Below are 56,983 nucleotides of genomic sequence, written 5' to 3' on the forward strand. Positions count from 1 at the left end.
CTGCATGACCAAATGGAGGATGACCAAGATCATGTGCGAGCGCTATGCATTCAGTGATATCCTCATTTAAGCCAAGTCTACGCGCAATGGACCTTGCAATTTGTGCAACTTCAAGGCTATGAGTAAGCCGAGTGCGATAGTAGTCGTGCTCATAATTGATAAAAACTTGTGTTTTGTACTCCAACTTTCTAAACGCATTAGAGTGAATGATACGGTCCCTATCACGCTGAAAGCAGCTGCGATTCTCATCTTCTGGCTCTTTGAAGTATCTCCCTTTTGTTTTGCTTGGAAAACATGCATAATTTAATAGAAAATTATTGTTTGACATGTAAAATTTCTACTATAATAAGTTATCAATAATAAACGGTGGTTACTATGTCAACAAATTACAACATCAACTTAACTGGTAATGCACTAAAAAAAATCCACTCTCTTGCAGAGCAGGAAGGGGATAAGAGTTCCATTTTACGGGTTGCAGTTTCAGGTGGTGGATGTTCTGGCTTCAAATACAATTTTCTTATGGATCAAATGAATAAAAATCTATCTTTGGATGATGAAGACGATGATTACGATGATGAGTTTGATGACGAAGATGAAGATGATGAAGAAAGCGAGGACTATAGAAGCCACTCCAGTTTTAGCGAAAAAGGTAAAGATATAGTAATTAATGATGAAAATGGCAATCCTGTATTAATGGTTGATAATTGTTCAGCAAAATTTTTAAATAACTCAGTTATAGATTATACTGAGGATCTCAGTGGTTCTGGTTTTCAAATAAAGAATGCCTTTGCTAAATCCCAGTGTGGTTGTGGCAACAGCTTCTCAGTTTAGTCAAAAATTTGATGTCATCCCAGTGTCAAGCACTGGGATGACACTCTTCTCTGGTGGAGGGTGCTCTCAAGTCACAACGTTCATATAGTTGTATACTTGACACTGAGGTTTATTCTTCTATTTCTTTTTTACTGGTCATGCACTATCATTTGCTATGCAAGCACAACATTTGTATGGTTATAGGTCTTTTAAACATGGGTGGTAATGTAGCACTAGAACTAACTTCTGTAGATAAAAGCTTCAAGGACAATTCTGTTGTTGTAAAGGATATCAACTTAAGTGTTACAAGAGGGCAAGTAGTAGCGCTGATTGGCAATTCAGGTGCAGGGAAAACAACTATATTGCAAATCGCAGGCTTATTGGATAAGCCAACTTCAGGTATAGTTACGATAGATGGAATAAATTGCACACAAGCCAGTAATAAGCATAAAACTCATGTAAGAAGAAATTTTCTTAGTTTTGTTTATCAATTTCACTATTTGTTACAAGAGTTATCGGTGTTGGAAAATATTATGCTTCCTCAACTCATTGCAGGAAAAAGCAAAGCTGAAGCAAAAAAAAATTCGCAAGCAATGTTGGAAAAATTTGGTCTGGAAAACAAAGCAAGTAGCATGGTATCTGAAGTTTCGGGTGGGGAAAGGCAGAGAGTTGCAATTGCAAGAAGCATTGTAAATTCTCCAAAGCTTTTACTTGCAGATGAGCCAACAGGAAACTTAGATCCAACAAATTCTTTTAACGTGTTTTTACTGCTACATTCATACGTAAAGGAAAATAACAGCTCTATGCTTATAGTAACACACAATCATCTCCTTGCAGAAAAGGCAGACTGCATTTTCCAATTGAGAGATCGATCATTAGTGAAGTTGTGAATAGGAAAAATAGCACAATTTCTATGCCTTATACTTATCTAACCAATGATCATTAACAGAGTACAACTCGCATGAAATGCTTTCATTGCTTTTTATACACGGACTTTTTAACTTACGCTGTTTACTTAGGGAACACCCCGATAACATAAACACAGCTAAAACAAAAAATAATAGCTTTTTAAACATAACAAAACCTTTTCATTTATATTACTACACTCATTTCTCTTGTTTGTAAAGATTAGGCATATTCTTTTACCCTTACCTCTTTTTTGACCTTTTGAAAAGAAATAGTTGCACTATTCAAGCGCAGTTTTATATAATTGTCCACGATTTGAGTCACTTCCTCTTCTTTATCCTTTAGAAAGTGATTAGTATCATCTATTATATGGTATTTCATGTGATCACTTCTTACTGAATTTATCAACCTTTTTGCTAATTCTGTTACATCGCTTTCTTCTGAGATTGTATCATTACTGCTTTGTATTATAAGCCCAGAAACTGGACAGGGAGAAAGAAAAGAAAAATCGTACTTAGTTACCGGAAGAGAAAGAGCAATAAAACCCACTATCTCAGGGCGGCGCATTGTTAGCTGCATAGCCACCCATGCTCCAAAAGAAAAACCAGCGATCCAAATTGGAACATTGCTAGGATTATGTTCCTGAAGCCAATCAATGGCTACCGCAGCGTCAGTTAATTCTCCTATACCCTTATCAAAAGTTCCGGTAGATTTTCCCACACCACGAAAGTTAATTTTCAATGCAGAAAAATTGTTATCGATAAAAGACGTATATGTACTATGTACAATTTTACTATCCATATTACCACCATATTGAGGATGATGATGTAAAACCAGCACAACCGGCGCGTTGGCATCTTTGCTTTGGTGGTATTCACCTTCCATCTTTCTTGTTGCATTATTTAAAAAAACTTCAACCATGATAACTCCTAATAAGAACCTGCTTGACAGGTATTGATGACGTGAGTTATTAATTATGTATTAATTTCGCTGTTTTTGCAATAAATTTTTTATCGTGTTAAAGCTAACGTACATAGTTATGGCTATAGTTGATGGTAAACTTATTTAAGTGACAGATGAATCCATTCTCTTTAGAAAATAGTGGTTGCGTATATGCTGATTACAATGCAACTGCTCCAATTAGTGAAAATGTAAAAAAAAGTATATTTGAGGTCTTGTCAAAACAAACGCTCAATCCATCATCACTACATAAGAGAGGACAAGAAGCGAGGAAGATTCTTCAGGATGCAAGAGATAACGTACGTGGTGCTATTGGCGTTTCAAGTGATAAAGAAATAGTTTTTACGTCTGGTGCAACTGAAGCGAATAACCTTGTTATGAGAGGAATAGCAGGCTACCTGCATATAATTTCAGCTATAGAGCATCCTTCAATTCTTAATTCTGCATGTAATCCATATATAATACCTGTTAATCAGGAGGGCATTGTTGACTTTTTAGAGCTAGAAAAAATTCTAAGCGAACTTAAAGGAAACAAAGCAATAGTTTCAGTTATGATGGCAAATAACGAAACCGGAGTTATTCAACCTATTGAGGAAATAGCTAAAATAGTACACAAGTTTGGAGCAATTTGCCACACTGACACTGCTCAAAGTGTTGGGAAAATTAAAGTTAATATGGAAGATTTAGGAGTGGATTTACTCACTTTATCCGCCCATAAATTTGGCGGTGTAGCAGGCAGTGGAGTTTTAATATTCAATAAAGAACTTGCGATAGAACCTATTATAATAGGTGGTGGACAAGAGAAGGGATTTCGTGGTGGTACGGAAAATATTGTTGCGATTGCAGGCCTTTCTGCTGCACTGCAAAATATTCCAGACCTTCTATCAAAAATGGATGAAGTAAAGGAGCTACGTGATCAATTAGAGTGTGAATTATTAAATCTTGCCAGTGACATAAGAATCTTCGGTAAAAACTCTAAGAGGCTGCCAAACACAAGTTTTATTTATATGCCAGGAGTAAAGAGTGATGTGCAGCTTATGCATTTTGACTTGAATCATATTGCAGTTAGTAATGGCTCCGCATGTTCTTCTGGAAAAGTTGAGCCTTCCCATGTTTTGCTTGCAATGGGGGCAACAAAAGAGCAAGCAGAGTGTTCAATTAGAATCAGTATAGGTCCAGAAACTAAACCACAAGACATAAAAAAAATAGTGGATTGTTGGTATAATATCTACAAGCAGAACTCCTTGGTATAGATAATACGTGATATCATGCAGGGAGCTATAAATTAGATGTAAAAAATTCCTTTACAAGTTTCGCCAGCCCCCTTATCATAACAGTGAAGCTATTTATTTATCTTCGCAATCTGTGCAGGTTAATGACAAAAAACTTAGGGCATTTGGCGTCTCATGTTTAATTTTTCGCACTACGTGCATCGCATGTCTTTAAAAATTTTTAGGTTTTTACCTATATAAGCCGAAACGCGCTTACAAAGCGTTTAAGACAACAAAAAACGTCAAATTGACAAGGGAGAATTTGAATGCTAGCTACTACGGGGTTTCTTTGCCTTTTTTCCTGCTTAGTAAATTTCTTAAACACTTGCGGTGTAGGTTAGTTGCAAGTTAAAAGCAGCTAAATCCACTGGGATGGCTTTGTTGCATCGCTACTTATGAAAGGCTAACTATAGTTAGGATTATAAGCAACCTATTGAAAATCTTGTTTTTTTGCAATCAATCTGATCAAATTTAAGAATAGTAATTTGTTATTTATATTAATAAATTTAATTCTATTGAAAATAGCTAAAGCATTGAAATTCTTGAATTTTAGCCAGATTAGTGAGTGGTAGTGAAATTTCTTTTACTCAAATTTAGGTATTCACTGACCGTTCTTGTTATAAATACCAGAATAATAAGCTACTGATATTCCCTATCTTTTTTATCTTTAATCCATCATAGCTAGCGATGCAACAAAGCCATCCCAGTGTCAAGCACTGGGATGACACCCTCCTAGTAGAAACGCTTTTGTAATTGCAACATTCGTGCAATCTTTAGCCATAAACATTAAGAAATTTACCAAATAAAAAAAAAGGCAAAAGAAGCCCCGTGGTGGTTGGATATTTACCATGTACTAAAATATCGGCGTTTTTTTTATTCTAAAACGCTTGATTAAGAGCGATTTAGCTGCTTTTAACTTGCAACTAACCTACACCGCAAGTGTTTAAGAAATTTACCAAGCAGGAAAAAAGGCAAAGAAACCCTAGGATAGCTAGTATTCAAATTCTCCCTTGTCAATTTGACGTTTTTTGCTGTCTTAAACGCTTTGTAAGCGCGTTTCGGCTTATATAGGTAAAAACCTAAAAATTTTTAAAGACATGCGGTGCACGTAGTGCGAAAAATTAAACATGAGACGCCAAATACCCTAAGTTTTTTGTCATTAATCTGCACAGATTGCGAAGATAAATAAATAGCTTCAGTTTCATGATAAGAGGGCTGGCGGAGTTTGTCAAGTAAGTTTTTTCGTTTCTGTGACCAGTTGGACTTAAAGTCTACACAAAAAACGTTTACAACCAACGTTCAACATGGTAAATTAAAAACGGTTTATTCCTCGGTAGCTCAGTGGTAGAGCAGTTGGCTGTTAACCAATTGGTCGCTGGTTCGAATCCGGCCCGGGGAGCGTTTCTCTGTGAAATTCTAGTGTTGATTTTATATGAACATTAAATCAGTGGTTTTATGTATACTAGATGGCTGGGGAAATGGAATAGAGAATAATAAATACAACGCTATCAGCAACGCAAATCCACCCTGTTGGCAATATATTAGCTCTAATTATCCAAAATGCAGTTTATCCGCCTGTGGAGATGATGTGGGGTTACCTGGTGGTCAAATAGGTAATTCAGAAGTTGGCCATATGAATATTGGCAGTGGTAGAGTAGTAATGCAAAGCCTTCAGCGCATTAATCAAGAGATTGGAACAATAGAAAACAATGCAAATCTACAAAGTTTTATTAGTAATCTAAAAAGTAAGAACGGAGTATGCCATATAATGGGATTAGTGTCAGATGGCGGTGTTCATTCGCATCAAAAGCATATTTCAACTTTAGCAAATAAAATATCACAGCATGGAATAAAAGTGGTGATACATGCATTTTTAGATGGCAGAGACACATTGCCAAATTCAGGAAAAAAATGCATTCAAGAATTTACAAAGAGTATAAAGGGAAATGACACAAGAATTGCTACTGTTTCTGGGCGTTACTATGCTATGGACCGTGACAACAGGTGGAAGAGAACAATCGAAGCTTATGAGGCTATCGCATTTGCAAAGGCACCTTGTCATGATAATGCAGTATCGTTGATTGAGAATAACTATCAAAATAACATAACTGATGAGTTTATCAGGCCCGCAGTAATAGGTGATTATCAAGGTATAAAACCAGAAGATGGAGTGCTGTTGGCTAACTTTCGTGCTGATCGAATGATACAATTAGCAAGTATTTTGCTTGGCAAAACAGATTACGCTAAGGTAGCAAAATTCTCTTCAATTTTAAGTATGATGAAGTATAAAGAAGATCTCAAAATTCCTTATATTTTTCCTCCTACTTCTTTCGCTGATACTCTAGGACAAACAATAGAAGACAATAAATTACGACAATTACGTATCGCCGAAACCGAGAAATACGCTCATGTGACTTTCTTTTTCAATTGTGGAAAAGAAGAACCTTTCTCTGGTGAAGAAAGAATACTCATTCCCTCACCAAAAGTTCAAACTTACGATTTGCAGCCCGAAATGTCAGCCTTCGAGCTCACAGAAAAGCTTGTAGAAAAAATTCACTCCCAAGAATTCGCACTGATAGTTGTAAATTACGCTAATCCTGATATGGTAGGGCATACAGGTAATATAAAAGCAGCCGAGAAAGCTGTGCTAGCTGTAGATGATTGTCTTGCGAAAGTGCTGAATGCTGTTAAAAAGTCAAGCAACACCGCATTAATTGTTACTGCAGACCATGGTAACGTGGAATGTATGTTCGATGAAGAAAATAATACACCTCATACAGCACACACTCTAAATAAAGTGCCATTTATTGTGTCTTGCGATAATCTAAAACTAAGAGACGGAAGGTTATCTGACATTGCCCCTACTATTTTACAGCTACTTGGAATTAAAAAACCAAACGAAATGACAGGCAGTTCGTTGATTTCTTGCATTACCCTCTGTCATTCCAGCTAGGCAGCGTTATGCACCGGAATGACATCAAATAGATGTGTTTTAACTTAATCCAACTTTTAAATTTTTCGCTGTTAGTACTAATGATTCATTAAAGAAGCTGTCAATATCACCAATACTATCTATATTTTTTGTACTGATAGATTGGTCAATTCTTTTGACCAAATTAGATAAAACTTTATTAGGGCCAATTTCAACAAATTTGTTAATGCCACGGCTTGACATATACAAAACCATTTCTCTCCATTTCACTCTGCTTACAACTTGCTTGGCGAGTAAAGTTTTTATAACTTTGGGATCACTCTCCTCTTTAGCTGTAACATTTGATATCAAAGGAACTATAGGACGGGTTATTTTAATACCCTTCAAAAACTCCAAAACTTTTTCATCAGCAGGTTTCATAAGAGATGAATGAAAAGGCCCACTAACCTGTAATTTAATTAGTTTCCTCACACTCGAGTTTTTGAATAAATCGGGTAACATTTCAAGAGCTTCTCTAGTGCCACTTATAACCACTTGTCCGCCACCGTTATCGTTTGCAATTTCACAAATTCCGTCAATTTGAACTGATTTCAATATATCTTCCACTTCATTTATCTCTGCTCCAAGCAACGCAACCATTCCGCCTTTACATTTCAGTGAAGCTTCATGCATTGCTTCGCTGCGAACTTTCAGCAGCTTGATTGCAGACTCAAGCGTTAACGCTCCTGCAGCACACAGCGCTGTATATTCGCCAACTGAATGCCCACAAACATATTTAACATTGTGATCAGTGAAAAGAGATTTGCCAAACACATGCTCCATAACACGTAGCATTGCAATTGATACTGCCATTATAGCTGGCTGAGCGTCTTCTGTAATGGTTAATTCTTCAATAGGACCGTTGAAGATTAAATGAGACAGCTTTCTATCCAATATGCTATCTACTTCATTAAATACTTGTCTTGCAACAGAAAACTCACTATATAAGCTCTTTCCCATTCCTACAAACTGAGAGCCCTGACCGGGGAAAGCAAAAATCATGATAGTTATTATTTATTCCTTATTAAATATACTACTTTATTTATTTTTTGTCAATATTTTAGAATAATGATTGACTTAGTGAATTAAGTTCACTAGAATATTAACTGACTAAAAGTTTATAAACAACAATGAATTATCATAAAATTATTATAGTTATGACAGACGGTCAAGAGTTTGAAACTCGTTCCACTTATGGAAAGGAGGGAGATAGGGTAAAACTTGATAGAGATCCTCTTACTCACCCTGCATGGACTGGAAGTTTGACAAGCGGGTTAGCAAGTAAAACTAGCAAATTAGCTAAGTTTAACGATAAATATGGAAGCATTTTCTAATTTTCCTCCTCTTTAAGTTTTAGAGAGTTTACTGAAGCATGCATAAATACAAAAATATAGGCTATGTTGTTTCTCCATCACCAAAATCGCAGGAAGTATCTAAACTATTAAAGAAACTTAATTTTATCAATATAACAGAAGAAAATAAGTCCGAAATTGATCTACTGATAGTTGTTGGCGGTGATGGCTTTATGCTGCGTACCTTGCATAATTACGTTATAGAAAATAAAAACATGCATGTGTATGGGGTAAATACCGGCAATGTTGGGTTTTTGATGAATAAATGCTTTAGCCGCAGTGAAGATTTAATTGATCATATAGAACATGCAACTTCAACTCAGTTAACTTTGCTAAAAATGGAAGCAACAGACACAAGTGGCAAGAGGTATCACTACATAGCGGTAAACGAGGTATATGTTTTTAGAAAAGCAAACCAAATAGTAGAAATGAATATCACTATTAATGATAAGCTAAAAGTAGAAAAATTTAGAGGGGACGGAGTAATATTATCTACTCCCACAGGTAGCACTGCATATAACTTCTCTGCCGGTGGCCCAATCTTGCCGCTAAATTCAAATTTACTTGCATTAACCTCTATCAATAGCTATTACCCAAGGCATTGGAATGGAGCGTTAATATCAAACGATACAATCGTACAAATTGACATTAACGACACAAAAAACCGTCCAGCACTTGTAGTATCAGATTACAAAGAATTTCATGATATATCACAGATAAAAATACAAAAAGACCATGAGAACACAATCACTTTGCTTTTTGACAAAGATTACCCTCTGAATGAAAGAATCTTTGATAGACAATTTCTATACTAATAATTATCCGTAAATTGGTATTTACTATATCTTAATAACTATAGCGTAATCAATGCAGCATAGTAATTAACTTTGGAGTGAATATGCATGGGTCAGTCGAAAAATCAACAGTAAAATTAACTTCTTACGAACAAACAGGTGACAATAGCAAGATAACACTAAAAGATCCACCATCGCCTGAAGAAGCAGGAAATGCTATCTCAAGTGTACTGAATGTAGTACCACGTGTGCAGGGAATGTCACATGAAGAATCAGATGATGAGGAAGTGGATCCTACTTACGCATCTGTAAATCGACAAAAAGATGGTGATGGAGCACCACCGATTTTGCCAAAAGCTCCAGGTTTACAAGACAAAGAAGACAAAAATTTGTTTGGTCTTAGTACTGAAGTACTACCTCCTTCCCTAGAAGAAACAAAAGGTGAGACTCATGATTGGGTATCACAAACAGCAAGTTTAGGTTTAGGAGGATTATCTGGTAATGGATCAGAAGAACATATTTATGCAGCTATAGACCCAAATGCAAAATCTTCGAAAAAGAGTTTAGACAGTGGAATAGGTGGTCAAAACTCAAAAGATGATTTAGGTGCGTCTTCAAATACTTTACCATCGTATAAAAGCAAAGATGACTCTGAAGAGTCTTTGTCACTAAATTCTGATATAGGTAGCACAACAAATAAAAAAACAAACAGATTCTTGCCAAGAGCAAAGTATGCCATGCAGCAGAAGGGTTTTATAATTTTTGGTGCAAGTGCTATTATACTCAGTATATCTGCAGCTTTATTATATTTACAAGATAAAGCAAAATTTATTGCATTTTTTACAAACAGCCCAAAATATATCACTATACCAGTTATCGCACTTGCTGCATTGCTTACAATTGGTCCAATATTTTTTGCAACAAGGCAATTTATAGATACTGAAGAACATTCCATTCAAAAAAAAGATGCGGATAAAATTTTAGCTGAGGTGTTGGAGCACCAGCCAAAAGATAAAGCTATAAAATCTGTAAGACTGGAATATAGCAATGGCACTCATTCAAATTTTGTACTTAATGCTTGGGAAGCTAAACAAGGCTTCACTAACATTGACGAAAAAGTAATTACTAGAACTAATAAAATAAAATCAGTAATTAACGACAGACCAATATTTACTGCATTATTTACTGGTGTAGTTGCTGCAAATATAGCGTTTCCTCTAGGGCTACTTGCAACACATGGTGTTAATGGTGTACAAAAATTTTACCAAAACCCTTTGACTAATAACATAGGATTATCATTACTTATAGGTTCTGGTATACTTGCATTACTCATTGTGGGTTTTGGCATACATTATTATAGAAAAACAAATTGCACTAATCTTATATATTCGCAGGAAAAGATTGACCCTGAAAGCGTTAACAAGAAATTCATTGAAGAAATAAAACACGAAAGAACAAATGTTCTTGGGGAAAACCACGGTAAAGACGCTAAACGCAGCAGCTTAACGCTTGAGCAAGTTGTGGTTCAATCTCATAATTGTAAGGATGTTGTTTATAGTGTCGGTTAATAAAATGCATGATATAGCTAGTGCAGCCCTACGTCATACCGCTGCAGACCGTCATACCGCGATTCATTCGCGGTATCTCTAGATCCCGCTAACACGTAGCGGGATGACGATTGTCAGGGTAGCACCTCCCTCCCCTGTCATCCAAGTAGCTGACTGACCTTACCCAGAAAAAGTGGAGAGAAAGTTTGGAATGTTTTTCACAAAGAGAATGATGAATCAAAATGCTCAGGAATGCAATAGTTAGAGGTTGTCCGGAAACAAGTAAATTCAAGCATATTCCCTCTTTAACATAACCCTACTCATAGCTAGGTATATGAAATTCTCAGTGGATGTTGTGAGTAAATCATACTCCTTCGATAGCCTTCTATTCCTATTAACCCAAGCAAAAGTCCTTTCTACAACCCATCTTCTTGGCTGTACTTTAAACCCTTGTTCTCTTGTTGGTAGTAGCTCAGGTGGCGTATCTTTGTGCACCCAAAATCTACATGGAGGCCTTGTAACAATTTCAATATCTATGTCATATTCTTCCTTTATGTGATTCTTTAAATTTCTTCCTTGGTATCCCATGTCAGCCCACATTTTTTTAACTTTAGTATATTTTGTTCTCATATTGTTTAATGCTATTTTAATACCATCTCTATCATTTTCGTTAGCAGCGCCTACGTAACAACCTAGTATAAAACCCTGAGTGTCTGTAATTATATGCCTTTTTCTACCCTTTACTTTTTTACTTCCATCATAGCCTTTGATCCCCCCTTTTCTGTAGTCTTTACAGATTGACTATCTACTATACAGGCACTCGGCTGCTCATTCCTTCCTATTTTTCTTCTACTATATTTTGTAATTTCATAATTCATTTTCTCAAAAATTCCCTGCTTCTTCCATTGCCTGAACTGCTCATACACAGTCTTCCATAGCGGAAAATCATTTGGTAAATACCGCCATTGACACCCTGTACGCAATACATAGAAAATTGCTTCTAATATTTCTCTTTTGCTATACTTTGGCGGCCTTCCTCCTTTCTTGTATGATACTCTGAAGTGTTTTTCTATTCTTGCCTATTCCCTTTCGCTTAGATCTGTTGGATACTTTTTTCTCATCTTTACCCCGTACTAAAATTTCAGATATTATAGCCTTTTACTTGTTTCCGGACAACCTCTTAATAGTGACGTTGTTTGTTATAAAAAATTTCTATATATTCAAATATAGCAGTTTTGATATGCTGTTTAGAGTGCCGAGAGGTGTCTATTGGTAACTCCCTTTTTAGAGAACTGAAGAAGCTTTCCACAACAGAATTGTCGTAACAACAACCTTTATGACTCATCTATGTTTTTTATGGATAAGAGATATTGATAACCTTGCAAAGTATATTGTGAACCTTGATCACTATGTAATAGTAGATTTTTGGCAGGTTTACGCTTGTTAACGGCCATTAATAAAGAGTCCATAACCTATTGTTTATTTATTGAACTGCTCATTAACTACCATGCGTGAATATAGATCGATTATTGTTGCCAAATATAGCCATCCTTCTTTGGTTTTTATATAAGTAATCCCATACTTTATTTGGTTGATCGACAATAAAGTTTTGGTCTAATATATTGGGAGCTACTGTCCGTTTGTTGTTTCTTAATTTTAAATTTTCTTCTCAATATAGCCTGAATACCATTTTTCTGCATAATACTTTGCACTGTTTTTAAGTTGCAACTTTTACCCAAAGCCTTTAATTCAGCATGAATTTTAGGAGCTCCATATCTACATTTAGAAGCTTGATATATTTTTTGAATATCTGCTAATAACTCTTTATTTGCTGATTCTCTACTGCTTATTTTCCTTGTAGTCCACTTATAGTAGCCACTAGCAGAAAACCCTACATAATTCCTGCACTTTATAGTGTTTACTATGCTCTTTTATGAAAAAATATTTTACTCTTTTTGACTGGCCAGGGCTTTTTTTAAAATGTCTCTTTCTCTTGTTACTTTTGCTAACTCTTTCTGTAAATCAAATCTCTCTTTGTCATAAGGTGCTACATCTGGAAATGCATTTGCCGCTGACTTTTTTTCGTTATATTTCTTCATCCATTTTCCTAATACACTATCCCTTATTCCTAGATCTCTTGCTACTTTTGCAACTGGTTGACCTACCTTTCTTTGTTCATTTGCCAGCTTAACAGCTTCCAATTTGAATTCTGCCGTATATTCTCTTGCCATTTCTAATCCTCCAAAATTTTATTTTACTCGAAAAAACTCCTTTCTTTCTCTCCACTTTTTCTGGGTAAGGTCAGTCTGTCCAGGTTCCAAGATCGGTGTCAAAAATTGCTCAAACCATCCATTAAAAACATCCATATTACAGTGGCCTTCAAAGGTTAACGGAACAACTATCTTTCTTCCACTTAAGGCTGCAACCATAATGATTCGTTGAGTTTTCTTTCCAGATTTTAAGGCATAAAACCGCTGTCCTTTCTGGCAATATCCGTAGGGGTAGTCTTCGGTGTTATCAATGCCAGACTCATCTATATACACTAAGTTTTTAGGTTCTTTTGTCGCTATAATTTTCAAAAATTCAGCACGTTTTTCTTCGTTTCTTTCCTTGTATCCATATGTCTTTTTTTGCGCGTAAATCCAATTTTTTTAAGGGCTCGATAGATCGTTTGGATACTAACGTTGTTCCAAAGTTTAGCCATTTCCGATAGAGTCTTTCCTCCGTGTTCTCTGGCAAATTTGGCAAAGGTACCCCAGTCGGTAATTTTGTGATTGTAACCCCCATTTCCAAGTTTTTTTGATTGAAAGTCTCCTGTTTCTTTTCTTCTTTGCTGCCACTCCCATAAAGTAGTTCGTCCAATCTTAAATCTTGCTGCCACTGTTTCTCTGCTTTCTCCTTCGTCTAGCGCTTCCATTGCTTTTTTTCTTAAATCATAACTATATGCTGCTGGCATTCAACCTCCTTATCATCATCTACCCTTATCCTATCACATCCGGACTTTTATGGAAAGAGCTATATTTTTATCAATTCTGCAATCATTTATCTTAATATTAAGTTTCTTAAACCTTCTTGATGCTTGTGAATAGCTGATAACTGCCAAATCTCTTCCTATTTGTTGCAAATACCCTTTTATAAACCCGACTGTTTGTCTTAAACCAATTCTAAAGAAACTGACGATTATATGCACCAAAATCACAACTTTATCACTATAAATATAGTTGCCGCCCTGCATTTTTGGACAATTCTCGTACCAATTTTCTATGGCGTCATTGATATAACAAAAAATGCTTCCTCTTTCTTGGAGAAATTTGTTATATTCATGGCAGTTACTGACTCTCATTTTTTGTGGCATATTTTTTCTTCAACAGTTAAATGGCTATTTATAATGAATTTTGTCAGTAACTGCCAGTTCTTTTCACTTGAGCGATGCAACAAAGCCATCCCAGTGTCACGCACTGGGATGACAAGAAGAGGGTACTTGAATAAGAGGCATTGCCCTCCTGGTAGACTCAAATTGCAATGTTCGTGTAGTTATGGATTCATTCGCGGTATCTCATCCGCTAACAAGCAGCGGAATGACGAGGTCTTTCGATAGTAAATCTTACCTATGTTAGCTATACCAAAAAATCAAGAGTAAAAAAGTCGTGTAACTCTATTTATTCATTAATAAAATCTTTGTCTTCTCCTAAAAATTAGTTAAAATGTAGGATATTTTGTGTTATTAAGTTAGCACTTGACTTAACTTTAGTTGTTACTTAGACTGCTAAAGTGGAATTTTAATTTTTTTTACGAGGACAATTATGCATTATAAAAAGTTTTTTTCAGCAGCCGCTTTAGCAACGTTGCTAAGTTTATCAAACTCTGCTTTTTCAGATCCTGTTGGTCCAATAAGTGATGAAGAAACTAGCTACTACGTTCGTTTGCAATACAACGGTGAAATTTTACCTCTTTTCACAAAAGTTGATGGTATTACCTATAAGAAAGGCAATAGTGATTACAGTCCATTAAAAGCGTCTTTTATAGCTGGTGGTGGTGCGTTTGGTTACAAAATGGACGACATCAGGGTTGATGTTGAAGGAGTTTATTCATACCTAAACAAAAATGATGTTACAGATGCAAAATTTACGCCAGATGCTATTGCAGACAGTTTAACAGCAATTTCAGGACTAGTTAACGTTTATTACGATATAGCAATTGAAGATATGCCTATCACTCCATATATTGGTGTTGGCGTTGGTGCAGCGTATATTAGCACACCTTTGGCAACTGCTGTGAGTAGTCAAAATGGTAAATTTGCTTTTGCTGGTCAAGCAAGAGCTGGTGTTAGTTACGATGTAACTCCAGAAGTCAAACTTTACGCTGGAGCTCGCTATTTCGGTTCTTATGGTGCTAACTTTGATAAAACTGACAAAGACGGCAAAGGGGAACTCAAAGTTCTTTACAGCACTGTTGGTGCAGAAGCTGGAGTAGCGTTTAATTTCTAGTCTATCTCAATCTTGTTATCCCAGTGGGTTTTTTCTTGTCATCCAAGTAGCATGACACTGGGATCTAGAAAAAAGAAATGTGGATTCCAGTGGGCTTTGTTGCATAGCAACTGAAAAATCTGGTGGCTACTGACAAAATTCATTATAAATAGCGATTTAACTGTTGAAGAAAAAATATGCCACAAAAAATGAGGGTCAGTAACCATAGCGAATATAACAAATTTCTAGAAAAAAGAGGAAATATTTTTCATTATATCAACGAAGCCATAGAAAAGTGGTACGAGAATGGTCCAAAAATACCAGGTGGCAACAATATTTATAGCGATAAAGTTGTAATTTTGGTGCACATAATAACTTGTTTATTTAGAATAGGCCTGAGGCAAACAGTTGGGTTTATAGCAGGATACCTTGAGCAAATTGGGAAAAATTTGCAAGTTATCAGCTATTCACAATCATCAAGAAGGTTTAAGAAACTCAATATTAAGATCAATGATTGCAGAAAATAATATGGAAGATATCGAAATTGCTATAGACAGTACAGGAATTAGTATATACAACAACACTCCTGGTCATAGCAAAGAAAATAGCGAAGATAGAAAGTATCGCAGCTATGAACAGACAAGAAAATTGCATGTAATGTTGAATACAAACAGCAAAAAAGCCATAGCTGTAAAATACAGTAACGGTGTCTACTCTGATCACTATGGAGCTTGTGATTTGCTAAAAGAAGTCGATTTTCAGTATGTCATAAAAGTACTATATGCAGATAGGGCATATGACAGAGAAAAGCTCTATAAGCTGTGTAATCAATATGGTATAAAAACGAAAATTCCTCCGAAAAACAACGCAGCAGAGCATCCAAAATTGGATTATATGCTTGATAGAAATGCCGCTATTCAGTTAATGAAATTACATGGTGAGAATGGTATAAAAAGATGGAAAGAAGAAGTAAATTACGGAAAAAGATCGTATATTGAAGGATTTTTCTCAAGGTTGAAGCGAATATTTGGGTTTAGTTTTAGGAGCAAATCTGAAATTAATCGTGAGAAGGAACTGCTACTCAAGTGTTATTTGCTTAACAAATTTACTGAAATAGGCATGGCTAAGTTTGAGATAGCTTCATGAATTTATTGTACGTTACCTACTATCCGAAGAGCGATGCAACAAAGCCATTCCAGTGTCAGCTACTTTCATCTGCCACGCGAATTGCCTGCAAATTGCAATGTTCATACAGTTATGAGCTAGTGTACATAATTGCACATTGGTTTTACAAATTTGAAAATTAGTGTTAAATAAAAATATAAACGCAAAAGGAAAAGAAATGATTGAACTTAAAGGCCCAGAAATTTGTGCAGGCGGAAATAAGAAAAATTTGATTATTTTTTTACATGGTTGGGGCTCAAGTGGCGATAATTTTATTCACCTTGCCAAAGTTATGAGCAAGTTTTTACTGGGTTCATATTTTGCAGTACCCAATGCTCCGTTTGAGAGAGAAATAGGTGATGGTTATCAGTGGTTCAGTTTGGAAGATCGTAGTGAGGAAGCGCTATATAATGGAGTAAAAAATGCTACATCAATTGTAAATCATTTCATTGATACAAAATTAAAGGAGCTTAATTTAAAAGATACGCAACTTTCTTTAGTTGGATTTTCTCAAGGAGCAATGCTTGCAATACATACAGCTCTCACCCGCTCTCAATCCTGTGCATCAGTTGTTGCATACTCTGGTAGATTTCTTTCACCTTCAAAAACTGCACCAGAGATCAAGTCAAAACCTAACATATGTGTTATCCATGGTGATGCTGACGACGTGGTACCTTTTTCGTCCCTCGACTTAGCGGTTAAAGCTCTGAAAGAAAATGGAGTAAATGTTGAAGGACACCCAATTCATGCATTAGGGCATATTATTAATGAAGAGGGAATAAAATTAGGAGTAGAATTTATCAAGAAGAATTTTAAAAATTAATTTTCATGCACTTGTTTTGCTTTGGTTATGGATATGTAGCTAAATTTTTATCGAAAAAATTACTGAACTTAGGTTGGAAAGTCAGTGGCACATCAAGAAGTAAAAATATACAAGATGTAATCCTCTTTAATTATGAGAAAGTTAGTCAAGATCTGCTTAAAAGCGCAACGCACGTTTTAATTTCTATTCCTCCAGATGGTGATGATGTTGTGGAGAGATACGGTGATTGCCTGCAAAATGTTAAATGGCTTGGTTATTTGTCTGCAACTAGCGTCTATGGTGATCACTCTGGTAATTGGGTGGATGAGGAATCTGAAACAAGACCTATAGAAATCAGAGGAGAAAAGCGCCTTAAATCTGAAAAGAAGTGGCTAAATAGCAAACTGCCTGTACATATTTTTCGTTTAGCTGGAATATACGGCCCTAGTAGGAACGTGTTAATTGACTTGCAGCTTGGCAAAGCAAGAAATGTGAAAAAAGAAGGGCATTTTTTTTCTCGTATTCACGTTGAAGATATATCAAATATTTTATTTTCTTCCATGCAAAACATAAAACCTGGTGAAATATACAATTGTGCAGACGATTTACCCACTACACAATCTGAAGTGGTAATGTATGCTGCCAAACTTCTCAATGTTAGCCCTCCAGAGCCAATTGAGTTACCAGATTATGCACAGAGTTTTTATTTAGGATCAAAGAGAGTAAGTAATGTTAAAATTAAAAAAGATCTTAATGTCTCTCTAATTTATCCTAACTACAAGGTGGGATTAGAGAGTTTGCACGTAAACAAAACTGAAATCACATCAGAATGATAGATAGGCTTATTGTCACTGCCATTAAGTTAAGGAAAGAATGGTTAAAAACTGAACTAAAAAGTCAGAAATAATTAAGGATTTATGACAAATGCTGAAACAGAATAGAGTAAACTTTAAAGCAGATAAACTCTGAAGTGTAAATTACTTAAGAAATAGTGACCTTACCCAGAAAAAGTGGAGAGAAAGAAAAGAGTTTTTTTGGGTAAAATAAAATTTTGGAGGATTAGAAATGGTAAGAGAATATACGGCAGAATTCAAATTGGAAGCTGTTAAGCTGGCAAATGAACAAAGAAAGGTAGGTCAAACAATTACAAAAACAGCAAAGGATTTAGGAATAAAGGGTGGTTTATTAGGAAAATGGATAAAGAAACACAACGAAAAAAAGTCGGCAGCAGATGCATTTCCAGGTAGAGGTAACATGGCTCCTTACGACAAAGAGAGATTTGATTTACAGAAAGAGTTAGCAAAAGTAACAAGGGAAAGAGACATTTAAAAAAAAGCCCTGGCCAGTCAAAAAGAGTAAAATATTTTTTTATAAAAGAGCATAGTAACTGCTATAAAGTACAGGAATTATGTAGGATTTTCTGCTAGTTGCTACTATAAGTGGACCACAAGAAAAATAAGCAGTAGAGAATCAGCAAATAAAGAGCTACTCGAAGCTATTCAAAAAATATATCAAGTTTCTAAATGTAGATATGGAGCTCCTAAAATTCATGCTGAATTGAAGGCTTTGGGTAAAAGTTGCAATTTGAAAACGGTGCAAAGTATTATGCAGAAAAATGACATCAGGGCTATACTGAGAGGTTGTCCGGAAACAAGTAAAAGGCTATAATATCTGAAATTTTAGTACGGGGTAAAGATGAGAAAAAAGTATCCAACAGATCTAAGCGAAAGGGAATAGGCAAGAATAGAAAAACACTTCAGAGTATCATACAAGAAAGGAGGAAGGCCGCCAAAGTATAGCAAAAGAGAAATATTAGAAGCAATTTTCTATGTATTGCGTACAGGGTGTCAATGGCGGTATTTACCAAATGATTTTCCGCTATGGAAGACTGTGTATGAGCAGTTCAGGCAATGGAAGAAGCAGGGAATTTTTGAGAAAATGAATTATGAAATTACAAAATATAGTAGAAGAAAAATAGGAAGGAATGAGCAGCCGAGTGCCTGTATAGTAGATAGTCAATCTGTAAAGACTACAGAAAAGGGGGGATCAAAGGCTATGATGGAAGTAAAAAAGTAAAGGGTAGAAAAAGGCATATAATTACAGACACTCAGGGTTTTATACTAGGTTGTTACGTAGGCGCTGCTAACGAAAATGATAGAGATGGTATTAAAATAGCATTAAACAATATGAGAACAAAATATACTAAAGTTAAAAAAATGTGGGCTGACATGGGATACCAAGGAAGAAATTTAAAGAATCACATAAAGGAAGAATATGACATAGATATTGAAATTGTTACAAGGCCTCCATGTAGATTTTGGGTGCACAAAGATACGCCACCTGAGCTACTACCAACAAGAGAACAAGGGTTTAAAGTACAGCCAAGAAGATGGGTTGTAGAAAGGACTTTTGCTTGGGTTAATAGGAATAGAAGGCTATCGAAGGAGTATGATTTACTCACAACATCCACTGAGAATTTCATATACCTAGCTATGAGTAGGGTTATGTTAAAGAGGGAATATGCTTGAATTTACTTGTTTCCGGACAACCTCTAAATGTATCCGTTCCAACTGCAAATGCACTTTGAAATTACTCTGTACCGTTCACACTTAATTCTTCAATCTCACTAATAGAAAGGCCAGTAAACTTGACAATAGTGTTGACATCAACATTATTAGCCAGCATTGCTTTTGCAACTTCAATTTTCCCTTCAATTTTCCCTTCAATTTTCCCTTCCTCTTTACCGATTTTGATGCCTCTTTCTTCGCCAATTTGGATGCCTTTTTCAGTAGCAAGGTCAAGTCTGTATTCAAGAATGGCTTCTTCTTTCCGTAGATCCATTATTCTTTCTTCATAAGCTACTAAATCTTTTTCATTCCAGCTAAACCTGTCTAATTCATCGTAGGCTAACTTTATTATTGGTGCTTTTTCTGCTATTTTCCTTAAGTCTTCTTCCGTAGTTTCATCTGCATATTTGAAGAAAAATAACCAACGATCCACTATGCTTTCTAGCTGTTCTTCCTTATTCTTAGGAAATTTAGGTAGTTCAATAAATACAAATTGAAAATCTTTTAAGTCATGCTCATTGGTTTTCTCATCTCTTATAGTGTGGCTGGATATATAATCAAGCTTATCAGGAAATAAATTACAATTAGAGATAGCAATAAAGAAAACCTTCTTTAAATCAATGTACTTACCAGATTTATCAGCTTGCCTTGAGTAAGCCTTAGCAGCATATAGTTGAGCTCGTTTTTCGAAGCCTTTATCGCGAGTGAGCTGCATTTCAATCACATACCTAGCCCCACTAGAGTCCCTGCAAAGAACATCAACTATACTTTGCTTATCAGAGGCAATTTCAGGATCCATTATAGTACTGAGGAATTCCACTTCTTGTATAGTATTTATCTCGGTAAACCCTAAAATATCATTCAAAAAATGTATGAGAATATTCTTATTTTTTTCAGTGCCAAAGATTCTTTTAAAGGTTAAATCCAGCTTAGGGTCGAGAAACTTAGATAAAGCCATAGCCAAAGTGCTTAAAAATATTAATAATTATACACTATTATTAACAATTATTCAACCATATTTTTGAAGATAGCTATGCCGCCGCGAACCGTCATACCGCCGCGGTATCTCTAGATCCCGCTAACAAGCAGCGGGATGACGAATTACTTAACCGTCATACCACCGCGAACCGTCATACCGCGATTCATTCGCGGTATCTCGGCATAGATTCCGCTAACTAGTAGCGGAATGACGATTGTGTATCGTGCTTTGCTAAAAAAAAAATCACAGAATGCAGTCTGGTTACATTACTCTAGCTATACGCAACAACTTTACTTTCAACAATTTTATTAGCAATAATACGACTTTCACAATCAATATTTATTATATCAGATAGTGAATTAATATCAGTATAACTATCAAAACTTTCTATTGTTGATTCCACTATCTCTACTATTTTTAAAAAGCCAATTCGTGACTTCAAAAATTCATTAACAGCTATTTCATTTGCAGCATTGAGCACAATACTATTTGCTTGTGGAGCAGAAGAGTTTAACACTGCCATGCTAAGCTTTAGCGCAGGAAAACGTTTATGGTCTGGTTCTTGAAAGGTCAATTTTCCTTGCTCTGTTAAATCTAGTCTACAATTTAAAGCTGATCTTTCCGGCCAAGACAAAGCATATGAAATGGGAATTGCCATGTCAGTCTCTGCAAGCACAGCAAAGTTGAACCCATCCTTATAAGTTACAATTCCATGTACTATTGACTCAGGATGCACTATTGCTTCAATTTTATCCGGGCTGATGTTAAACAAGTTATGTGCTTCTATTATCTCTAGTGCCTTATTCATCATTGTTGCGCTATCAACCGAGATTTTCTTTCCCATATTCCAAGTGGGGTGACTAAGCGCCTGATCTACCATGACATTTCTTAATTGCTCAGAACTATAATTTAAGAATGGTCCACCAGAAGCAGTAAGTATGATCTTTTCTACGCATTTGTCGTCATTTTGCAAAATTTGAAAAATTGCATTGTGCTCAGAGTCAATAGGGATTATTTGTACATTTTTTTCTTTAGCTTTTTTGAGTAATAACTTTCCACCGCAAACAATGCTTTCTTTGTTTGCCAATGCAATGACTTTGGTACCGCTTTCTATAACCTCCATAACTGGCTCAAGGCCTGCAATGCCAACTATTGCAACAACTGAGAGATCAACAGGTATGGTAGCAATATTTGTAGCACCAATTGCTATTTTTACATCTGTACCAAGTAAACTTTCTTTCAAATCTTTGTAAAGCCTTTCATCGGAGATAGCAACATATTTTGCATTTAGCAGTTTTGCTTGGTGTGCCAGTAGAGCAAAGTTCGAATGGGCACTTAGTGCTTCCACTTGGTATTCTTCTTTTCTCTTTGAGAGCAAATCTACAGTCTTTTTTCCAACACTTCCTGTTGACCCTAAAACTGAAACCTTTTTCACTAAGACAAACTCATGTTAATTATAACAACAGCAACTTTTCTTATTAGGCCTTCTCGCATACTATTCAGCAGTTTTTAAGCGTTTAACCAAGTTCATGCCCGTGGTCATCACCAACAGATGGTGAAGGACCAGGTGAAAAAGATTGACCATGGTGATCACCTGCATCATGCATGTCTTGCAAACCATCAGCATTATGAGCCATTTCATTATTGGCATGAGGGTAATCATCTGAGTGAGGTCCCTCATCACCATGAGCCATATCCATTCCTTCTGATGGCATATCTTCCCCACCTCCACCTGAAAAATATTCTGCAAGGCCTTCAAGAAATTTTATGCCAAACATATTACCTGATTTTCCAAACAGCGTTACTAGACTACTACCACTCACCAAACCTTCAAACACGTTACTATAAGCAGCAATTGCTCCTTCATGAAAGTTGAACAACCATTTCATTCCATCGACAACTGTTGAAACAGAGTCACTATGACCAAGACCAAAACCACTTTTCTCACCAGCAGCCTCTTGGCGTTGCTGCTGCGCTTGCCATTCTGCAATGTTTGGACCTTGAGCTTCACTCATAAATTTTTACTCTCAACCTTAAGCTATTATTTTATCACAAATATTGCAAAATATCAATAGAGCTTTTGAATATAGCTAATACAAACAATTTCTGTCATCCTATATATAGCTAAACTGACTTACGACAATTTGAAAAACGACAAATTCGTCATTCCGCTACTAGTTAGCGGAATCTATGCCGAGATACCGCGAATGAATCGCGGTATGACGTGTTAGCTATAGGATCCAGTTTGAAAAAAATCTGAATTCCAATGTTCACTACCTTTTACAAAGTTAAAACTTAAAAATATGACTGTTAGCAATAGTGTATATATCTTTAGCTATATATAATGAATGAATTTTTTTATATATTCGTTATTAGTATTTTGTATTTCCTGAACAGTTCCATGGGAAATGATCTCCCCTTCATATAATACTGCTATTTTATCAGCTATTTTAAATGCGCTATGAATATCATGTGTAATCGTGATAATTGTAGGGTTAAGATCTCTAGATAATTTTATTATTATCTCGTTTACTATATCTGACATAATTGGGTCCAATCCTGAAGTTGGTTCATCCAAAATAATGATTTCTGGGTTGTGTGCAATCGCCCTTGCAAGTGCCACTCTTTTTTTCATTCCACCTGATAGCTCTATTGGAAACATATCTGCTATGCTTTCCTCCAGTCCAACATCATTTAACTTCTCGATTGCTAGCTGTTTTGCCTCTTTTTTGCTGATATTAAAGCGCTTTTTATAATTAAAAGATATATTTTCCCACACTGTAACGTAGTCAAATAAAGCGGAATTTTGAAATAAAACCCCAAATTTATTTTTGCTTTTACTATTTATTTTAACAGACCCTGAGTCTGGAGCAAGCAAGCCGATAATTGTTTTTGTTAATACAGATTTGCCGCTTCCTGAGCCACCAAGTATGACTAATGATTCCCCTTTTAATATATCAAAATTTAGATCTTTTAGTACTGTCCTATCATCAAAAGATAAGCTTAAGTTCAATATTGATATTATGGGGTTACGCATGTATCAAAGTAATCATGTAGTTTGCTAAAATGATCAGTATGGACGATAAAACAACAGTTGATGTTGTAGCAACACCTACTCCTCGTGCACCTTCTTTGCAATGGTAACCGTAATAGCAGCTTGAGACAGAAATTATGGCGCCAAATACAGTTGCTTTTATTAGCCCAGTTATAAAATCATACGTATTAAAGAACTGAGCTGTGTGTTTAATGTATATATTTAAATTGTGGTTAAATTCGAAGACTGCAGTGATACATCCTCCAAATATTCCTATTAAATCTGCACATACTGTAAGTATGGGAAATACTATGATTGACGCTAAAATCCTTGGTGCAATTAAATATTTGAAAGGGTTGATGTTCAAAGTTGTAAGGACATCTATTTGCTCGGTGATGCGCATCGTACCAATTTCTGCTGCAACTGATGATCCAACCTTTCCTACCATTATTAAGCTGATCAAAACTGGTCCTAACTCTTTAATGATAGTGATCGTAACAAGTTTGGGTATTATCTGTTCTTGGTTAATTAATGGGTCACTCAAGCTACTTTGTAAAACTATTGCCGCTCCTATAAAAACTCCAGTGAGCCCAACAATTGGCAGAGAGAAAAAGCCTATCTCTATAATTTGTCTTGCTATGTTGCTAAAATAATATGGTGGCACAAGGCAGTGGTATAGAGATTGAATAAAAAATATGAATGCACTACCAAGCCTTAACAAAAAATTGATAAAGTACCTACCAATTATTCTAACACTATTTATATCAAAAAAGCTCACTTTGTATTCATTTTAGCTAGAGTTACTGATTTTATTAACTTTATCGCAAAGTATAGCTGAGATATGTTTTAAGTTCAATATACTTGATGTTTTAATTTAAAGCTTAACCCAAGAAAGGTTTCCCTACGTCATACCGCAATTCATTCGCGGTATAGATTCCGCTAACGAGTAGCGGAATGACGGTTTTTCAAATTGTAGAGCCACTTTAGCTATAGAACTCAATTACATAAGCAAACCTTACTTATTTTACTATCCCTGTTTACTTCCTGTAAAAAACATGTTACTAATGTATTGTATTTTGTAGTAGAATGGAGGAAATTTTGGCAGTTCCAAAAAGAAAAAAGTCAAAGTCAAGGCGTAATATGCATCGTTCTCATCATGCTATTCAGCCTAAGAATATTGTGGTGTGTTCAACAACTGGGGAATTCATGTTGCCTCATAACGTAGCAGTTGATGGCAGTTACAAAGGAAAACGGGTTTTCATTAAGCAACAGGCGGAGTGACTATTATGATATGTTACCTACGGTCAATAATAATATAGTTATTGCACTTGACGCTATGGGGGGCGATTTTGCGCCTCTTTCCGTAATTCAGGGTGCTGGTTTTTTTTTAGACAACCTTGTTGACCCAGGCATTAAAGTTTTTTTTCATATTTATGGAGATAAGGAAGAAGTATCTCCTTTGCTTTTGAAATATAAAAAAGTAAGTAACAATTCTGAATTTACTCATTGTTCTGACAATGTCCTTGCAAATGATAAGCCATCTTTTGCGCTGAGACATCGTAAAGACTCAAGTATGAAAGCTGCAATTGTTGCAGTGAAAGAAGGTAAAGCTTTCGGAGTGGTGTCTTCAGGCAACACCGGAGCATTGATGGCAATTTCCAGATTTATTTTAGGAACATTACCAAACATTTATCGTCCTGCTATTGTCTCTATCTGTCCAACTAAAACAAAAAGCTTTGCTTTGCTTGACCTTGGTGCAAATGTCGATTGTAATGCCGACTCATTATTTCAATTTGCATTAATGGGAAATATATTTGCAAAAGTAGCGCTAAAAATTGATAATCCTGAAGTTGCTTTGCTAAATATCGGCACAGAAGAAGTTAAAGGTAATGACTCAGTGCGCGGCGCTTTTGAGTTGCTTAAAAACGCTCCAGGCATTAATTTCAAAGGGTATATAGAGGCAAGTGAATTTTTAGAGGGCAATATAGATGTGATTGTTGCTGATGGTTTTGTTGGCAATGTAATGCTCAAAACGGCTGAGGCAACCGCTAATACTTTTATCAATCTAATAAAGCAGGAAGTACTGAGCTCATGGGCAACAAAGATGCTTGTTGGTCTGTTGTTAAAATCCAAACTAAATAGAGCTTTAACACGTTTTAATCCCAAAATTAGAAGTGGAGCTATGTTTTTAGGGCTGAATGGTATCATCATTAAAAGTCATGGAAATTCTGATGCTATTTCTTTTGCCCATGCCATAAAATTTACAGTGAATGCAATTAGTGAAAATTTAAATCAAAAGATAATTAACGGGGTAAGTCATATTGAATAAAAGTTTCATATTAAGCACTGGATCTTACCTACCAAGAAAAATGTTGAGTAACAACGAAATTGCATCGATAGTTGAGACGAGCGATGAATGGATAAGGCAGAGAACAGGAATAGTTCAAAGGCATATAGCAGATGAAGGAGAACTAACGTCAGATCTAGCTGTAAATGCAGCAAAAAGTGCTATAGAAAAAGCTAAAATTTCAGTAGATGAAATTGATTTAATCATAGTTGCCACAACAACGCCTGATAAAACTTTTCCTAGCTGTGCAACGATTGTACAAAGTAAGTTAAAATGTAAAAACGCATTTGCTTTTGATGTACAAGCAGCATGCTCTGGTTTTATATATGCAGTTACAATCGCAGACTCGCTTATCAAATCTAACAATAGCATTAAATATGCACTAGTTATAGGTGCTGAAATAATGTCTAGGATTGTTGATTGGGAAGATAGATCAACTTGTATACTCTTTGGTGATGGTGCTGGTGCAGTGGTGATGAAATCAGAAATGGGTAGAAGCGGCATCATATCAACAAACTTACACTCTGATGGCAATTTGGACATACTATGTACGAACGGAGGGGTATCCTCTACTGGTGATTCTGGAAAAATATACATGAATGGAAGAGAAGTGTTTAAACATGCAGTGGATAAGTTAACAGCCTTAATAGAGGAAACTCTGAAATGCAATAATTTGAAAATTACTGATATTGACTGGCTCATTCCCCATCAAGCAAATATTCGTATTATTGAAGCAGTAGTAAAGAAGTTAGATTTCCCTATAGAGAAAGTGATTAATACCGTTGATCAACATGCAAATACCTCAGCAGCATCAATCCCACTAGCACTTGATTATGCAATACAAAAATCAAAAATAAAATTAGGAAACCTGGCACTGCTGATTTCAATAGGTGCAGGCCTGACCTGGGGTTCCGTGTTGCTGCACTATTAGACTTCCTGCATTACCTCCTGTCATCCAAGTACCCTCTTTGTCATTCCAGTGCCTCTTTCTCCTGTCATCCCAGTAGCCCCTTCGGTGTCATTCCAGTCTGGAATCCAGTTCTTATTGTACATTCACCTGGTGTAAAGTTAAGTTTCCTGGATCCCAGTGGGCTTTGTTGCATCGCTACTTATGAAAGGCTAACTATAGTTAGGATTATAAGCAACCTATTGAAAATCTTGTTTTTTTGCAATCAATCTGATCAAATTTAAGAATAGTAATTTGTTATTTATATTAATAAATTTAATTCTATTGAAAATAGCTAAAGCATTGAAATTCTTGAATTTTAGCCAGATTAGTGAGTGGTAGTGAAATTTCTTTTACTCAAATTTAGGTATTCACTGACCGTTCTTGTTATAAATACCAGAATAATAAGCTACTGATATTCCCTATCTTTTTTATCTTTAATCCATCATAGCTAGCGATGCAACAAAGCCATCCCAGTGTCAGCTACTCGGATGACAAAAAAAGGAGCACTGGAATGACAGCAGTCCTACGTCATACCGCGATTCATTCGCGGTATCTCTAGATCCCGCTAACAAGCAGCGGGATGACGGTTGTCGTTTAGCCACAAATATTTAAGAAATTTACCAAATGAAAAAAAAGGCAAAAGAAGCCCTGGGGTTATTATCCGCTTTAAAATATTGGCGTTTTTTATGTTTTAAACGCTTGACAAGCGAAATTCAGCTGCTTTTAATTGCAACTAACTTACGCTGCAAATGTTTAAGAAATTTACTAAGCAGAAAAAAAGACAAAGAATCCCCGAGTTAGCTAGTCTTTTACTATCTCTGTCGAGTATTGGCATTTTTTGATGTCTTGTAACGCTTTATAAGCGCGTTCAGCTTATTTAGATAAAAATCTAGATGTAGATGAAGTTTTGTAAAGACATACAGTATCTATATACTGCAAAAAATTGAACATAAGACGCCGATACATTAAGTAATCCTTACCTTTTAATCTGCAGATTGGCGAAAGCAAATACAATAACTTCAGTTTCATGATAAGGGAGCTGGCGAGGTTTGTCAAGGAAGTTTTTCTTTCCCGTGAATTCCCTTTGAAGTTGAATATTGAAAATTGACTGGAGAATTGTGGATTACTTTGTATATGTTATGACAAGCCATTGCGCTCTCAGCAAAACCATTTAGTATTAATTTTAGTTTGCCTGAATAAATAGCTATATCTCCGATTGCATATATCCTATCTCTACTGGTTTTAAGTGTAGCTGGGTCGACAGTTATGCGGCCATGTTCTAACTGTATACCCCAATTGTTTATTGGACCAAGATTCATTGACAGTCCAAAAAATGGCAGCAAAAAATCAGCGGATATTTCTTTTTCTTCCTTAGAGGCAATGTTTTTTACTATCACTGCGCTCAACTGCCCATTACTTCCTGCTAGTTCGTGTAATTGATATGGCACTACCAGTTCTATTTTTCCATCAATTTCAAGTGATTCTAATTTATTTCTAGTTTCAGGAGTGCAGCGAAATTCCTTTCTCCTATGTATCACATAAATTTTCTTTGCAACTTTAGAAAGTTCTACAGTCCAATCAGCCGCAGAATCACCCCCCCCTGCAATGACTATAGTTTTATCCTGAAAATCAGAAATTTTATTTACACTGTAAAATACAGATTTATTTTCATATTCTAATATACCACTTAAGGGTGGACGGTTAGGTTCAAACATTCCATTACCTGCAGCAACAATAACAGCCTTACATTTTACCTCTGTACCTATGCTCGTTATGATAGTAAAGTTTTCACCTTCGTTATTTGAAATCTTTTCTACTTTTTGACTTAAATGGTAAATAGGCTTAAATGGCGAAGCTTGCTCCATTAGCTGCTCAATTAATTTTTGGGCAGTAATTACAGGATAACCAGGTATATCGTATATTGGCTTTTCTGGGTAAAGAGCTGTGCATTGTCCTCCTGCTTGATCCAAAACATCTATTATATGACATTTCATATCAAGCATTCCCGCTTGAAAAGCAGTGAATATTCCAACAGGTCCTGCACCTATTATTACTATATCGGGTTCCATATTCAGATGGTGATCTATTTATAGATATTAGCTTTCTTCGCTAACAAGGTCAATTTACAAAGGGATGTATTTTTAAAAGATGTGGCTAGATTAGATAAGATTTCCAGCGTTATGAACCACATAGTCCAAATAAGCTCTAAAAATCAGCTAGCATAGCGAGATGCTGTGCGGACGGAATGGGATTCGAACCCATGGTACGCTCATCACGTACGTCAGTTTTCAAGACTGGTGCCTTAAACCGCTCGGCCATCCGTCCATTTCTTTTCTATCACAACATTTGATTTTAAGCAATCTATAAAAGCTTTACTTGCCCACGCAAAAGTTGCTAAACACACTACTCAATATTTCCTCAACATTAATAATCCCAATCACTGCACCAAGTTCAAATGCAGCAAGCCTCAAATCTTCAGATATCAACTCAATTGGATTATCGATATTAAAACGTTGTAAATGTTCCAGTGCTTTCTTCATGTGATTCCTATGTCTTTGCCGAGTGATTACAGGAGTGTCTCTATCATGCCCAAATTTTTCCCCTGCCTTCTCTTTTATGAGAGAGATCAATTTGTTTGTACCTATTTCCTTTAGAATAGAAATGGGTAAAAGATCTATGCCATTAATTTTTATATTGTGATTATTGATAACATCGTCAGCTTTGCTCAATACATAAATGGTGTCATTTTGGTCTGATGTCATGCAAGTAGCTGACACTGGTTTCCAGCTTATCTCATCATGAACATTGTTTTCAGCACATGTTTCTAGAATCCATTGTCTATTGCATAATTTGCAAGTATTTTTATATCTGGATCCCAGTGTCAAGCACTGGGATGACACCGTTTGTTGATTACAATATTTGCATAGTTGTGTGTCAACGACAGATGGTATATTGCCTGTGGCTTGATAATTGACATCGTGTCGTTGTTCAAAAGGAAATAGCTCTATTCTTAAATCAGCTTCAAAAGACCTCTTTTTCGCTCGACTTATACCTTCTAATTCTATTGGATCTGAACTTTCACGAATTCCAGCAGTATCAGAGAGAATGATTGGGTATCCGCCAATGTCAATATGAGCTTCAAGTATATCTCTTGTTGTGCCTGCATATTCAGAAACAATAGCAATATCACGCTTGGCTAAGAAATTAAACAGAGTTGATTTACCGACATTTGGTTCACCAGTTATTACAATATGTAAACCCTCACGCAACCTTTCGCCCCGTCTATTATCATTTAAATGCTCTTGTATCAACTGCACGAGAGATTGCACTTCATTATTAATTTTTTCCAATTCACTTTTTTCTGCCCAAATGTCCTCTGGAAAGTCTATATATGCTTCGATTTTGGATTGTATCGTTATTAATCTTTGCCTCCAATTGCTGTATAGTCTCTCCAATTCTCCTGATATCTGCTTAATCGCTTGTTTAGCTTGCATTTTCGTCTCAGCATCAATTAAGTCTGCAATCCCTTCTATTTGCGTTAAGTCAAATTTACCATTTAGAAAAGCCCTAAGTGAGAATTCTCCAGGCTTGGCCATAACGAAAACTTTTGATAATTCCTCCAAGATGATTTTTATAACTGCCTTGCTTCCATGCACTTGTAACTCTATAACGTCCTCGCCAGTGAAACTGTTTGGAGCAGGGAAATAGATGATTATTCCATTATCTATCAATTGACTGGAATCATCATATAGATCAACTAAAGTAGCAAATCTTGGTTTAATTTCTTTTTTAATATGAAAATGATTTAAAGCTTTAAGCGCGTAGTTGCCTGAAATTCTGATTACTGCAACTCCTGACTTACCAAATACGGTCGATAAAGCGAAAATAGTTTCATTTGTGTTTGTCATTATTTATATAAACTACTTAGCAATATTACACTTAAGAAACCAAAATACCTAAAAAGTCACCCAGGTGAAAATATTTATTTTGAAAACTGATAATATGATTTATAATGACTGACACAAGTTTTAAATATTTTATGCTCAAGAAATTAGCTTGGTACTGGTCTTTTGTAGAGTTAATTAAAGGGTTTGTTATTACATTAAAATATATGTTTAAGCCAAAGGTTACTTTGAGGTATCCTATGGAGAAGGGCCCTTTAAGTCCAAGGTTTCGTGGTGAGCATGCGTTGCGTAGGTATCCAAACGGTGAAGAACGATGCATAGCTTGTAAATTATGTGAAGTTATCTGCCCTGCTCAAGCAATAGTTATTGAAGCAGAGGAAAGAGAAGACGGTAGTCGCCGCACCACGCGCTATGATATTGATATGACAAAATGCATATACTGCGGACTTTGCCAAGAGGCATGTCCAGTTGATGCAATTGTTGAAGGTCCTAACTTTGAATTTGCTACTGAAACAAGAGAGGAGCTAATGTACAATAAAGAAAAGTTATTGCGTAATGGTGAAGTTTGGGAAGACGCAATTGCACTCAGGTTAAAAAAGAATAGGCCTTATTATTAATGTTCAGAGCTTATAACCCTGTTATCCATTATGATTTAGGGGCAGTGCCCACTAGGGGTGGTGTCATCCCAGTAGCTGATGCACAACTGTACGAACATTTGTTTGCGAGGGCAGTATGTTAAATGTTATAGCCTGTTTTGCCTCAAACACAAAGGTGTCATCCCAGTGCTTGACACTGGGATCCAGTAAAATTGATTGTGAACAAGCACACTATACAACATTTTCAATGAAATTACAAAAAAGCTGGATTCCAGTGTCAAGCACTGGAATGACACCATTTGCTGTGCAATTTACCTTCGAAAATGAATGTTCGTATGGCTATGTGCGTGACACTGGGATGACACCGTTGGAAGAAGCAAACCGCCTTCAAGCTACATGTCCGTATAGGTTTATTTATGGTTAGGATTACTTTTTCAACCGAACAAAAAGTAAAAGAATACAGTGGTAAAGTCATTGGCTTTGATATATTACAACCAGATGCTTTGAAAGAAGCAATTGCCTTTAAGGTAAATGGTGAGTTGCATGATCTCTCACGTGAAATTGAAGCTGATGCAGAGATAGAGGTGATACAACTGAGTGACGAAGCGGGTTTAGATATAATAAGGCATGATGCTGCTCACATAATGGCACAGGCAGTGAAAGAGCTATTTCCTAATACTCAGATTACTATCGGCCCAACAATTCAGGACGGTTTTTACTATGATTTTGCTACAGGTCGTACCTTCACTACGGACGATCTTACCGCAATAGAAAAGAAAATGAAAGAGATTGTAAAAAGTAACCACAGATTTGTTCGAGAAGTTTGGACTCGCAAGCAGGCAATTGATTTCTTTAGTGGTATAGGCGAAAAATATAAGGTTGATATTATCTCATCCATACCAGAGGGTGAAAACCTAACTGTTTATAGGCAAGGTGATTTTATTGACCTATGTCGTGGTCCGCACTCACCATCAACCGGCAGAGTTAAAGCGTTTAAACTTATGAAAGTAGCGGGTGCATACTGGCGAGGTGATGCAAAGGGCCCAATGTTGCAGCGAATATATGGTACAGCATGGAGAAATAAGGATGAATTAAACGCTTACCTTGAGTGCCTCAAAGAAGCAGAAAAACGTGATCACCGCAAAATTGCTAAGGATATGGATTTATTTCACATTCAAGAGGAAGCTGTTGGGCAGGTTTTTTGGCATGAACAAGGATATATTCTATATAATGTTCTTGAGTCTTACATCAGAAAGAAGCTAATAAATAATGGCTATTTTGAGGTAAAAACTCCTATTTTAGTAAGTAAAGAGCTGTGGGAAAGATCTGGACATTGGGATAAGTTTCGTGAAAATATGTTCGTTGTTGACGAGTCTGAAAATAAAAAGTTAGCAATAAAGCCTATGAATTGCCCTTGTCATGTGCAGATTTTTAATTCTCACACCAGAAGCTATCGTGATTTACCGATACGTATGGCAGAGTTTGGCATATGCCATAGAAATGAAAGCTCAGGCTCATTGCACGGACTGATGCGAGTGCGTGGTTTTACGCAAGACGATGCACACATTTTTTGTATGGAAGAACAAGTGAATTCTGAGACTATAAAGTTTTGTGACCTTTTAAAAGAAGTATATTCAGAGCTTGGATTTAATGAAATTTCTGTGAAATTTTCAGACCGTCCAGATATTAGAGCAGGTAATGATGAAGTATGGGATAGAGCTGAAAAAGCGCTGCTTGAAGCCGTTAAAGAAGCGGGCTTAAGTTATGAACTGAGCCCTGGTGAAGGTGCATTTTATGGTCCAAAGCTAGAGTTTGTTTTAAAAGATGCAATAGGCAGAAGCTGGCAATGTGGAACATTACAAGTTGATTTCATTTTACCAGAACGTCTGGGAGCTTTTTATATAGGGGCAGATGGACACAAGCATCACCCTGTCATGTTACATAGGGCAATTCTTGGAACTTTTGAACGTTTTATTGGAATTTTGATAGAAAATTATGCAGGAAAATTTCCAGTTTGGCTTGCTCCAACGCAACTTGCTATTCTGACCATTACAAACGAAGCTGACGGTTACGCCACAGAAATTAGCAATATTTTAAAAGAACAAGGTGTGAGAGTCAAGACTGATTTGACCAATGAAAAAATTAGTTATAAGATACGTTTGCATAGTCTAAACAAGGTTCCTATATTGTGGATTGTAGGCAAAAATGAAGTTACAAGTAAAACTGTGTCAGTAAGAAATTTAGGATCGGAAAGACAGGAGTCTTTTTCTTTGGAAAAGGCTAATGAATCGCTGTTAAAAAGTATTAATTTGAATTAAGGGAGTTAAAGTTTGCAAGTTAAAAAGAACAATAAAAACAGAATTAATGGATTTATCACAGCTAAGGAGGTACGCTTAGTTGATCATAGTGGTGAAATGGTCGGAATCGTGCCAATAGAACGAGCTTTGGAATTTGCACAGGGTGTTGGTTTAGACTTGGTGGAAATTGCACCTGATTCAACCCCTCCAGTATGTAAAATTCTGGATTATAGCAAGCAAAAGTATGATATAAAAAAGAAAGCAAGTGAAGCAAAAAAGAAACAAAAAACATTAACTATAAAAGAAATTAAACTGGGTCCCAATATTGGTGATCACGATTACGGAACAAAATTGCGTCAAGCAAGAGACTTACTTGCCCACGGACATAAAATTAAAGTCACAATGAGATTTAGAGGGAGAGAGCTTATAAACACTGAAGTTGGACTGGAAAAATTAGAACGGCTAATTCGAGACACTGAAGATATCGCAAAGGTAGAATTGGCACCTAAAAGAGAAGGGAATCAATATTTTTTAGCTCTGGTTGCTAAGTAGCAAAACGGCTTAAGAAGTATAAGTAAAGTTAAATTATCGCTCTCTCTTTGATAACATGGCGAAAATGTCTTATTAATCCTTGAATCGGCCAAGCTGCAGCATCGCCAAGCGCGCAAATTGTATGTCCTTCTATTTGAGTTGTAAGGTCAAGCAGCTTATCTATTTCATCAGGCTTAATATCTCCTGCCACCATCCTCTTCATAATCCTCCACATCCATCCAGTACCTTCACGGCATGGTGTGCATTGTCCACAGGACTCATGCATATAAAAGTGTGATAACCTCTCTATTGCAGCTATTATATCAGTTGATTTATCCATCACTATTACAGCAGCAGTACCAAGCCCTGATTGTGCAGTTCTTAATGAATCAAAATCCATTTCAATAGTATCGCATATAGATTTTGGAATTAATGGCACTGAAGACCCACCAGGTATTACAGCAAGTAAATTATCCCAACCCCCTCGCACTCCACCTGCGTATTTTTCAATCAATTCACGTAGTGGAATTCCGAGCTCTTCTTCAACATTACACGGGTTGTTTACATGTCCTGAAATACAAAAAATCTTAGTACCAGTATTATTTGGTTTACCAAGAGATGCAAACCATTCTCCTCCGCGATTTAGAATATCTGGAACCATGGCTATAGTTTCAACGTTGTTTATTGTGGTTGGACAGCCAAAAAGTCCAACACCTGCGGGAAATGGAGGTTTCATGCGAGGAAAGCCCTTTTTTCCTTCAATTGATTCAAGTTGAGCTGTTTCTTCTCCACATATGTAAGCTCCTGCACCCCTATGGATAAATACATCAAGATCATAACCTGATTTGCAGGCATTTTTTCCAATTAAGTTTTCTTTATAGGCTTCCTCAAGTGCTTTTTTCAGAACTAAATATTCATTATAAAATTCACCCCTGATGTAAATATACGCAACTGATGCGCTGATCGCTTTGCCGGCTAGGAGAATTCCCTCAAGTAACTTATGTGGCTCATATCGCAATATATCTCTATCTTTACATGTACCAGGTTCTGACTCATCTGCATTGACTACTAAATATGCTTTTGGAAGATTCTTGGGCATAAAGCTCCACTTAAGGCCGGTGGAAAATCCTGCACCCCCTCGACCTCTCAAACCAGATTTCTTTACTTCATCAATGATCTTTTCTGATCCTAAATCCAGTAATTCCTTTGTTTTTTGCCAGCTACCACGTTTTTTTGCACCCTCAAGTAGTGGAGTTCCTTTACCATTTAGGTTGGTGAATATTTTGTCTTGTTCTTTTAGCATGTTTTTCAAAATTTGTGAGTGATCCCGACGCGATTCGAACGCGTGACCCACTGATTAAAAGTCAGTTGCTCTACCGGCTGAGCTACGGGATCATTTCATTTTTCAGCTATACTAAACATCAATACAGTTTTTATCCGTTTTAATCAAACTAAAATTTTCATGTGTGGTTAAATAAATTATATAATATACTGCGTTAGTGATAATTTAGTTAAAAAATCTATGAATAATTTAAAAAAATTTCCAAAGGAAAACTTCTTGTTAATTTTCAGTTCACAGATTTATTTGGATGGTGTGACGTATAACGCTAAGGAGACAAAAAAATAGAGAAGTGTGTACACCCTGCAGAATTTGTACGCTATTTAGCAATAGCCTAATAGATAAATATTTCTTGCATTTCAGCCTGAGTGATTTATGCTTTAAGCAAGAATTACCTGGGGGTATAGCTCAGCTGGTAGAGCATCTGTTTTGCACGCAGAAGGTCAGCGGTTCGATCCCGCTTGCCTCCACCAGTCTATATTAGCTCTAGCCGCCACAAAACCTGTCAAAGCAGCTTATTTTAATCTATGAGGATTTTATACTACTTCCCTGAAAATCCCTATTTCTTTTCGTAACTTTTCTCTACACAAGTAATGTTGGTTATTACAATTGTAATATATACCAACTTAACAATAAATTAATCAATAAATGTTAGAATACTAACAATTAATTTATTGGTAACGCCTATGAGTGGAAAAAAGCATGTTTTTAAGATGGTACCTGGAAAAGAGGTGTTTAGAAAAACCCCGACTAAATTGATAAAGTGGCCTGAAGGTTATGATCCTACAGTGTCTATTAAAAAAGTTGAGCTTGTATCGCTGGATGATAAAAACGATGTAGCACTAGGCTTATTACCTATAAAACTTTGCGGCAGTTCTTGCCTAGACAGTTACATATGTCTGGAGGAAGAAAATGAAGGAAATCTGGTAGCCAAAGATTATAAAAGTGATTCTAACTTAGATTATGTAAAAAGTAACCATACATTTGTATATTACGGTAATGAGTTGGCTAAGTTATCATATACAAGAGAACTTGTGCAGCCTTTCAAAACTATGTGTAGCAGTTCTATTAAATCAAAAAAATTGGAATACAAATATGTAACATGGGAAGATTCAGATACTGGCAACAATAAATATTATTTTTCAGACGAAGCAGGAAATATAATCGATTCACCTGACAATGAGGTATTACAAGACATTATGTTATACTACGGTGAGAGACATATAAGAGATGTGCTACTGTTGCTATCAAGCACGTTTGCCAAAGTTTTTATTCAGGGCCTAACAGACGACCAACTAAAAACTCTTACCAATATTTTTAGTAACGAGCAACTGCAAAAAATCATTCCTGAACTGAGTTCAAACCAGTTGCAAGCTTTAGTAGATCATCTAACCAATCACCAGCTAAAAACCCTCGCTCAGGAACTAAATCCAGAAAAGTTACAAATAATTGTTCCTATTTTAAATGATACTCAGCTTGAAGCTCTAGTGAGAAAATTAAATTCAGAGCAAGTAAAAGAAATTTTACCTCACTTAAAAGTGGATCAGTTCAAAGCACTTATTAAAACTTTAAATGACGAGCAATTTACAGTGCTTGCAAAAGACTTAGCTGAGCACCACTTGACAATACTCTCCAAAGAATTAGAAGGTGATCAGTTGAAAGCTTTAGTAAATAGTCTGCAAGAAGACCAACTGAAAGACTTAGTTAATAAGCTTGATCATGATAAACTTGGCATAATTGCTCAGGATTTAACTGATTCTAATAGGATTCAGATTATCATTAAGTCTTTAGCTGACAACCCAGAAAAACTTCAAGCTTTTGCTCGCAATATGTCTAATGAGCAGTTTAAAGAACTTTTGGATAACGTAGGTGCAGAAGAGCTTAAAGACATCATTCACAAACTGCCTTATGAGAAAGTAACAGCTGTGATTGGTGATCTTGGCAATCAAGATCAGTCTAAAGCTATTATTGATGCATTAAAAGGGAAACTTGACGAGCAGAGTAAACAGAACAAGGAAATGATTGAGATGCTCAAGCAAATCAAGGACGATATGCCATATTCTGCACATGACCTAATTCTTACAGCAGAAGATGGCGATATATATCCTTATGATTCGTCAATACTTGCATAATTAAAATTTTTACTTTTTAACTTTTTATAGGAGACCGTATGACTGAAGAAATGCAACAACTTCAAAAACCTAAATTTGTCAAACCTACATTCGAAAAACCGAAAATTCCGCAATTTCAGGATAGAGCACAAAAAGTGGTTGATCTCACCAACGATATCAATACTGCAGAAATTGATGAAAAAATGATGGTAAATGTTGTTAGATTTAAAGTTTTTTATGATAACCTGGTAAACAATATCAACGAATACAATGACAGTATAAGTTCTAGTATTGAAAATGATATAATAAACCCATTATCAACAATTATAGATAATATAGGTAAGGAAACAAAAGAAATAACGGAGAGCATCACTAAAATTAAGGAAGATATGCCATACTTCTCGCTAACACAGGCAGAAGATATACTATAGATACAAAGACGTAATCTCGAGATGATTTTAGATAACATACACCAAATGAGCAAGTAATAACCCACTGGGCTATTACTTTTTTCACATACCATTTCAATGTAGCTGGATTAATTTTAAAATTATAATTTTTTATAGGAGTTAGCATGAATAATAGTAAACAAGAAAGCAAAAACGAACTTAAAGTAATAAGCAAAATAGAAGTTAACACCAAACCTAAAGGTTATGATGAAACAGTTGCGCGAAATCCAGCGCAGCTTGGTTATGTCCACAAAGCTTTAGATAAATTAATCGCAGAGCTGAACACGAAATTCGTTCCTGAATTGGATGATGTATTGCATAACAATAGCAACTCTATCAGTCAATTAAATGACATGCTAACAGAAGAAAGGGGTAAGCTTGACGAGCAGAGTAAACAGAACAAGGAAATGATTGAGATGCTCAAGCAAATCAAGGACGATATGCCAGGCATTGCAGAAGCTCCAGATTTTACAATAGTAGATATTAATAATGACTCACTGTTATTTGTATAGTAATGATTTATAAAGATAAGTAGTTTTTTTATAGGAGGTAACTATTATGAATAAAAATATAAAATTATATTCTAGTGAAGAAGTTGAATCAAATAATGCATTGCAACTTCAGAAACCGGCGTTTGATAAACCAAGCTTCGAAAAGCCAGTAATAAAGAAGATTGTCAGTGGTAAAACAAAGGAAGAATTTGATATAACTAAAGATATGACACAAGAAGAGATTGATAAGATGCCACAAATTACATTGACCATAAAGCACCTTAAAAATTTTTATGATGGCTTGATAAACAGCATTAATAAGTATGACGAAAATATGGATAGTGCAATTCAAAGTGGTATAATAACACAATTATCATCAACCATAGATAGTATAGACAGCAAGACAAGTAGTATAGATAGTGAACTTGCAGATCTTAGGAATTCGATTCCAGATATTGGAGAAGCTCCTCCATTACTCCATATTACTGGTGAAGAGAACGGATTGCTTTAATAAAAAAGGTAATAGCCTGATATCAGGCTGTTACCTTCTCCATATGCTATTTTAATATAGCTGAGTTAGGAAATCTATTTTAAAACTTTCGGCATATAGTTCTCATCATGTTTTGCAAACACTGTATCTGCAAGAAAAGTACTATTATCAAACATTTTACCTTGCACAACAACACCACTTTTTTCTGAAAACATTGGTGGAAGTATCCCTTGATATTTTACCACAACGCTTTTGTTAAAATCTGTCATTTGAAAAATTACTTCACTTTCGCTCCGTATCACGCTATTTTCAACAACCATTCCACCAACACGGATTAGTTTTTGACTATTTTGTAAAACTATTGCCTCACTTACTGTATAGAAAAATGAGATGTTTTCTTTGAGCGTTGTTAAAATAAAAAAGACTATGCAGCTTAAAAAGCAGAAAATTCCTGAAGTTATAAGTAATCGCTTATGTTTCTTCTTCATGATTATCTTTCAGGCTTTCTAGAATTTTTCTACTTTTAGTATAGCAAGAAATGGTAAAAATTAGCTCTCCAGCAATCAGCGTAAAACTAATAAGGTAAGCAAAAATTACATATGTATTCATAATGCATTATCAATAAATAACTCACCTGCATCAAAATAAATTAAGCTTCCATCCTTTTGCTGCAACACCAATTTACCACTTTCATCTATATCAGCAAAAATTCCTTCATACAATTTGTCAGCTAACTTTACACTGATTTGCTCATTCATTTTGAATGCTTTTTTTAACCACATTTCTCTTATAGCATAAAACCCGTCAAATAGCCATTGCTTTCTTAGCTTATTAAAATTTATTATTAATTCCTTTAACAGATCCATGTTAGACACAGATTCACCGTAATTGCTAATGCACGTTGTTCCTGGAAGTGGTGCATGATTGACATTAATTCCAATTCCTATAATGATCCAATTCGAATTGGATCTTTTTTCAAGTAATATTCCACTTATTTTCTTGCCATCAATAAGGACATCATTTGGCCACTTATACTGGAGATTTAGACCATTTATAAATGACAGTATAGCATTTCCAACAGCAAGAGCAGTAACAAAAGTCAATTCTGTTAATTTGCTAACTTGATTCATTAAACCTCTTTCTATCATCCCAGTACTTTCCCCAGTGCTTGACACATAACTATGCGAACATTGCAATTTGCAGGTGGTATGTGGTGTCATTCCAGTGCGTGACACTGGAATCCAGTTCTTATTACACAGTTGCCTGATGTGCCCATTTGTAATTAAGTTTTCTGGATCCCAGTGTCTGGGCACTGGGATGACATCATCCTTGGTGGGAATACCACAACGTTTGTACAGTTGTGTGCTTGACCATTCTTCTTGATTTCTAGATTCCAGCGTCACGCGCTGGAATGACACCGAAAGCTGGCTTTCATTCAGATAATCGTTAAAGAGGTTTATTACCAAACTCGCATAAAAATTACCCTCTGGAGAAATCCAACTTTTTCCGGTACGCCCTCTACCCTCTGTTTGTTTATCAGCAACAATAATAGTTTCATTTGATATTCCTTTATCAATTAAATCCAACGCTTCTTTATTAGTGCTTGAAACTTCTTTGTAATGATGAATATGAAAGCCCTCAGGGATCACCTTGTCAGTCCTTTAGTTCAATGAGTGAGTAAAACGTACAAGAAAAGAACGAGGTTGATCAGTGAAGCCACTGAAGTGATAATGAATAGACCCTTAGAATAAGCAACCTTATTACCACTAGCTTTATCAAAATACATAGCTTTTATGATATTTAGATAATAGTAACACGATACAACACTTGCTATTACAAGGATCAAGGACAGGCTGATAAAGCCAGAATTTATTAAACTTTTGAATATAAAAAATTTAGCGATAAAACCTGCAAGTGGAGGTATTCCCGACATTGAGAGTAACAGCACAGAAAGATGAAATGCTACAATTGGGCGTTTCTTCCCTATACCAGATAAATTTGCAATATCACAATCGTCATCGTCAATTTGTACGAGATATGAGAATAGCCCTATGCTTGTGATGATATATATCACCAGATACATTAAGGCACTATCTGTTCCTGCTTGTGTAAAAATAGAAAGTGAAGCAAATATAAAACCAATGTGACCAATTGAACTGTAAGCAAGCAGCCTTTTTAAGTTTTGCTGACGTAAGGCCCCAAAAGCTGAGATAAGCACAGACAATGCTGAAACGTATAAGAAAATAGGCTGAACATAACTTTTTACATTTACTAACTCTTCATTCATCAATCGAATTAAAAATGTTACAAGTGCAGCTTTTGGGGCCGTAGAAAAAAACGCAGTTACTATGGTAGGTGCACCTTGATAGACATCTGGAGCCCACATATGAAAAGGAGCAATAGCAAGCTTGAAACACAAACCAATTAGGACAAAGACTAACCCAAAAACTATTCCATAAGTTATCTGATGGTTTTGCAAGAATGAACCGAGCTCAGAGAAATTGACTTGTCCTGTATATCCATAAAGCAGCGACATTCCATATAGCATAATGCAGGAAGATAATGCACTGAGTGTAAAATATTTCACTCCTGCTTCACATGAATAAATCGAATCTTTATTAAAGCTCGCAAGAACATACAAAGATATACTCATCAACTCAAAAGCTAAATAAAAAGAAATCAGACTATTTGCTGAAACCAAAGTTATCATGCCAAATAGCGCAAAAAGAATCAGCATTGAAAATTCATACTTATAGTCATATTTTGATAAATTCAGCATCAAAAGTATTAAAATTCCTGTGCTGAGAATTAACCCTTGGGCTGACCTGATGTATAAATTGAGTTTTAACAACGAATTAAAGAGAAAAATTTCATTGTTTTCTGCCGAAAGAATTAAAATAATCAAAGTTACCACTGTGCAGCCAAGTGCTAATAAGTTGATAGTTCGGCGGTTAAATATAATCCCAAGCAGCAGCAACACGAACGAGGAGATAATAGAGAACGTTTCCGGCAATATCTGTATATAATTCATAGCGCATTATATTTGACTAACAAATTTGCCATACATGGCTTCAAATAATTCAGTGCAAGGGTTGGGTAAAATCCAAGCAAAATAACAAACACTGCAAGCAGAATTAAGACAGAAAATTCTATGCTATCCAAACGGTTATTTAATAATTTAGAATAGCTAACCCCCCATATTATTTGCTTACATAAATTCAGCATATAAACTGCGCTTAAAATAGTGCCAAGTGCGATAAATCCTGTAAAAAACCCTATGCTCTTAAACATTCCAACCATAGCCAAAAACTCACCTATGAATCCAGATGTTCCAGGTAGCCCTATTGAAGCCATTGAAAATAAAATGAACATAAAACCAAATTTTGGCATTGTGTTTACTATGCCAAAATATTTTGCAATCTCCAAAGTTCCAGTTCGAGTATATAGCATTCCAACACACAAAAATAAAGCAGCAGAAATAAGGCCATGACTAATCATTTGAAATATGCTACCCAGTACTCCTTCCTCACAAAATGAAAAGAGGCCAGCAGTAACGATCCCCATATGTGCTATTGAAGAATAAGCTATTAACTTCTTTATATCATCTTGAGCAAACGCAACTAGCGAAGCATATATCACCGCAATAATGCTCAGCACAACAACGAAATTTGAAAAATACAAACTTGCCTGAGGAAGCATTGGAATAGAAAACCTTAAAAATCCATATCCTCCCATTTTAATAAGCAAGCCAGCTAAAATCACAGATCCAGAAGTTGGTGATTGTACATGCGCATCAGGAAGCCAAGTGTGAAATGGAAACATCGGTACTTTTATTGCAAAAGAAATAAAAAATGCAATCCACAGCAATGACTGCACTTCAAGATCAAGGCTTGGCACTAATGTAGCTAATTTTTGTATATTAAACGTCCCAAAAGTGCTATAGATGTACACCAATCCAAGTAGAAATAATAATGAGCCAGTTAATGTATAAAGAAACAACTTAAACGTTGCATATACCCTGTGTTTTCCTCCCCAAATGCCAATAATAAAGAACATTGGTATTAAAACAGCTTCAAAAAACACATAAAAGCTTATAGCATTCAGTGAAACGAAAAAACCGACTACAACACTCTCAAGCAGTAGAAATAATGCCATATAGGCTTTTAGGGTCGTATAACTCATTTTGCAGTTGTAGAGTATACAAATTACAAACAAGAAAGTTGTAAGCAGAAGGAAAAGCAACGATATACCATCTATCCCTATTCCAACATTTCTAATTGGGTAGCTGACAAACTGAAAGTCCGCATCGTTATAATCAAATTCTATACAAGCTACAATGCTAAGCAAAAATGGAAGTACAGCAAAAAATAGGGCAAGGAATCTTAAGTGTATAGATTGATGATTAATCCTGATTAAGGATAAAATCAATGCTCCTATCAGTGGAAGCAAAAATATACTAAGTAACAACACCTTCTATTTAATTCCAATAATATATAAAGCACCGATTATTAAAGTAACAAACATAATAAATGCATAATCAAATATATAACCAGTTTGTAACTTTATAGAACTTTTTGAACATTCATTAACCAACCTTACAACACCATTTGGTCCAAATGAATCAATAGCCTTAACATCAAACTTCCATAGAAGCCTAGATATAAACCTTATCGGTGCAATTATAACAAACTCATACACCTCATCAAAGTACCATTTATTCTGCAAAAACTTAAGTAAAAATTTACTCTTAATTTGCCTAATTACTTGATATTGGTAAATTAGGTACGCAAGTGCTATTCCACTTAGGCTTGTTAAGGTTGGCAGTAGTTTTATAAAGAAATTATGAACTCCATGCTCATCAATCATCACTAAACTTGATTTCCAAAACGCATTACTAGTTATGTTCAAAATATTTGCTCCCCATATTCCAGAAAATACTGATCCAAAAGCGAGTATCAGTAATGGTATAAGCATAATCTTTGGTGCCTCATGTATATTAATTTTACTTTGTTTTTGGCTGTGGAACACAAGAAGCAATAACCTCCAAGAGTAAAACGCTGTGAAGAATGCAACAACTAAGCTTATTACAAAAGCAAAGCTATCCGTGCTATAAGCATGTTCAATTATCAAATCCTTTGAATAAAAACCTGCAAATGGGAATATCCCAGAAAGCGCAAGAGATCCAATCCACATGAGAGCGTAAGTGCAAGGGATTTTCTTCCAGCAATTTCCCATTTTCTGAATGTTTTGCTCATGATGCATTGCATGAATCACATTGCCAGCACCAAGAAATAGTAGAGCTTTAAAAAAAGCGTGTGTCATTAAATGAAAAATAGCAACATTGTAAGCAGAAAGCCCACATGCCATGAACATATAACCAAGTTGACTGCAGGTTGAATAAGCAATTATTTTCTTTATATCGTTCTGAGTAATTGCAACGGTGGCTGCAAAAAAAGCAGTGAGTGCTCCAACGATAACTATTAATTCTCGTGCCACATTTGATAACTCAAACAATGGAGAACACTTTGCTACTAAAAATATACCTGCTGTTACCATCGTTGCTGCGTGAATAAGTGCAGAAACAGGAGTTGGCCCTTCCATTGCATCTGGCAACCAAACATGTAAACCAAGCTGTGCAGATTTACCCATACAGCCAATAAAAAGTAATATGCATATTATATGAGTTACTTTGAATTCACAGCAGAATGCCCTAATGTTCTGCGTGCCAAGAAGATCAGTTGTGTCAAAAACTTCAGTAAAATTCAAAGAGTGAAATGTATAATAAATAAGAAAGATTCCAATCAATAGTGCAAAGTCTCCTACCCTATTCACAACAAATGCTTTAATTGCTGCATTATTTGCAGAATATTTTTGGAACCAAAATCCTATGAGTAAATAAGAACATAGGCCAACCCCTTCCCAGCCAAAAAAAAGCTGCACGAAATTATCGCTTACAACCAGCACAATCATGCAAAACGTAAATAGCGATAGGTAAGAAAAAAACCTCGACTTCCCCTTATCATGCTCCATATAACCGATAGAGTAGAGATGTACTACCAGTGAAACGGTGGTAATAACAATAAGCATTAAGGATGAGAGAGCATCCACACTAATTGCCCAATTTACTTTTAAGATGCTCAATGAAAACAAAGGAAATAAACTCAAGTGATAATTTTCAGAGAAGGTGAGAAAAACATACCAAGATAAAACTGCAGATATTCCAATCCCTGCCGTTGTAACTAACTGACTTTTTCTAAAAAGTGCTGCAAATAGCGAACCAAAAAGTGGCAAAAATACTATTAATTTCAGTATATCCATCATACTTTCATTCTTTCATTAAATTTGCTTGTTCAACATCTATATTGCCACGGCTTCTATAATATACAACCAATATTGCAAGCCCAACTCCTGACTCTGCTGCCGCAACAGTCAACACAAACATCACAAAAATTTGCCCAACTATATCATTCATAAAGGCAGAAAAAGCAACTAAGTTGATATTAATTGCCAGCAATAATATTTCTATTGATAACAATATATTGATTATGCTCTTACGGTTGATGAAAATACCGCACACTCCAATAGTGAACAAAACAGCAGCAACTATCAAAAAGTGATTTAATCCTATTTCCATTCTACTCCTTTTCCAAATTTAGCCTTAATCAATTTTACAGATGAAGATTGTGTCAATTGCTTTAATACATTCTGTTTTTTAACTCCTTTTTTCTTGTCCTGCAAAGTAAGAGCAATTGCACCGACAATTGCAACAAGGAGCAGAATACCAGAAAGATGAAAAGCGTACATGTAGTCGGTATACAGCAAATTACCAATAGCTTTCACATTATTGGTATTATAGTTTATAACATTGCTTATATTCGGTGCTGAGCTGCGGATTACAAAGCTGATGACTAGAAAAAACACAACACACAACATAGCACCAAGAGTGCAATGCTTTGCAAAACCCTGGCGCAACCTTATGTAGTCAATATCGAGCATCATAACTACAAAGAGGAACAACACCGCAACCGCACCGATGTATACTATCATCACCATCATAGCAATGAACTCAGCTCCAAGGAGAATGAAAAGAACTGCAGAGTTAACGAAGGTGAAAATTAAAAATAATACTGCATGCACAGGATTTCTTACACTAATTACGCATACAGCAGATAAAATGCTGAGAATTGCAAAAAAATAAAAGAAAAAAGGCATCGATACTTTAACTGCAACAATAGTTACTAATTTAAAGTGACTATCGTGGTAAAGTCAATATTATATTAAACGTTTGAAAACATTGTACTACAAAGCTCCAGCTCCATTTTAAATTATTATAAAGCTGAAGAAATAGAAATGAAGGCGTACATATAAGCCATTCCAAACTCCACTTATCCACCCAACAAGCAGAAGTTCTGGTGCCAATACCTCAAATCAAGTTGTTGTTACTCGACATACACCTGAAACTACTAAAACAAAATAGATGTAAAACCTACGTTTAAATATGTAGTACTTGAGTGAAGCATTCTTTAACTGTTCTATTCAATAAAACCTTTACAATATTTCAATCATAGGTTTAACTTTACGAAGTTATAATCTATAGGGCTACGATGAACGATTATCTCTCACTGCTAAATCCAGAACAACAATCAGCTGTAACTAACATAGATGGACCAGTTTTGATACTGGCAGGAGCCGGGACGGGAAAAACAAGAACGATTACTTCAAGAATAGCACACATAATTAGAAACGGTCACGCTTATTCTGATGAGATATTAGCAGTTACATTTACAAATAAAGCAGCAAATGAGATGGTATCAAGGGTACTTGAGCTAACGGGCACAAACATACCATGGCTTGGCACTTTCCATGCAATTGCAGCAAAAATTTTGCGCATGCACGCAGAAATTGTGGGCTTAAACCCCAATTTTACAATCATTGGTGTGGATGACCAATTACAGGTAATAAAAAATATTATCAATGAAATAAATCCTGATTACCTATCAGAAAAATGTAAGACCATTATGAATATTATTCAGCAATGGAAAGAGAAGTGCTTATTGCCATCTGAAGTGGAAGATATTCAATCATTTAGGCCAGTATATGTAACTGCACTCAAGGTCTATCACCAGTATCAGGAAAGGTTGAAATTCCTTAATTCTGTCGATTTTGGTGACTTATTGCTATATAACATACAGCTCTTTAATCAAAAGACCGAAGTTCTGTCCTACTACCAAAACAAGTTTAAATATGTCATGGTAGATGAATATCAAGATACAAATGCGATACAATATCTTTGGCTAAAATACCTTGCAAAAGAGCACTCAAATATTTGCTGTGTAGGAGATGATGACCAGTCGATATATAGTTGGCGTGGTGCAGAAGTTGAAAATATTTTGAAGTTTTTTGATGATTTTAAAAATGCAAAAACCGTTAAACTAGAGTGTAACTACAGGTCAACATCCCACATACTTGCAACTGCGTCATATGTTATCAATCACAATAAGACTCGCTTAGAAAAAAAATTGTGGACAACAAACATTGAAGGGGAAAAGGTAAATCTAATAAAATTATGGGATGGGAAAGCTGAAGCAAGGTTCATAAGCGAACAGATATTGAAACTCAATAAATACAGATTTAGTGACATTGCAGTGCTGGTAAGGGCCACTTTTCAAACTAGAGTTCTCGAAGAGTATTTTATAAAATATTCAATTCCCTACAAGATTATAAGTGGCGTAAAATTCTACGAACGTCAGGAAGTCAGGGATATAATTGCATATTTAAGACTTGTTACAAACAATAACGATGACTTAGCTTTCGAAAGGATAGTAAATCGGCCAAAAAGAAGCATAGGAGCTACAACTCTAAAGAAAATATACACGACTGCTCAGGATAACAAAATTTCTTTTTTTGAGGCAGCAAAAATATTAGTTAATAGTAATCAGGTAACCGAAAGAATTAAACTCTCACTCAACGATTTTTTAAATAAAATTAAAGCTTGGGAAGAAATAGTAAGCGTAAAACCACTGCATGAATTCGTTAAAATCGTAGCAAACCAATCAGGATATATTGAAATGCTTGAAAATGAGGAGGTAACAGGCTTAGCACGAATAGAAAATGTTAAAGAGCTCATCTCATCTTTAAAAAATTTCGATAATGCCACAACTTTCTTGGAGCATATAAGTCTGGTGATGGAAGTGGATAATATGAATAACGATGACACCGTATATGTTATGACTCTTCATGCAGCCAAAGGACTTGAATTCCCGTGCGTGTTTCTACCTGGTTGGGAAGAGGGATTATTTCCTCATCAAAGATCTTTTGATGACAAAAGTGGTAAAGCTTTAGAAGAAGAAAGAAGACTTGCATATGTTGGCATAACCAGGGCAAAGGAAAGGTTAATCATTTCATGTGCAGATAGGAGGGAAATTAACAACCAGTGGCAACCGATGCGCACTTCTCGGTTCATTAAAGAATTGCCAAGAGAAAATGTTGAGGTAATTAAAAGCAACATTGCCTACTGTTGAAGCTATAATTGCAGATAAACATATCTTACAAATCTGAATTACTTCAACTATATGTTTCTCCTGGCAAAAATTCTGTAACCGTTCACACTTAATTCTTCAATCTCATACCAATTTCTATTACATAACAAACAAATAGACAATAGAAGTGAGAAGGTTATACTAAGGCAGTATAATGATGGAGTTTTGGAATGGCATTGGTATCAGGTTGCAATTTTAGCTTACATTGTGCCAATCTTTCTTCAATTGCTGCTCGCATAAATTCTGCCTGTCTTTTAGTTCTGCAGTGCACTATCGCATCATCCACATATCTTTCAAATGGTACTGTTGGGTGATTTTGTTTCATCCATATATCAAATGCATGGTGCATAAATATGTTTGAAATGATTGGGCTTATTGAACCTCCTTGCGGAACTCCTTTTTTCCCTAACTACCTTACTGCCATCTGCTTGCTGAATAGGGGATTTCATCCACCTTTCAACATACAGTATGACCCATTTGCAGTCTGTGTGCTTCTTGATAGCCTGCAGTGCTAAATTGTGGTCCAGATTGTCGAAAAATCCTGTAACATCAACAGCTTTCTTGGTAATCGTATCCTGTCTCCAATAAACAGCGGTTTTGCTATGTATCCTTGATCAGCAAAAAACTTACGTAAAGTTGGAGCCTTGTATTTAGCTTGAGTGAAAAGATTTAGAGCACCATCACGATCTTGAACACTTGCACTATGAACATCAGCCGCAATAATTAAGCCCACTGTATCTACAACAATATGACGTTTTCTACCCTTTATTTTTTTTTCAGCATCATATCCTCTGGATCCCCTTTTTGAGTGGTTTTTACTGATTGACTGTCAATTATTCCTACTGAAGGTGTTTCATTTTTACCAAACATTTTTCTTACCTCTTTTACTAGCATATTATGTATTTTTTCCAATTTGCCATTACTACGTCACCTGAGAAAATAGTCATACACCGTCTTCCATGGAGGAAAATCTTTCGGCAGCATTCTCCATTGACAACCACCTCTCATTATATACCTTATTGCATTAATAATTGTTCTGATATTGTGCTTTCTTGGCCTCCCTATCTTTCCTTGTGCAACATGTGGCTCCAAAATTTCCCATTCCTTATCACTTATATCACTTGGATACAATTTTCCCTCCTATTTTTTACTTACACTATCATATTTTTTTCCTCATTCCTTTTCAAGACATACTCTTAGACAACTGGACGTCAAGCCTATCCTAGTGCTGCATATCAAGCTCATACTCAGTATGTAAATCTTTGACTAAAGCTACAGCGCATTCTTTTTGAACAATTATACTGATTTTGATTTCAGATGTTGTGATAGCAAGTATTTCTATCTTTTTTTCGCTTAAAACCTTGAGTGTGCGGTGCATCACTTCAGTGTTAGACATAACACCAATACCAATTATTGAAATTTTAGCTACATTATCGTTTATAGCATAATTTTCATTCTTATTCAGTAACTTTTCCATTAAATCAATATCAAATTTGGAGATAACAAAACTTGACCCATGTATCATATCAATTTTAACGTTTGCTCCTGCTATATCTCTTAAAGTACGCAAGTTATTTGCAAGGTTAGTGAAAGTTACAAGAGCTTCATTAGTGCTATAAGTTATTCCAGTCATTAAGTATCTCTCTAGTACATCCCTTTTGTGTAGCACTGTGGTGCCTTCTACTTCCTTAAAAGTGGATAGCACTTGCACTTTAATGTTATGTTTCATTGCAAGTTGTACTGAACGATTATGCAGTATTTTAGCACCAGATGACGACATTTCCAACATTTCATCGTAAGAGATAAATTTGAGCTTGCGTGCCTTTGGAACAATTCTCGGGTCTGCTGTATATATTCCATCAATATCAGTAAAAATTTCGCAAGTTCTAACACCAAAGGCTACCGCGAAGGCAACTGCTGATATATCAGAGCCTCCTCTTCCAAAAGTAGTGATTCTATCATCATTTATACCCTGAAAACCAGCAATGATCGCAGCAGTATAACCCTCAGCAAAAGATCTTTTCACACGTTCAATCTTTATTGTTTTTATTTTAGACTCAGAATAAAAATCATCAGTTACAATTGGTAACTGCCAGGCAAGCCACGATTTAGCATTAACTCCGATCGATTGGAGAGTGATAGCTAATAGACCGCAAGAGATTTGTTCTCCTGCTGAAAGCATAACGTCATACTCTGATAACTCTTGTCTATAACTTAAATTTGAGATTTGCCTAGCCTGAAAAACCATTTGGTCAGTAAATCCTGCAACAGCAGATACAACAACGATTACATTACAACCTTTCTCAATATCGTTTTTTATCAAATTTGCAACTCGGTTTAAATCAGTTAGCGAAGTCCCACCAAATTTTTTTATGATTATTTTGTCCATAGTTACAATATAACTCTCTTCTGAAGAAAAATATAGTTTTTGTAGAGATAGCAGCTTGCAAGCCATTCAGAAAAGGGAAGACAAAGCTATAGCTAACGCGTCATACCACGATTCATTCCATAGCTGTACGAACATTCATTTTTGAAGGTAAATTGCACAGCAAATGGTGTCATCCCAGTGCCTAGACACTGGGATGGCTTTGTTGCATCGCTCTTCGGATAGTAGGTAACGTACAATAAATTCATGAAGCTATCTCAAACTTAGCCATGCCTATTTCAGTAAATTTGTTAAGCAAATAACACTTGAGTAGCAGTTCCTTCTCACGATTAATTTCAGATTTGCTCCTAAAACTAAACCCAAATATTCGCTTCAACCTTGAGAAAAATCCTTCAATATACGATCTTTTTCCGTAATTTACTTCTTCTTTCCATCTTTTTATACCATTCTCACCATGTAATTTCATTAACTGAATAGCGGCATTTCTATCAAGCATATAATCCAATTTTGGATGCTCTGCTGCGTTGTTTTTCGGAGGAATTTTCGTTTTTATACCATATTGATTACACAGCTTATAGAGCTTTTCTCTGTCATATGCCCTATCTGCATATAGTACTTTTATGACATACTGAAAATCGACTTCTTTTAGCAAATCACAAGCTCCATAGTGATCAGAGTAGACACCGTTACTGTATTTTACAGCTATGGCTTTTTTGCTGTTTGTATTCAACATTACATGCAATTTTCTTGTCTGTTCATAGCTGCGATACTTTCTATCTTCGCTATTTTCTTTGCTATGACCAGGAGTGTTGTTGTATATACTAATTCCTGTACTGTCTATAGCAATTTCGATATCTTCCATATTATTTTCTGCAATCATTGATCTTAATATTGAGTTTCTTAAACCTTCTTGATGATTGTGAATAGCTGATAACTTGCAAATTTTTCCCAATTTGCTCAAGGTATCCTGCTATAAACCCAACTGTTTGCCTCAGGCCTATTCTAAATAAACAAGTTATTATGTGCACCAAAATTACAACTTTATCGCTATAAATATTGTTGCCACCTGGTATTTTTGGACCATTCTCGTACCACTTTTCTATGGCTTCGTTGGTATAATGAAAAATATTTCCTCTTTTTTCTAGAAATTTGTTATATTCGCTATGGTTACTGACCCTCATTTTTTGTGGCATATTTTTTCTTCAACAGTTAAATCGCTATTTATAATGAATTTTGTCAGTAGCCACCAGATTTTTCAGTTGCTATGCAACAAAGCCGACTGGGATCCAGATTGGGCACTAAGTTGGTAAACACGAAAGCGATTAATCCTTTACAACGTTTTTGATGGAACTGCGCGAAAGAACTGGATGCCAGTGTCACGCACTGGCATGACACCCATTTCTTCCTATAGTTGTCTTTTCTCGTCTACCTTATTTTGCCACTCTGCTGAACAGATACATAACATTTGCTATACAGAAACTCTGCGATACCAAAATAAATAAAGAGGTACGCCACTTGCAGTGAATAAGCTTGCGATCAGCAAGGTATTCACAGAAGTTTCAAATATTACCCAGCAGCAAAAGGTTGTTGCTATACTGCCAATTAAAAATTTGTAACAACTCTTTTCTTGCACAATAACTTTGAGAAAAGCAAGACTGCATGCAAGGTAAACAAATAAAAATGAAACTACAGAAAAGTCGATAATTGATGTGATCTGCTTAGCAAAATTGTTGCTTGAAGTGAGGATTAGTAAAGTTGCAGTTCCAACTGAGCTAGTTGTTATGCCCCAGAAAGGAGAACCGTGCTTGTTTCTTTGAGCAAAAAACTGTGGCATCAGTTTATCTTTTGCAAGGCCAAGGGCCACTTGTCCACTAGCTAGTACCCAAGCGTTTAGAGTACCAACACAAAAAATGAACGCAGTTATAGAAATAATCAAGTGCCAATTGCCAGAGGCCATAATTTTTATTGCGTCAACATATGGTGCTCTTGAACTTGCTAAATCATTGCCATTTATTAATCCCATAATTGCAAGATTGTTGATAAAATACACAACAGCAACAGAGATTGTTCCAAGTACCACAGCTCTTGGTATTGTTCTAGCTGGATTATCAACTGACCCTGCAGGTGCTGTTGCCAATTCAACTCCAATAAAACCCCATAGAGTAATAAGTGTAGAACGGGCAAGAATCTGCGATGTTGTAAGATTTGATATTTCTTCACTTATGATGAAGTTATTTCTATCAAAAAAAAACAATGCTGCTATAGGTATTACAAGCAATACAGAAATTTTTATCACCGTCAATAAAAACTCAACACGTCCAGCAGTAGCTACTCCTCTAAAATTTATTAGTGTAATAATTGTAAGTAATAACATCTCTAAAAACAGATGTACGTTTTGAATATCTTCATGGAAAAATGGTGTAAGATAACCAACACCCACAACTATTACGGCTGTTGTGCTAACCCATGAGATCACCCAATACGTCCAACCAACAAAAAAAGCTGCAGCAGGGCCAAAAGCATGCTTTACATAGACGTGAGGGCCACCCGTTTCCGGAAATTTTGCGCAGAGTGAGGCAAAAACTAAAGCAAGAGATATAGCACCAAGCCCTGATATTATCCAGCTTATAAGGCTATACGTGCCATATGGAGCAAGGCTAATTGGAAGCATAAAAATTCCAGAGCCAATTTGGCTGCTAATCACTAAGGCAAAAATAGCCCAAAAACCTATTTTATTTGACACAATAATTCTTATCTAAATAGATTAACAATATACCCTAAACTCAGAAATTTCAATTGATCTTTTAACATAAAAACTTGCATTTTTTTCAATTTATTCCTAAAATAGATTATATTAACAGATTATTAAGAGGGGGTTATGAATCCGAGATTAAAAGCATTTTTGATTGTTTGTAGTATTATTGCATTTTTGATTGCACTTTTGTTTCTCATGTATTATTTAAATCTTCTTGTTAACTATATCCTTGACCCGATTCTAGTTCGTCCCTTTGAAAGATTATACAAAAACTTAATTGTTGATGGTCTTTATGCCTATTTATCTACAAGCACTTCTAGCCCTGCACTAGCATTTTTGGCTACAGGTTTTATTGTTATTGCTGCGTTTATTTGCCTGAATAAAATGCTTCTTCCCTTGCAAGAGAAGATCATAAACAACTATACCTCCTTTAAAAACAACAATATTGATAGCAATAGCATGTTGTTTGAGGTTTATAAAGATCCAACAATAAAATTAAAGGACAAAATCTTATTCTTCAGTATACGCTTGATATATTACCTACAGCTTCCATTTTTGTATATTGCATCAAAGGTATCAGCTCTACGTGGGTTTCTTATATTTAATTTTTGTTTATTATTGTTAAATTATGCACTGCTAATTCCAGTAGCACTTCTTGAGTTAATAAAATATCCATCAGTAAAACTCTTTTCACCTTTGGGTTTGAATGTAAAGCAGCTAAGCTTTTTGTTTAATGTAAGTGATGTGGGTACTAGTAGTCAGAGCGTTCATACTAGAAGTTTTCAGCAAAGCGTTATTGAATGTGCCAAAAAATTAAAGGAAGAACATGGTACGCCGTTAAATGAGTTGGATGAAGAGTTTAAAAGTTATATAAGCGGTTTAACAAGTCAGCAAAAACGAATGATAGAACCTTATCTAAGATTGGATGGTTATGAAACTGGGGAGTGGGTAAATTGGGTAGATTCACAAACCGGATTGACATTGACACAGGCTATAAATTTAGTTTTAATTGCGGCAAGAGAGCAAAATGCAGACGTAGAACTATTGAAATCTATATTACTGGTTCGCTTTGAAGAAAGTAACCGCCAATGTGGTCCTGGAATGCTTCTCCGTATTATTTATGCATTAAGTGGCCTTGAAGCAGAAAACAACTTTGCAGCTCAACTGGAGCCTCAGCTAATGGGGAAGTTGGCTGGTAATGCTACTAAAAGATTTCTTGAGAAATATGTGGATAAGCACTACCATAAAATAAAAGTTTTGAAAGAAAATTTTGATAATTTGTATTCACCAAGTTCTGGGGTGGATTTGAGCAACGTGAGTGATGAAGTAAAGGACGGCATTTCTTATACAAGAGATGCTATAAAAGAATTCGTGTTTAAGGAATTATATGTAAAGTTTTATAACGACTATGGGGAGCATATTCAGAGAGGGCAGATAAAACAAAGGTTAAGGGAGTTAATAACGGATGAAGTCGTAGACGCGGCAATATATTCTAAAATAGATGAAATAGAAATCCCTGCAGAACCACCTACTTATCTTGAAAGAGTAAAAGCATTTTTTGGAGGTCATGCAAGGTCTTCTGCTGCTTAGTGGTTTAGTTCGTGCTATATAGCTAAACTAACTTAGATTTACTGACAATTTTAAAACAACAAATTCGTCATTCCGCTACTAGTTAGCGGAATCTATACCGCGAATGAATCCATAGCTGTACGAACATTGTGATTTGAGAGCAATTTCCACAGCAAATGGTGTCATCCCAGTGCCTAGACACTGGAATCCAGCCTTTATTATGCAGCCACTTGGTTGAAATTAAGTCTTCTGGATCCCAGTGGGCTTTGTTGCATCGCTAGCTATGATGGATTAAAGATAAAAAAGGTGGAGAATATCAGTAGCTTATTATTCTGGTATTTATAACAAGAACGGTCAGTGAATACCTAAATTTGAGTAAAAGAAATTTCACTACCACTCACTAATCCGGCTAAAATTCAAGAATTTCAATGCTTTAGCTATTTTCAATAGAATTAAATTTATTAATATAAATAACAAGTTACTATTCTTAAATTTGATCAGATCGATTGCAAAAAAAACAAGATTTTCAATAAGTTGCTTATAATCCTAATTATAGTTAGCCTTTCATAAGTAGCGATGCAACAAAGCCAATCCCACCTCAAACCAGGTTATATTTGCACTCCGAGAATCGGAATTAGTAAAGGCCAAGAGAAATTTTGGCGGTTTAAGATTTTCTAAACTTAAGACCTTGCGTAGACTATTTGCCAATCGGATAATCACCAGTGAAACAAGCATCACAATATTGTGGTGTAGCATTGTTACGCACCTCTCCTTTAACAGCCTGATATAGTCCATCAATACTCAAGAAGGCTAGGCTATCTACTCCTATAATTTCCTTAATTTCCTCTACAGATTTATTTGCAGCAATTAAATCTTTGCACTCTGGCGTATCTATTCCATAAAAACAAGAATGCTTAATTGGTGGGCTTGAAATTTTGAGGTGAATCTCTTTTACTCCTGCATCCTTTAGCATAACTATTATATTTGTTAACGTACTACCACGCACTATACTATCATCTATTAAAATTATGTTTTTACCTTTCAAAGTGTGCTTATTAGCATTGAATTTTAATTTTATTCTAACTTTACGTACTTCAGCGGTTGGTTGTATAAAAGTTCTTCCTATGTAATGATTACGAATTATTCCCAGTTCCATAGGTAACCCTGAATGCTTTGCATATCCAATAGCTGCAGGTATTCCAGAATCAGGTATTGGTACAATCATATCCACATTGTTTTTTGGTGGACTTTCCTTCGCAAGTATTCTTCCTATTTCTTTTCTTGTATCGTATATAGACCTATTCTCCATTATGCTGTCTGGTCTCGAAAAGTAAACGTATTCAAAAATACAAAAACTTGATTTTTGCTGTGGGAAAGGAAACATTGAGGCTAGCTTACTATCCAAACTGATGGTAACTAATTCGCCTGGTTCTATTTCTCTAACAAACTCTGCATTTACTATATCAAGAGCACAAGTTTCAGATGCAAGAACGTAAGAACCGTTTAACTTTCCTAAAACAAGAGGCCTGATTCCAGATGGATCACGTACTCCAATAACTACTTCTTGATTGATTGCCACAAAAGAATAAGCACCTTGTATTTGCTT

64 protein-coding genes, 4 tRNA genes and 2 pseudogenes (2 of these 70 cut by a window edge) are annotated in these 56,983 nt (G+C 35.7%); 34 read left to right on the forward strand and 36 right to left on the reverse strand.

The window, feature by feature from the left end; all coding sequences use genetic code 11:
- Positions 1-328, reverse strand: the beginning of a protein-coding gene (locus ABWU47_RS06535; RefSeq protein WP_077188293.1) for a deoxyguanosinetriphosphate triphosphohydrolase. It extends 872 nt beyond the left edge of the window; the window shows 328 of its 1,200 coding nt (coding positions 1-328); the start codon lies at positions 326-328; the stop codon falls past the left edge of the window.
- Positions 329-375: 47 nt separating this feature from the next.
- On the opposite strand from ABWU47_RS06535, the gene ABWU47_RS06540 reads away from it, so the two are divergent.
- Positions 376-831, forward strand: a complete 456-nt coding sequence (locus ABWU47_RS06540; protein ID WP_006279857.1) for a HesB/IscA family protein — start codon at positions 376-378, stop codon at positions 829-831.
- 194 nt (positions 832-1,025) lie between these two features.
- Complete coding sequence (locus tag ABWU47_RS06545) at positions 1,026-1,700, forward strand: ABC transporter ATP-binding protein (RefSeq protein WP_077188294.1); 675 nt, start codon at positions 1,026-1,028, stop codon at positions 1,698-1,700.
- A gap of 238 nt (positions 1,701-1,938) precedes the next feature.
- Here the strand turns inward: ABWU47_RS06545 and ABWU47_RS06555 are convergent, their stop codons facing one another.
- Positions 1,939-2,637, reverse strand: coding sequence for an alpha/beta hydrolase (locus ABWU47_RS06555; RefSeq protein ID WP_077188295.1), 699 nt, complete (start codon positions 2,635-2,637; stop codon positions 1,939-1,941).
- A gap of 155 nt (positions 2,638-2,792) precedes the next feature.
- On the opposite strand from ABWU47_RS06555, the gene ABWU47_RS06560 reads away from it, so the two are divergent.
- The 3 genes from ABWU47_RS06560 to gpmI all read left to right on the forward strand — a co-directional run bounded on the left by ABWU47_RS06560 (position 2,793) and on the right by gpmI (position 6,900).
- Positions 2,793-3,929, forward strand: a complete 1,137-nt coding sequence (locus tag ABWU47_RS06560; RefSeq protein ID WP_077188296.1) for a cysteine desulfurase family protein — start codon at positions 2,793-2,795, stop codon at positions 3,927-3,929.
- A gap of 1,345 nt (positions 3,930-5,274) precedes the next feature.
- Positions 5,275-5,346 (forward strand) — tRNA-Asn (locus ABWU47_RS06565).
- A gap of 33 nt (positions 5,347-5,379) precedes the next feature.
- Positions 5,380-6,900 carry a 2,3-bisphosphoglycerate-independent phosphoglycerate mutase gene (gene gpmI, locus ABWU47_RS06570; protein WP_077188299.1) on the forward strand — a complete coding sequence of 507 codons (1,521 nt, stop codon included), beginning with the start codon at positions 5,380-5,382 and terminating at the stop codon, positions 6,898-6,900.
- 39 nt (positions 6,901-6,939) lie between these two features.
- On the opposite strand, the gene fabD is transcribed toward gpmI, so the two are convergent.
- Positions 6,940-7,920 carry an ACP S-malonyltransferase gene (fabD, locus tag ABWU47_RS06575; protein WP_077188300.1) on the reverse strand — a complete coding sequence of 327 codons (981 nt, stop codon included), beginning with the start codon at positions 7,918-7,920 and terminating at the stop codon, positions 6,940-6,942.
- Between the two features lie 128 nt (positions 7,921-8,048).
- Here fabD and rpmE point away from each other — a divergent pair, with 128 nt between their 5' ends.
- The 3 genes from rpmE to ABWU47_RS06590 all read left to right on the forward strand — a co-directional run bounded on the left by rpmE (position 8,049) and on the right by ABWU47_RS06590 (position 10,632).
- Positions 8,049-8,252, forward strand: coding sequence for a 50S ribosomal protein L31 (rpmE, locus tag ABWU47_RS06580; RefSeq protein ID WP_007548602.1), 204 nt, complete (start codon positions 8,049-8,051; stop codon positions 8,250-8,252).
- 38 nt (positions 8,253-8,290) lie between these two features.
- A complete protein-coding gene (locus ABWU47_RS06585; RefSeq protein ID WP_077188301.1) occupies positions 8,291-9,085 on the forward strand; it encodes an NAD kinase in 795 nt (264 codons plus the stop codon).
- An 83-nt stretch (positions 9,086-9,168) separates the two neighbouring features.
- Positions 9,169-10,632, forward strand: a complete 1,464-nt coding sequence (locus ABWU47_RS06590) for a hypothetical protein (RefSeq protein ID WP_186809127.1) — start codon at positions 9,169-9,171, stop codon at positions 10,630-10,632.
- Positions 10,633-10,899: 267 nt separating this feature from the next.
- Here the strand turns inward: ABWU47_RS06590 and ABWU47_RS06595 are convergent.
- The 6 genes and pseudogenes from ABWU47_RS06595 to ABWU47_RS06620 all read right to left on the reverse strand — a co-directional run bounded on the left by ABWU47_RS06595 (position 10,900) and on the right by ABWU47_RS06620 (position 13,966).
- A protein-coding gene (locus ABWU47_RS06595) for an IS5 family transposase (RefSeq protein WP_238513981.1) occupies positions 10,900-11,684 on the reverse strand; the annotation gives its coding sequence in 2 pieces (ribosomal slippage) (positions 10,900-11,363 and positions 11,363-11,684; 786 coding nt in all).
- A gap of 107 nt (positions 11,685-11,791) precedes the next feature.
- Positions 11,792-11,956, reverse strand: a complete 165-nt coding sequence (locus ABWU47_RS06600; protein WP_081600772.1) for an IS3 family transposase — start codon at positions 11,954-11,956, stop codon at positions 11,792-11,794.
- 238 nt (positions 11,957-12,194) lie between these two features.
- Complete coding sequence (locus ABWU47_RS06605; RefSeq protein ID WP_095866567.1) at positions 12,195-12,536, reverse strand: IS3 family transposase; 342 nt, start codon at positions 12,534-12,536, stop codon at positions 12,195-12,197.
- 21 nt (positions 12,537-12,557) lie between these two features.
- On the reverse strand, positions 12,558-12,842 hold the full coding sequence (locus ABWU47_RS06610) for a transposase (protein WP_038198869.1): 285 nt from the start codon (positions 12,840-12,842) through the stop codon (positions 12,558-12,560).
- Between the two features lie 72 nt (positions 12,843-12,914).
- Positions 12,915-13,567 (reverse strand): annotated as a pseudogene (locus ABWU47_RS06615) (IS630 family transposase); the annotation flags it as partial.
- 33 nt (positions 13,568-13,600) lie between these two features.
- Positions 13,601-13,966 carry a transposase gene (locus ABWU47_RS06620; protein WP_155969141.1) on the reverse strand — a complete coding sequence of 122 codons (366 nt, stop codon included), beginning with the start codon at positions 13,964-13,966 and terminating at the stop codon, positions 13,601-13,603.
- A gap of 33 nt (positions 13,967-13,999) precedes the next feature.
- On the opposite strand from ABWU47_RS06620, the gene ABWU47_RS06625 reads away from it, so the two are divergent.
- The 10 genes from ABWU47_RS06625 to ABWU47_RS06670 all read left to right on the forward strand — a co-directional run bounded on the left by ABWU47_RS06625 (position 14,000) and on the right by ABWU47_RS06670 (position 19,571).
- Positions 14,000-14,209 carry a hypothetical protein gene (locus tag ABWU47_RS06625; RefSeq protein WP_265023556.1) on the forward strand — a complete coding sequence of 70 codons (210 nt, stop codon included), beginning with the start codon at positions 14,000-14,002 and terminating at the stop codon, positions 14,207-14,209.
- Positions 14,210-14,414: 205 nt separating this feature from the next.
- On the forward strand, positions 14,415-15,098 hold the full coding sequence (locus tag ABWU47_RS06630; RefSeq protein WP_077188303.1) for a P44/Msp2 family outer membrane protein: 684 nt from the start codon (positions 14,415-14,417) through the stop codon (positions 15,096-15,098).
- Positions 15,099-15,274: 176 nt separating this feature from the next.
- A complete protein-coding gene (locus ABWU47_RS06635) occupies positions 15,275-15,604 on the forward strand; it encodes a transposase (RefSeq protein ID WP_007548762.1) in 330 nt (109 codons plus the stop codon).
- Entirely contained in the window at positions 15,588-16,223 is a 636-nt protein-coding gene (locus ABWU47_RS06640) for a transposase (RefSeq protein WP_082246250.1), read from the forward strand. The genes ABWU47_RS06635 and ABWU47_RS06640 overlap by 17 nt, the downstream gene beginning before the upstream one ends.
- The gene (locus tag ABWU47_RS06645; protein ID WP_353285637.1) at positions 16,220-16,384 is read left to right on the forward strand and encodes a hypothetical protein; all 165 of its coding nucleotides are present in this window, start codon (positions 16,220-16,222) and stop codon (positions 16,382-16,384) included. Before ABWU47_RS06640 ends, ABWU47_RS06645 begins: the two co-directional genes overlap by 4 nt.
- 35 nt (positions 16,385-16,419) lie before the next feature.
- Entirely contained in the window at positions 16,420-17,064 is a 645-nt protein-coding gene (locus ABWU47_RS06650) for an alpha/beta hydrolase (RefSeq protein WP_015589325.1), read from the forward strand.
- Between the two features lie 5 nt (positions 17,065-17,069).
- Positions 17,070-17,876 (forward strand): SDR family oxidoreductase, encoded by an 807-nt coding sequence (locus ABWU47_RS06655; protein WP_077188304.1) that lies wholly within the window; start codon positions 17,070-17,072, stop codon positions 17,874-17,876.
- A 232-nt stretch (positions 17,877-18,108) separates the two neighbouring features.
- The gene (locus ABWU47_RS06660; protein ID WP_049973625.1) at positions 18,109-18,372 is read left to right on the forward strand and encodes a transposase; all 264 of its coding nucleotides are present in this window, start codon (positions 18,109-18,111) and stop codon (positions 18,370-18,372) included.
- 177 nt (positions 18,373-18,549) lie between these two features.
- Positions 18,550-18,711, forward strand: coding sequence for a transposase (locus ABWU47_RS06665; protein WP_353285768.1), 162 nt, complete (start codon positions 18,550-18,552; stop codon positions 18,709-18,711).
- 75 nt (positions 18,712-18,786) lie between these two features.
- Positions 18,787-19,571 (forward strand): IS5 family transposase gene (locus tag ABWU47_RS06670; RefSeq protein ID WP_238513981.1). Its coding sequence is split into 2 segments (ribosomal slippage): positions 18,787-19,108 and positions 19,108-19,571, totalling 786 coding nucleotides; the frame shifts between segments, so codons are not numbered across the junction.
- Between the two features lie 61 nt (positions 19,572-19,632).
- Here the strand turns inward: ABWU47_RS06670 and ABWU47_RS06675 are convergent.
- From ABWU47_RS06675 to ABWU47_RS06695, 5 genes are all read right to left on the reverse strand, one after another.
- Complete coding sequence (locus ABWU47_RS06675; RefSeq protein ID WP_353285638.1) at positions 19,633-20,568, reverse strand: Rpn family recombination-promoting nuclease/putative transposase; 936 nt, start codon at positions 20,566-20,568, stop codon at positions 19,633-19,635.
- Positions 20,569-20,860: 292 nt separating this feature from the next.
- Positions 20,861-22,024 (reverse strand): 1-deoxy-D-xylulose-5-phosphate reductoisomerase, encoded by a 1,164-nt coding sequence (dxr, locus tag ABWU47_RS06680; RefSeq protein ID WP_077188384.1) that lies wholly within the window; start codon positions 22,022-22,024, stop codon positions 20,861-20,863.
- An 82-nt stretch (positions 22,025-22,106) separates the two neighbouring features.
- Positions 22,107-22,604, reverse strand: coding sequence for a hypothetical protein (locus tag ABWU47_RS06685; protein WP_006279861.1), 498 nt, complete (start codon positions 22,602-22,604; stop codon positions 22,107-22,109).
- A 320-nt stretch (positions 22,605-22,924) separates the two neighbouring features.
- Complete coding sequence (locus ABWU47_RS06690) at positions 22,925-23,626, reverse strand: ABC transporter ATP-binding protein (RefSeq protein ID WP_006279859.1); 702 nt, start codon at positions 23,624-23,626, stop codon at positions 22,925-22,927.
- Positions 23,619-24,401: an MlaE family ABC transporter permease gene (locus ABWU47_RS06695; RefSeq protein WP_077188383.1), complete on the reverse strand. Its 783-nt coding sequence runs from the start codon at positions 24,399-24,401 to the stop codon at positions 23,619-23,621. Before ABWU47_RS06695 ends, ABWU47_RS06690 begins: the two co-directional genes overlap by 8 nt.
- A 320-nt stretch (positions 24,402-24,721) precedes the next feature.
- On the opposite strand from ABWU47_RS06695, the gene rpmF reads away from it, so the two are divergent.
- Genes rpmF through ABWU47_RS06710 form a run of 3 tightly spaced genes read left to right on the forward strand, consistent with a single transcriptional unit; the run spans position 24,722 to position 26,901 of the window.
- Entirely contained in the window at positions 24,722-24,904 is a 183-nt protein-coding gene (gene rpmF / locus ABWU47_RS06700) for a 50S ribosomal protein L32 (RefSeq protein ID WP_065094662.1), read from the forward strand.
- Between the two features lie 10 nt (positions 24,905-24,914).
- The gene (plsX, locus tag ABWU47_RS06705; protein WP_077188382.1) at positions 24,915-25,952 is read left to right on the forward strand and encodes a phosphate acyltransferase PlsX; all 1,038 of its coding nucleotides are present in this window, start codon (positions 24,915-24,917) and stop codon (positions 25,950-25,952) included.
- Positions 25,945-26,901 carry a beta-ketoacyl-ACP synthase III gene (locus ABWU47_RS06710; protein ID WP_077188381.1) on the forward strand — a complete coding sequence of 319 codons (957 nt, stop codon included), beginning with the start codon at positions 25,945-25,947 and terminating at the stop codon, positions 26,899-26,901. Before plsX ends, ABWU47_RS06710 begins: the two co-directional genes overlap by 8 nt.
- A 1,070-nt stretch (positions 26,902-27,971) precedes the next feature.
- On the opposite strand, the gene ABWU47_RS06715 is transcribed toward ABWU47_RS06710, so the two are convergent.
- The 3 genes from ABWU47_RS06715 to mnmE all read right to left on the reverse strand — a co-directional run bounded on the left by ABWU47_RS06715 (position 27,972) and on the right by mnmE (position 30,827).
- Positions 27,972-28,988 carry an NAD(P)/FAD-dependent oxidoreductase gene (locus tag ABWU47_RS06715; protein WP_077188379.1) on the reverse strand — a complete coding sequence of 339 codons (1,017 nt, stop codon included), beginning with the start codon at positions 28,986-28,988 and terminating at the stop codon, positions 27,972-27,974.
- A 168-nt stretch (positions 28,989-29,156) separates the two neighbouring features.
- Positions 29,157-29,244, reverse strand: a tRNA-Ser gene (locus tag ABWU47_RS06720).
- A gap of 47 nt (positions 29,245-29,291) precedes the next feature.
- Positions 29,292-30,827 carry a tRNA uridine-5-carboxymethylaminomethyl(34) synthesis GTPase MnmE gene (gene mnmE, locus ABWU47_RS06725; RefSeq protein WP_077188378.1) on the reverse strand — a complete coding sequence of 512 codons (1,536 nt, stop codon included), beginning with the start codon at positions 30,825-30,827 and terminating at the stop codon, positions 29,292-29,294.
- Between the two features lie 131 nt (positions 30,828-30,958).
- On the opposite strand from mnmE, the gene nuoI reads away from it, so the two are divergent.
- From nuoI to infC, 5 genes are read left to right on the forward strand one after another with little or no spacing between them, the layout of a single operon-like run.
- Entirely contained in the window at positions 30,959-31,441 is a 483-nt protein-coding gene (nuoI, locus tag ABWU47_RS06730; protein WP_038199316.1) for an NADH-quinone oxidoreductase subunit NuoI, read from the forward strand.
- Positions 31,441-31,563 (forward strand): hypothetical protein, encoded by a 123-nt coding sequence (locus tag ABWU47_RS06735; RefSeq protein ID WP_265023594.1) that lies wholly within the window; start codon positions 31,441-31,443, stop codon positions 31,561-31,563. Before nuoI ends, ABWU47_RS06735 begins: the two co-directional genes overlap by 1 nt.
- Positions 31,557-31,844, forward strand: coding sequence for a hypothetical protein (locus ABWU47_RS06740; RefSeq protein ID WP_049973587.1), 288 nt, complete (start codon positions 31,557-31,559; stop codon positions 31,842-31,844). The genes ABWU47_RS06735 and ABWU47_RS06740 overlap by 7 nt, the downstream gene beginning before the upstream one ends.
- Entirely contained in the window at positions 31,837-33,738 is a 1,902-nt protein-coding gene (thrS, locus tag ABWU47_RS06745; RefSeq protein ID WP_236514389.1) for a threonine--tRNA ligase, read from the forward strand. Before ABWU47_RS06740 ends, thrS begins: the two co-directional genes overlap by 8 nt.
- Before the next feature lie 12 nt (positions 33,739-33,750).
- A complete protein-coding gene (infC, locus tag ABWU47_RS06750) occupies positions 33,751-34,269 on the forward strand; it encodes a translation initiation factor IF-3 (protein ID WP_006279610.1) in 519 nt (172 codons plus the stop codon).
- Between the two features lie 28 nt (positions 34,270-34,297).
- Here the strand turns inward: infC and nuoF are convergent, their stop codons facing one another.
- Together nuoF and ABWU47_RS06760 are read right to left on the reverse strand one after the other, a co-directional pair.
- Positions 34,298-35,551: an NADH-quinone oxidoreductase subunit NuoF gene (gene nuoF / locus ABWU47_RS06755; RefSeq protein ID WP_077188376.1), complete on the reverse strand. Its 1,254-nt coding sequence runs from the start codon at positions 35,549-35,551 to the stop codon at positions 34,298-34,300.
- A gap of 19 nt (positions 35,552-35,570) precedes the next feature.
- A tRNA-Lys gene (locus ABWU47_RS06760) sits at positions 35,571-35,643 on the reverse strand.
- A 341-nt stretch (positions 35,644-35,984) separates the two neighbouring features.
- On the opposite strand from ABWU47_RS06760, the gene ABWU47_RS06765 reads away from it, so the two are divergent.
- The 5 genes from ABWU47_RS06765 to ABWU47_RS06785 all read left to right on the forward strand — a co-directional run bounded on the left by ABWU47_RS06765 (position 35,985) and on the right by ABWU47_RS06785 (position 39,149).
- A tRNA-Ala gene (locus ABWU47_RS06765) sits at positions 35,985-36,060 on the forward strand.
- Between the two features lie 213 nt (positions 36,061-36,273).
- Positions 36,274-37,719, forward strand: a complete 1,446-nt coding sequence (locus ABWU47_RS06770; protein ID WP_353285639.1) for a magnesium transporter MgtE N-terminal domain-containing protein — start codon at positions 36,274-36,276, stop codon at positions 37,717-37,719.
- A 38-nt stretch (positions 37,720-37,757) separates the two neighbouring features.
- Positions 37,758-38,129 carry a hypothetical protein gene (locus ABWU47_RS06775; protein ID WP_077188374.1) on the forward strand — a complete coding sequence of 124 codons (372 nt, stop codon included), beginning with the start codon at positions 37,758-37,760 and terminating at the stop codon, positions 38,127-38,129.
- A 143-nt stretch (positions 38,130-38,272) separates the two neighbouring features.
- Positions 38,273-38,659 carry a hypothetical protein gene (locus ABWU47_RS06780; protein ID WP_077188373.1) on the forward strand — a complete coding sequence of 129 codons (387 nt, stop codon included), beginning with the start codon at positions 38,273-38,275 and terminating at the stop codon, positions 38,657-38,659.
- 46 nt (positions 38,660-38,705) lie between these two features.
- Positions 38,706-39,149, forward strand: coding sequence for a hypothetical protein (locus ABWU47_RS06785; RefSeq protein WP_077188372.1), 444 nt, complete (start codon positions 38,706-38,708; stop codon positions 39,147-39,149).
- A gap of 74 nt (positions 39,150-39,223) precedes the next feature.
- On the opposite strand, the gene ccmE is transcribed toward ABWU47_RS06785, so the two are convergent.
- From ccmE to ABWU47_RS06835, 8 genes are read right to left on the reverse strand one after another with little or no spacing between them, the layout of a single operon-like run.
- Positions 39,224-39,616: a cytochrome c maturation protein CcmE gene (gene ccmE, locus ABWU47_RS06790; RefSeq protein WP_006279588.1), complete on the reverse strand. Its 393-nt coding sequence runs from the start codon at positions 39,614-39,616 to the stop codon at positions 39,224-39,226.
- Positions 39,600-39,737, reverse strand: a complete 138-nt coding sequence (locus tag ABWU47_RS06795) for a hypothetical protein (protein ID WP_006279587.1) — start codon at positions 39,735-39,737, stop codon at positions 39,600-39,602. The genes ccmE and ABWU47_RS06795 overlap by 17 nt, the downstream gene beginning before the upstream one ends.
- On the reverse strand, positions 39,734-40,777 hold the full coding sequence (locus ABWU47_RS06800) for a biotin--[acetyl-CoA-carboxylase] ligase (RefSeq protein ID WP_006279586.1): 1,044 nt from the start codon (positions 40,775-40,777) through the stop codon (positions 39,734-39,736). The genes ABWU47_RS06795 and ABWU47_RS06800 overlap by 4 nt, the downstream gene beginning before the upstream one ends.
- A 17-nt stretch (positions 40,778-40,794) precedes the next feature.
- Positions 40,795-42,159, reverse strand: a complete 1,365-nt coding sequence (locus tag ABWU47_RS06815; RefSeq protein ID WP_236514391.1) for an NADH-quinone oxidoreductase subunit N — start codon at positions 42,157-42,159, stop codon at positions 40,795-40,797.
- Positions 42,156-43,598 carry a NuoM family protein gene (locus ABWU47_RS06820; RefSeq protein WP_006279584.1) on the reverse strand — a complete coding sequence of 481 codons (1,443 nt, stop codon included), beginning with the start codon at positions 43,596-43,598 and terminating at the stop codon, positions 42,156-42,158. Before ABWU47_RS06820 ends, ABWU47_RS06815 begins: the two co-directional genes overlap by 4 nt.
- Positions 43,599-43,601: 3 nt before the next feature.
- Positions 43,602-45,449: an NADH-quinone oxidoreductase subunit L gene (gene nuoL / locus ABWU47_RS06825; protein ID WP_049973600.1), complete on the reverse strand. Its 1,848-nt coding sequence runs from the start codon at positions 45,447-45,449 to the stop codon at positions 43,602-43,604.
- Between the two features lie 4 nt (positions 45,450-45,453).
- On the reverse strand, positions 45,454-45,762 hold the full coding sequence (gene nuoK / locus ABWU47_RS06830; protein ID WP_006012916.1) for an NADH-quinone oxidoreductase subunit NuoK: 309 nt from the start codon (positions 45,760-45,762) through the stop codon (positions 45,454-45,456).
- The gene (locus ABWU47_RS06835; RefSeq protein ID WP_006279581.1) at positions 45,753-46,340 is read right to left on the reverse strand and encodes an NADH-quinone oxidoreductase subunit J; all 588 of its coding nucleotides are present in this window, start codon (positions 46,338-46,340) and stop codon (positions 45,753-45,755) included. The genes nuoK and ABWU47_RS06835 overlap by 10 nt, the downstream gene beginning before the upstream one ends.
- 392 nt (positions 46,341-46,732) lie before the next feature.
- Between ABWU47_RS06835 and ABWU47_RS06840 the strand changes: the two genes are divergently transcribed.
- Positions 46,733-48,649, forward strand: a complete 1,917-nt coding sequence (locus ABWU47_RS06840; protein ID WP_077188370.1) for an ATP-dependent helicase — start codon at positions 46,733-46,735, stop codon at positions 48,647-48,649.
- A gap of 154 nt (positions 48,650-48,803) precedes the next feature.
- Here the strand turns inward: ABWU47_RS06840 and ABWU47_RS06845 are convergent, their stop codons facing one another.
- From ABWU47_RS06845 to ABWU47_RS06880, 8 genes are all read right to left on the reverse strand, one after another.
- On the reverse strand, positions 48,804-49,016 hold the full coding sequence (locus ABWU47_RS06845) for a hypothetical protein (RefSeq protein ID WP_065094389.1): 213 nt from the start codon (positions 49,014-49,016) through the stop codon (positions 48,804-48,806).
- Between the two features lie 162 nt (positions 49,017-49,178).
- Entirely contained in the window at positions 49,179-49,436 is a 258-nt protein-coding gene (locus ABWU47_RS06850) for a transposase (protein ID WP_138264905.1), read from the reverse strand.
- A gap of 158 nt (positions 49,437-49,594) precedes the next feature.
- Positions 49,595-49,798: an IS5 family transposase gene (locus tag ABWU47_RS06855; RefSeq protein ID WP_007549940.1), complete on the reverse strand. Its 204-nt coding sequence runs from the start codon at positions 49,796-49,798 to the stop codon at positions 49,595-49,597.
- Between the two features lie 91 nt (positions 49,799-49,889).
- Positions 49,890-51,056, reverse strand: a complete 1,167-nt coding sequence (locus ABWU47_RS06860; protein ID WP_077188380.1) for an aspartate kinase — start codon at positions 51,054-51,056, stop codon at positions 49,890-49,892.
- Between the two features lie 92 nt (positions 51,057-51,148).
- Positions 51,149-51,301: a hypothetical protein gene (locus ABWU47_RS06865; RefSeq protein WP_353285640.1), complete on the reverse strand. Its 153-nt coding sequence runs from the start codon at positions 51,299-51,301 to the stop codon at positions 51,149-51,151.
- The gene (locus tag ABWU47_RS06870; RefSeq protein ID WP_082246250.1) at positions 51,298-51,933 is read right to left on the reverse strand and encodes a transposase; all 636 of its coding nucleotides are present in this window, start codon (positions 51,931-51,933) and stop codon (positions 51,298-51,300) included. Before ABWU47_RS06870 ends, ABWU47_RS06865 begins: the two co-directional genes overlap by 4 nt.
- Positions 51,917-52,246: a transposase gene (locus tag ABWU47_RS06875; protein ID WP_049973609.1), complete on the reverse strand. Its 330-nt coding sequence runs from the start codon at positions 52,244-52,246 to the stop codon at positions 51,917-51,919. The genes ABWU47_RS06870 and ABWU47_RS06875 overlap by 17 nt, the downstream gene beginning before the upstream one ends.
- Positions 52,247-52,521: 275 nt before the next feature.
- A complete protein-coding gene (locus ABWU47_RS06880; protein ID WP_077188369.1) occupies positions 52,522-53,796 on the reverse strand; it encodes an APC family permease in 1,275 nt (424 codons plus the stop codon).
- Positions 53,797-53,931: 135 nt separating this feature from the next.
- Here ABWU47_RS06880 and ABWU47_RS06885 point away from each other — a divergent pair, with 135 nt between their 5' ends.
- Positions 53,932-55,398 carry a hypothetical protein gene (locus ABWU47_RS06885; RefSeq protein WP_077188368.1) on the forward strand — a complete coding sequence of 489 codons (1,467 nt, stop codon included), beginning with the start codon at positions 53,932-53,934 and terminating at the stop codon, positions 55,396-55,398.
- Between the two features lie 573 nt (positions 55,399-55,971).
- Positions 55,972-56,093, forward strand: a pseudogene (locus ABWU47_RS06895) (3-methyladenine DNA glycosylase); the annotation flags it as partial.
- Here the strand turns inward: ABWU47_RS06895 and purF are convergent.
- Positions 56,075-56,983, reverse strand: partial view of an amidophosphoribosyltransferase gene (gene purF, locus ABWU47_RS06900; protein ID WP_077188367.1) — the 3' portion only. 477 nt of this gene lie beyond the right edge of the window; the window shows 909 of its 1,386 coding nt (coding positions 478-1,386); its start codon lies off the right edge, out of view — the gene reads right to left on this strand; the stop codon is at positions 56,075-56,077. The pseudogene ABWU47_RS06895 and the gene purF overlap by 19 nt on opposite strands.

Source organism: Wolbachia endosymbiont (group A) of Gastracanthus pulcherrimus (assembly GCF_964028265.1).
Taxonomy (GTDB): Bacteria; Pseudomonadota; Alphaproteobacteria; order Rickettsiales; family Anaplasmataceae; genus Wolbachia; species Wolbachia pipientis.

Excerpts from the sequence above, each read along its gene's own strand:
- ABWU47_RS06735 (WP_265023594.1), top strand. The coding sequence starts at position 31,441 with ATGTTCAGAGCTTATAACCCTGTTATCCATTATGATTTAGGGGCAGTG.
- ABWU47_RS06620 (WP_155969141.1), bottom strand. The coding sequence starts at position 13,966 with ATGCCACAAAAAATGAGAGTCAGTAACTGCCATGAATATAACAAATTT.
- ABWU47_RS06865 (WP_353285640.1), bottom strand. The coding sequence starts at position 51,301 with ATGAATTTATTGTACGTTACCTACTATCCGAAGAGCGATGCAACAAAG.
- rpmE (WP_007548602.1), top strand. The coding sequence starts at position 8,049 with ATGAATTATCATAAAATTATTATAGTTATGACAGACGGTCAAGAGTTT.
- nuoI (WP_038199316.1), top strand. The coding sequence starts at position 30,959 with ATGCTCAAGAAATTAGCTTGGTACTGGTCTTTTGTAGAGTTAATTAAA.
- nuoF (WP_077188376.1), bottom strand. The coding sequence starts at position 35,551 with ATGCTAAAAGAACAAGACAAAATATTCACCAACCTAAATGGTAAAGGA.
- ABWU47_RS06660 (WP_049973625.1), top strand. The coding sequence starts at position 18,109 with ATGGTAAGAGAATATACGGCAGAATTCAAATTGGAAGCTGTTAAGCTG.
- mnmE (WP_077188378.1), bottom strand. The coding sequence starts at position 30,827 with ATGACAAACACAAATGAAACTATTTTCGCTTTATCGACCGTATTTGGT.
- ABWU47_RS06775 (WP_077188374.1), top strand. The coding sequence starts at position 37,758 with ATGACTGAAGAAATGCAACAACTTCAAAAACCTAAATTTGTCAAACCT.
- ABWU47_RS06715 (WP_077188379.1), bottom strand. The coding sequence starts at position 28,988 with ATGGAACCCGATATAGTAATAATAGGTGCAGGACCTGTTGGAATATTC.
- nuoK (WP_006012916.1), bottom strand. The coding sequence starts at position 45,762 with ATGGAAATAGGATTAAATCACTTTTTGATAGTTGCTGCTGTTTTGTTC.
- ABWU47_RS06815 (WP_236514391.1), bottom strand. The coding sequence starts at position 42,159 with ATGAATTATATACAGATATTGCCGGAAACGTTCTCTATTATCTCCTCG.
- ABWU47_RS06885 (WP_077188368.1), top strand. The coding sequence starts at position 53,932 with ATGAATCCGAGATTAAAAGCATTTTTGATTGTTTGTAGTATTATTGCA.
- ABWU47_RS06585 (WP_077188301.1), top strand. The coding sequence starts at position 8,291 with ATGCATAAATACAAAAATATAGGCTATGTTGTTTCTCCATCACCAAAA.
- ABWU47_RS06770 (WP_353285639.1), top strand. The coding sequence starts at position 36,274 with ATGAGTGGAAAAAAGCATGTTTTTAAGATGGTACCTGGAAAAGAGGTG.
- ABWU47_RS06655 (WP_077188304.1), top strand. The coding sequence starts at position 17,070 with ATGCACTTGTTTTGCTTTGGTTATGGATATGTAGCTAAATTTTTATCG.
- ABWU47_RS06875 (WP_049973609.1), bottom strand. The coding sequence starts at position 52,246 with ATGCCACAAAAAATGAGGGTCAGTAACCATAGCGAATATAACAAATTT.
- ABWU47_RS06630 (WP_077188303.1), top strand. The coding sequence starts at position 14,415 with ATGCATTATAAAAAGTTTTTTTCAGCAGCCGCTTTAGCAACGTTGCTA.
- fabD (WP_077188300.1), bottom strand. The coding sequence starts at position 7,920 with ATGATTTTTGCTTTCCCCGGTCAGGGCTCTCAGTTTGTAGGAATGGGA.
- ABWU47_RS06540 (WP_006279857.1), top strand. The coding sequence starts at position 376 with ATGTCAACAAATTACAACATCAACTTAACTGGTAATGCACTAAAAAAA.
- ABWU47_RS06780 (WP_077188373.1), top strand. The coding sequence starts at position 38,273 with ATGAATAATAGTAAACAAGAAAGCAAAAACGAACTTAAAGTAATAAGC.
- ABWU47_RS06645 (WP_353285637.1), top strand. The coding sequence starts at position 16,220 with ATGAATTTATTGTACGTTACCTACTATCCGAAGAGCGATGCAACAAAG.
- ABWU47_RS06870 (WP_082246250.1), bottom strand. The coding sequence starts at position 51,933 with ATGATTGCAGAAAATAATATGGAAGATATCGAAATTGCTATAGACAGT.
- nuoL (WP_049973600.1), bottom strand. The coding sequence starts at position 45,449 with ATGATGGATATACTGAAATTAATAGTATTTTTGCCACTTTTTGGTTCG.
- ABWU47_RS06590 (WP_186809127.1), top strand. The coding sequence starts at position 9,169 with ATGCATGGGTCAGTCGAAAAATCAACAGTAAAATTAACTTCTTACGAA.
- ABWU47_RS06860 (WP_077188380.1), bottom strand. The coding sequence starts at position 51,056 with ATGGACAAAATAATCATAAAAAAATTTGGTGGGACTTCGCTAACTGAT.
- ABWU47_RS06795 (WP_006279587.1), bottom strand. The coding sequence starts at position 39,737 with ATGAATACATATGTAATTTTTGCTTACCTTATTAGTTTTACGCTGATT.
- ABWU47_RS06740 (WP_049973587.1), top strand. The coding sequence starts at position 31,557 with ATGTTAAATGTTATAGCCTGTTTTGCCTCAAACACAAAGGTGTCATCC.
- ABWU47_RS06785 (WP_077188372.1), top strand. The coding sequence starts at position 38,706 with ATGAATAAAAATATAAAATTATATTCTAGTGAAGAAGTTGAATCAAAT.
- ABWU47_RS06840 (WP_077188370.1), top strand. The coding sequence starts at position 46,733 with ATGAACGATTATCTCTCACTGCTAAATCCAGAACAACAATCAGCTGTA.
- ABWU47_RS06600 (WP_081600772.1), bottom strand. The coding sequence starts at position 11,956 with ATGAGTCATAAAGGTTGTTGTTACGACAATTCTGTTGTGGAAAGCTTC.
- plsX (WP_077188382.1), top strand. The coding sequence starts at position 24,915 with ATGTTACCTACGGTCAATAATAATATAGTTATTGCACTTGACGCTATG.
- ABWU47_RS06690 (WP_006279859.1), bottom strand. The coding sequence starts at position 23,626 with ATGCGTAACCCCATAATATCAATATTGAACTTAAGCTTATCTTTTGAT.
- ABWU47_RS06835 (WP_006279581.1), bottom strand. The coding sequence starts at position 46,340 with ATGCCTTTTTTCTTTTATTTTTTTGCAATTCTCAGCATTTTATCTGCT.
- ABWU47_RS06640 (WP_082246250.1), top strand. The coding sequence starts at position 15,588 with ATGATTGCAGAAAATAATATGGAAGATATCGAAATTGCTATAGACAGT.
- ABWU47_RS06845 (WP_065094389.1), bottom strand. The coding sequence starts at position 49,016 with ATGCACCATGCATTTGATATATGGATGAAACAAAATCACCCAACAGTA.
- ccmE (WP_006279588.1), bottom strand. The coding sequence starts at position 39,616 with ATGAAGAAGAAACATAAGCGATTACTTATAACTTCAGGAATTTTCTGC.
- ABWU47_RS06560 (WP_077188296.1), top strand. The coding sequence starts at position 2,793 with ATGAATCCATTCTCTTTAGAAAATAGTGGTTGCGTATATGCTGATTAC.
- gpmI (WP_077188299.1), top strand. The coding sequence starts at position 5,380 with ATGAACATTAAATCAGTGGTTTTATGTATACTAGATGGCTGGGGAAAT.
- ABWU47_RS06635 (WP_007548762.1), top strand. The coding sequence starts at position 15,275 with ATGCCACAAAAAATGAGGGTCAGTAACCATAGCGAATATAACAAATTT.
- ABWU47_RS06650 (WP_015589325.1), top strand. The coding sequence starts at position 16,420 with ATGATTGAACTTAAAGGCCCAGAAATTTGTGCAGGCGGAAATAAGAAA.
- ABWU47_RS06675 (WP_353285638.1), bottom strand. The coding sequence starts at position 20,568 with ATGGCTTTATCTAAGTTTCTCGACCCTAAGCTGGATTTAACCTTTAAA.
- ABWU47_RS06625 (WP_265023556.1), top strand. The coding sequence starts at position 14,000 with ATGAATTTTGTCAGTAACTGCCAGTTCTTTTCACTTGAGCGATGCAAC.
- ABWU47_RS06685 (WP_006279861.1), bottom strand. The coding sequence starts at position 22,604 with ATGAGTGAAGCTCAAGGTCCAAACATTGCAGAATGGCAAGCGCAGCAG.
- ABWU47_RS06545 (WP_077188294.1), top strand. The coding sequence starts at position 1,026 with ATGGGTGGTAATGTAGCACTAGAACTAACTTCTGTAGATAAAAGCTTC.
- thrS (WP_236514389.1), top strand. The coding sequence starts at position 31,837 with ATGGTTAGGATTACTTTTTCAACCGAACAAAAAGTAAAAGAATACAGT.
- ABWU47_RS06555 (WP_077188295.1), bottom strand. The coding sequence starts at position 2,637 with ATGGTTGAAGTTTTTTTAAATAATGCAACAAGAAAGATGGAAGGTGAA.
- ABWU47_RS06610 (WP_038198869.1), bottom strand. The coding sequence starts at position 12,842 with ATGGCAAGAGAATATACGGCAGAATTCAAATTGGAAGCTGTTAAGCTG.